Origin of the sequence: Serratia sp. J2 (assembly GCF_046269175.1) — a bacterium.
Taxonomy (GTDB): domain Bacteria; phylum Pseudomonadota; class Gammaproteobacteria; order Enterobacterales; family Enterobacteriaceae; genus Chania; species Chania fonticola_C.
Window position 1 is genome coordinate 1 of sequence record NZ_JBKABN010000034.1, and the last position, 57,671, is coordinate 57,671.

Here is a 57,671-nt window from a genome sequence, read left to right on the forward strand (position 1 = left end):
ATTGTGCCGGGTTTTTTTATGGGAATTTGTGATGACAATATCCACTGAATCAATGACCGGTCAGCTTTCTGAAACGCTCAGGGCTGCCACTAACGGGCTATCTAGCCAATTACGCGTCTGCCTCCCCGGCATCATACAATCTTTTAATCCGCAAGATGTTACCTGCGTCGTGCAGTTGGCGATCAACGGGCAGGACGGCGATAGCTCCATTATGTTGCCGCTGATACCCGATCTACCGGTGGTTTTCCCCCGCGGCGGCGGCGTCACGCTCACTTTCCCCATTGCTGCTGGCGATGATTGCATGGTGGTGTTCTGCGATCGTCGCATCGATTTCTGGTGGCAGAACGGCGGCGTCCAAGAGGCCGTAGCCACACGCCAGCACGATCTCTCCGATGCTTTTGTGATCGTTGGCCCGCAATCCCAGACGCAGAAAATCAGCGATATCAGCACTACGGCGGCTCAGTTGCGCAGTGATGATGGTAATACGGTGATCGGCATCAACCCCACCAGCGGGGCCATTTCTGGGACGGCACCAGGGGGATTCGATCTGAACGGTTTAAAAATCCTGCCGGATGGCCGCCTGCAATTGGTGGGAGGCGTCATAGTCGATAGCCACGTACACGGTGGTGTCGAATCCGGCGGCAACAGTACCAGGGGGCCACAATGAGATACCGACGCGAAGATTCAGACGGCGATTACGTTTTTGGCAGTGGGGATAACCATTTCCTCACCAATTCTTCCGAAGCGATCGCGCAAGCGGTAAAAACCCGCTTTGAGCTGTGGCAGGGGGAATGGTTTCTAGATGACCGCGAGGGAACCCCCTATAAGCAGGAGATACTCGGCAAACATCAATCTCCCATCTATCAACTGGCGATACGCGAGCGCATCCTCACGACACAGGGAGTCACCGAGATCGAAACCCTCGAGATCCAATTCGACACCGGCTCACGCCGGATCGCCTTTACCGCCACCATCAACACACTCTACGGAAAAATCACCGTTAACAGCGAGGCATAATGCTAAATCTCAATACGCTTGGGCTGGCGGCCACCATTGATGCCAGCGGGATCGGTGCGCCCGATTATCAAACCATCCTCAGTACGCTGACAGGGTATTTCCGCCAGATATACGGCGAGGATGCCTATTTAGAACCAGACAGCAAAGACGGGCAGATGCTGAGTCTTTTCGCCCTAGCCATGCATGATGCCAATAATTCGGCGATTGCGGTGTATAACAGCTTTAGCCCGGCAACGGCGCAGGGACGAGCGCTGGAATCCAACGTCAAGATCAACGGCATCAAGAAAAGTGCCGCATCCCGCTCTACCGTTGACGTGCGCGTCACCGGTCAGGTGGGCACCATCATCGCCAATGGTATCGTACGCGACAGTTCGGGCAATAGTTGGAGCCTACCACCCACGGTGGTTATCAGGCTAAATGGTGAGGTCATTGCGACGGCCACCAGCCGGGTCGATGGCGCAATCATTGCCCTGCCTGGGGAAGTGAATGCTATCGGCACACCTACCCGCGGCTGGCAATCGGTCACCAACCCGGCGGCGGCCACCCCGGGCCGGGCAATAGAAACAGACGCAGACTTGCGCATCAGGCAATCTCAGTCTGTCGCACTGCCCTCACGTACCGTGCTGGATGGCATCTTGGGCGCTATTACTTCTCTGCCAGGCGTGAAACGCGCACGGCCTTACGAGAATGACAGCAACCAGCCCGATGAACACGGCATTCCCGGGCATTCAATAGCTATCGTGGTCGATGGTGGGGACGCAAAAGCTATCGCCAGCACTATCGCCCTGAAAAAAACTCCAGGTGCCGGGACTTATGGCACGACGTCGATCGCGGTTAAAGACAAAAACGGCATGACGCAGAACGTCAATTTTTTCCGTAAAGCCGATGTGGCAGTTTATGTACAGGTCGAATTAAAACCGCTGATGGGTTACACCTCTGATATTGGCGAAGAGATTAAGCGCGCGATTGCCGATTATATTAACAATATCGATATCGGCGAACCGGTCAGAATACATCGGCTGTATCTCCCGGCTAACTTGAATGGGGCCGAAAACCGTGCAACCTTCGACCTGGTAGGATTAACCATCGGTACCTCGCCTGGGGCATTATCGGGAAACAACGTGGATGTCGCCTTTAACGCAGCCGCTATCAGCCATAATGACAATATCATCATCAAGGTGACGATATGAGTGAGACTAAATATCAGCGTCTCATCACCTCCTATCACAAAAGCAAACCCCGGTTTTATGACCATATCAGCCTGATAACCCATCCGCTAATTAACCTCCAACGTGTGACCAACGGCCTGCTTGGAGATTTTGATCTTGATGCTGCTGTGGGTAACCAGCTTGACGTGCTGGGGCTGTGGATCGGCATCAACCGGGAGGTTGTGACACCAATTGTGGACTACGGTATTGAGCCAACAAATGGCTCGCTACGTTTGGATGATGAGACTTACCGCACCGTTCTGCGAGCAAAAATACAGGCTAATCACTGGGACGGCACCCTGGAAACCCTTGATGGGATTTATCAAAGCATATTTACCGATGGGCAAGTGAAGGTACTGGCGATAGATAACTTTGATATGACCATGACCATCTATTTCTTTGGTGGTGATATCTCTCCGGTGCTGAGGGCGGTAATCAAATCCGGCTATCTGGATGTGAAACCCGAAGGGGTAGGCGTCAAATATGTCATTGCTGACGCGCCTTTATTTGGTTTCGATTTGAATAATGAATTTACTTCCGGCTTCGATTCTGGAGCCTGGGGAATATTGCTAGGGGCATAAAATGGCTAAGAATGAAATATTGCCTTTCGGGGCAGCAGCAGGTGCAAACGTATTAACACCGAAAGATTACGAGACGCTATCCTCGCGTTTAATGGGTTTCTCGGCGGGGATTGCGGAATCAAAACAACTGAATACGGTATGGCGACAGTCATCCATTATCGCCAACCTGATGGCACAGTTTATTGCGGACAAAAGCGGTAAGGATGTGCTGGATAATGGCGATATGGTCACGCTACGAGCTAACCTGGAAGCCGCGCTGAAAGCGTTTATTACCGCGAATATCGACAAAAACGAGTTTTTACTCAAAGCCAATAATCTGTCAGATATCGTAGATAAGGCGGTTGGCCGCGCCAATCTGGAGCTTGCCGGTATCAAAATCACCGGCAGTACCGCAGGCTCGAATGCGGGTGTCGGTACCCCCGTTGCCTCAGGTAAAGCCTCCGTCGCAATAGGCGAGAGAAGCTCAGCCAGCGCAGAAAACGCAACTGCGTTAGGCAGTGGGGCTACAGCCTCAGCAACCAACGCCACGGCAATAGGCCCGTCGGCATCGGCCTCTTTTACCAACAGTTCCGCGATTGGCTATGGTTCAACCACCACCAGAACCAATGAAGTCTCATTTGGGGCAGCCGATAAAAAACGCGTTTTGGCAAACGTTGCCCCAGGGACCCAAGACAGTGATGTGGTGATCCTGGGGCAACTTGCGCAACTGATGGCAAAAATCTGCCCACATTCAGTCGGCGATGTGGTTTTCCGTACTCACTCTCGCAGCCCGGCAACCGACTTCCCTGGCACTACCTGGCTCGATTTATCCGCATCCAATGCCGCACGCTTTATCCGTTTGGCGTCAGCAACAGGTAATGCAATGGAAATTGGCGGGAAAGATACTGCCGCGATTATGTTGTTGCCCGAGCATACACCACCACATACCCACCGTTCAGGATGGGGCTCTCCTGGTCTCAAGTGGGGATCTTACTCATCAGGCTCGGATAATCAGCTCGGCCACGATACAAATATGGCAGGCCCCCCGGCAAGGCTAGGAAGCACAGAAGAGTTGGCACAGCAGCCTTTAGATGTCACTCCAAGCTATATCACATTAAAAGCCTGGCAGCGTACGGCTTAAACAGATGGAGAATTTGTAAATGTCTGAAGGTATCAAGATATCTGATTTAGAGCGCGCCAATGCGCTGACGGGTAATGAACTGCTGGTTCTTTGCCAAAAAAATAACCAGGGAGAGTGGGAGTCTAAAAATCTCCCGCTGGAAAGCGTCAGGGATATTATCCCCTCAGGTTTGCCAGGCGAGCCTGGCAAACAGGGCACCACAGGAGCGAAAGGAGAGCCTGGCCCCATAGGACCAAAGGGCGAACCAGGCCCTGCGGGAGAAGATGGTGAGGGTGCGATTACCGATGTTGAGCCAACAACCAATCTCAATACGCTAATCACGGGCGGCGTTTATCGCTTACCCGGTGGTGTCAATGCCCAGGCATCGTATAACTTAAATTACCCGTTCGGTGTCGAACCTGGTTCAGAAACCATGATGTACGTCTCGTTAACCAATGCCTTCGGGGGATCTTACATCACACAGGTTTTTTACGGTACTCAGTTCACTTCAGATCCAGGACCTTTTGTGAGAACCAGGGCAACTAACGGAGCATGGGCAGCTTGGAGCCGGGGTATTGATGAGGGCACGTTTAAAAATCAGGGTGTGCGGCAACTCAATATGTCGCAGAACAACCTGCAGGTCCATAAGCCAGGTAGTGGCACCAGTTCTGTGTGGTATTACCAAGCCCCCAACGGGACAACGAGCAACCCCAATCCTAAAACTACCCCAACCGATAACGAAGGCATAGTGTTAGGCCTTAAAAATCCCTTTGCGAAACCCATGCAAGGTGTCTTTAGCGGCATAGCCTTGGCGGTAGATTCAAACGGTAGGGCATTTACCAACGTTGACCGGCAGAATATTGGCACAACCGAAGCCCCTGCCGATTTGAACTGGCGTGAACTGGTATCCGTACCGATCAAAAATCTGGTGGAAATTCCGGACGCCACCGCCGCAACTCAGGTTGAAACACTGAACAAGATCTTGGCAGTGATGCGGACTGCTGGAATGATAAAAAAATAGCCTTGATTGGCCGGGGAAAACCCCGGCCTAACTTTATTTCCCGGCCAGATTAGCGCCTACATCACTCCCCAGGGAACAGGAACGGGTTGATACTGCTGCGCGCAAAGCCTTCCTCTTCCATCTTGGCATCGAGGATAAGCGAAGCCAGATCGTCAGCCACCGCCTCGACCTTCGGGTCCTTCTCCTGATAGAGGATCTTCAGGTAGGTGCCACAGTCGCCACAGCTTTCCGCTTTCACCGCGGCCTGCTCACTTTCCAGTGACCAGTAGTTGAGATCGCCGGTTTGCTCGCAGTTGCTGCATTTCACCCGCACCACGTGCCATTCGCTCTCGCACAGGTTGCAGTGCAGATAGCGCAGGCCGTTCACGGTACCAAGATGCACCACGCTGGAAACCGGGATACTGCCGCAAACCGGGCAGAATTGGCGATGCTCGCCGTACTCGGCCCGTGCCTTGCCAGGGATCTGGCTGGCCATCTGCGCCCAATACAACGACAGCGCCGCCCAAAGGAACGGGGCTTTGTCACTGCCTACTTTGGCAAACTCGCCTTTCAGCAGGGCGCTGGCCAACAGCTCCAGCTCATGGGACGAGGATTTCTCCAGGTTATCCAACACCGCCAGCACGTGTGCCGGTGCCTGCGGGCGCAGTTCTGCGATCAGCGATGCCAGCAGCTTGTGCCAGTGTTCGCTGCGTGGATAGACGCTGATGTCCAACGGCGGCTTACCGCTAGCGGCGCTCTGAGTCAGAGTTTCACCGAGATCCAGCTCCAGCGGATTATCGTGGCAGGCGTTGTTCTGCGCTTGCGCAATGCTGGCAGCAAAATTGAGATAGTCACCCAGCGGATGGTCTACGGCCAGTTGCTGCAGACGTTCGGCTCGGCGGGTATAAAGGCTCTTCAAGTTGGCGAAAAGTAACGGCGGAATAGTTTCCGCCGTTGAAGACTTTTCACGCTGTGCCCCTAACTGCTCTTTAGGAACGATGCGGATACTCATCTGGGTTTGTCTTCCTGTTGTTTCTCGCGGACCTCACGGTACCAGCGCGGATGATGCTTCTTGGCCCAGGCAGCCGGCACCCAACCTTCCACCATCGCGGTAATGGTGCCTTTTACCCACAACGCGGCGTAAATGTGCACCATAATCACGATGATCAACCCCACTGCTGCCAACGAATGCACCACCAACGCGATGCGGATCAGCGGAATGGAGAAGGATGGGGCAAAGTATGGCCGCCAGATAACGATACCACTGGCCAGCAACAGCACCAGACTGATGATCGCCGCCCAGAATACGCACTTCTGACCGAAATTATAACGCCCAGTGTCACCCACTTCCTCATTCATGGCGATTTTGTGGATGTTTTTCGCCCAGACGATATCTTCCCGGTTGATCAGGTTGTGCTTCCAGTAGCGCAGGAACATCAGCAGGAACGCGACGAACATCAACACCCCGGTGAAGGGGTGAAGGATGCGTGCCAACTGTGGCGTACCAAAGATATTCATCAGCCAGTTAAAGGACGGGAACAGGAACCCCAGCCCGCTGACAGCGGCAAAAATAAAGCAGAACGCCACAATCCAGTGGTTAATCCGCTCCGGCGCGCTATAGCGCTGAATTGGCTTTTCCTTCCTCATTTGCGCGTCTCCTCATCATGATGCTCGTCCTTCGGATCCTGCTCTTCCTCTTCTTCAACGCGGTTTGGCCCCACGCCAACGTAGTGGAAGATACTGGCCGCGAAGGTGGCAGCAAACCCGATGGCGGCCAACGGCTTCCAGACCCCTTTCCAGAAGGTCACCGCCGGGCTGATGGTCGGGTTATCCGGTAAACCGTGATACAGCTGCGGTTTATCGGCGTGATGCAGTACGTACATCACGTGGGTGCCGCCCACGCCAGCCGGATCGTACAGACCGGCATTCTGGTAGCCACGGGTTTTCAGTTCATCGACACGTTCCGCCGCGACATTTTTCATCGCTTCTTTAGTGCCGAAGTGGATCGCCCCGGTCGGACAGGTTTTCACACAGGCCGGTTCCTGGCCAACGCCAACGCGGTCGACGCACAGGGTACATTTGTACACCCGGTTATCTTCCGCATTCATGCGTGGCACGTCGAACGGGCAACCGGCGATGCAGTAGCCGCAGCCGATGCAGTGTTCGGACTGGAAGTCGACGATGCCATTGGCGTACTGGATGATGGCCCCTTCCGATGGGCACGCCTTCAGGCAGCCCGGATCGGCACAGTGCATGCAGCCATCCTTGCGGATCAGCCACTCCAGCTTGCCGTGCTCCTCAACTTCGGAGAAGCGCATCACCGTCCACGATTTGGCGGTCAGATCGGCGGGGTTATCGTAAACCCCGACGTTGTGCCCCACTTCATCGCGGATATCGTTCCATTCAGAACAGGCCACCTGGCAGGCTTTGCAGCCGATACAGGTAGTGACATCGATCAGCTTGGCCACTTCTTCCTGGTGATCGCGCGCGCGCGGTGCCGGGGTGAAGCCATTGGTGGCGGATTTACGAATGATGTCTTGAGATTGCATTGCCATAATTCGTCTCCGTTACACCTTTTCCACGTTAACCAGGAACGCCTTGAACTCTGGCGTTTGCGTATTGGCGTCGCCGACAAACGGCGTCAGCGTGTTGGCGATAAAGCCCTTCTTCGCCACCCCTTCGTAACCCCAGTGGATCGGGATGCCGATGGTGTCCACGTCCTGGCCATTTACCTGCAGAGTACGAATACGTTTAGTCACCACCGCCTTGGCCTTGATATAGCCACGGTTGGAGCTGACTTTGACCGTATCGCCCTGCTTGATGCCTTTCTTCTCTGCCAGCTTCTCGCCAATTTCGATGAACTGTTCTGGCTGAGCGATGGCGTTGATCAACGCGTGTTTGGTCCAGTAGTGGAAATGTTCGGTCAGGCGATAGGTAGTACCGACATACGGGAACTTGTCGGATTTGCCCATCGCGGCCAGATCGTCTTTGAACACGCGCGCCGCCGGGTTGGACACCACGTTCGGGTGCAACGGGTTGGTGCCGAGCGGCGTTTCAAACGGCTCGTAGTGTTCAGGGAACGGCCCTTCCGCCAGTTTGTCGAGGGCAAACAGGCGGCCCATGCCTTCCGGCTGCATGATAAACGGCCCGACGTCGCTGCCCGGTGCGGCGGCGCTGTAGTCCGGGATATCAACCCCGCCCCACTTGGCACCATCCCACTCCAGCAACTGGCGTTTGGCATCCCACGGTTTACCCGCTGGATCCGCAGACGCACGGTTATACAGGATGCGGCGGTTCAGCGGCCATGCCCAAGCCCAGCCCAGCGTGTTGCCAAGGCCCGAAGGATCGGCGTTATCACGGCGCGCCATCTGGTTGCCCGCTGGCGTCCAACTGCCTGCGAAGATCCAGCAGCCACTTGCCGTGGTGCCGTCATCACGCAGGTGCGCGAAGGTGCTGAGCAGTTCGCCTTTCTTCGCCAACACTTTGCCGTCTGGATCGAGGACATCCGCCAGTGCCCGGCCGTTGCTCTCCATCGCCACTTCTTCTGGCTTCGGATTTTCCGGGGTCAGATAATCCCAGGACATATTCAGCAATTGCTCAGGGACCGCACCGCCGTCACGGGTGTACATTTCGCGCAGGCGCATCAGCAGCCCCGCCAGAATTTCACCGTCGTTCAGCGCTTCCCCTGGGGCATCGGCCCCTTTCCAGTGCCATTGCAGCCAGCGGCCAGAGTTAACGATTGAACCGTTCTCTTCGGCAAAGCAGGTGGACGGCAGGCGGAATACCTCGGTCTGGATTTTCGATGGGTCAACGTCGTTGAACTCATCGTGGTTTTGCCAGAAGTTGGCGGTTTCGGTGTTCAGCGGATCGATGGTTACCAGGAACTTCAGCTTGGCCAGCGAGGCCACCACTTTGTTCTTGTTCGGGAATGAGGCAACCGGGTTAAAGCCCTGGCAGATATAGCCATTCACTTTCCCCTGCGACATCATCTCGAAATACTGCAGCACGTCGTAGCCTTTGTCCCACTTCGGCAACCAGTCAAAGCCCCAGCTGTTATCTTTCTGCGCTTTGTCGCCGTAGAAGCTCTTCATCATGCTGACGAAGAATTTCGGGTAGTTGCTCCAGTAGTTGACCTGGCCCGGCAGCAGCGCCTTCGGCGTGTTCGCTTTCAGGTAGGTCTCCAGATCGGCCTGCTTCTCGGAAGGCAGCGTCATATAGCCCGGCAGGCTTTGTGACAGCAGACCCAAATCGGTCAGCCCCTGGATATTGGAGTGGCCACGCAGGGCGTTCACGCCACCCCCTGCCATGCCCATGTTGCCAAGCAGCAGCTGGATCATCGCCATGGTGCGGATGTTCTGCGCACCGACCGAGTGCTGTGTCCAGCCCAGGGCGTAGAGGAACGAGGCCGTCTTGTCGTTGGCGCTGGTTTCGGCGATATATTCGCACACCTTGAGGAAATCCTCGGTTGGCGTGCCGCAGATGTTGGTGACCACCTCTGGCGTATAACGGCTGATGTGCTTTTTCAGCAGGTTCCACACGCAGTTCGGGTCCTGTAGCGTAGTATCACGCTTGGCGAAACCGTTCTCGTCGAGCTGGTAGTTCCAGGTGGTTTTATCGTATTTGCGATTATCCGCGTCGTAGCCGCTGAACAGGCCGTCGTCGAAGGTGAAGTCTTCCCGCACCAGCAGGCTGGCGTTGGTGTAGGCGTCCACGTATTCGCGGTTAATCTTGTTATTGGTGATCAGGTACAGCAAGACGCCCGACAGGAAAGCAATGTCGGTACCTGAACGGATAGGCGTGTAGAAATCCGCCACGGATGCAGTACGGGTAAAGCGCGGATCGATGACGATCAGCTTGGCTTTATTATGAATTTTGGCTTCCATCGCCCAGCGGAATCCCACTGGATGCGCTTCTGCCGCATTCCCACCCATGACGATAATTAAGTCGGCGTTCTTGATATCAACCCAGTGGTTGGTCATCGCACCGCGACCAAATGTTGGAGCAAGACTTGCTACCGTTGGTCCGTGTCAGACACGCGCCTGGTTATCTACGGCAAGCATGCCGAGAGCGCGACTAAATTTTTGGGTCAGCATACCGGTTTCGTTGCTGGAGGCCGAAGCACACAGCATCCCGGTGGAGAGCCAACGGTTCACCGTTACGCCAGCGGCGTTGGTAGCTTCGAAGTTGGCATCGCGGTCTTCTTTCATCAGTTTGGCGATGCGGGTGAAGGCGTCGTCCCAACTGATGCGTTGCCACTTGTCCGAGCCTGGAGCGCGATATTCTGGGTATTGGAGACGGCTTTCGCTGTGGATGAAATCCACCAGACCTGCCCCTTTCGGGCACAGTGCACCACGGTTTACCGGATGGTCTGGATCCCCTTCGATATGGAAGATGCTCTCTTTGGCGTTTTTGGCGCCATCACCAAGGCTGTACATCAACAGCCCACAGCCGACGGAACAATACGTGCAGGTATTACGGGTTTCACGGGCGCGCAGCAACTTGTACTGCCGGGTTTCCGCCAATGCCACCGCCGGGCTAAAGCCCAGTGCGGCCACCGTGGTTCCTGCCATACCGCCAGCGCAGATCTTAAAGAACTGCCTTCTGCTGACCTGCATGGGGGGTCTCCTTTCTCTCTCGTGTTGTCACATTGTTTCAAATGACGCTTTCCCCCTCAAAGCGGGAAGCGCTAAAATCACTATTCTTATGTGGGTATTGGCCAAATGGGCCGCAACGGCGCCGCAATAATACCATAGCAGGCGTAGGGTTGTTACAAACAGGTGCCAGGAAAGTGAACAAAATTAACCAAGAGCAGCCCACAAATGTGAACGCGCTCACGGGCCTGATCCAGGCTCCGGTGTACCAGCGCGGGCAACTGACCACCACAGAGCAAGATTGGCTCGCCGAAGAGGTGCCGGTCGCGCTGGTGTATAACGGTATTTCTCACGTGGTGATGATGTGTACGCCAAAGGATCTTGAGGCGTTCGCCCTCGGTTTTTCCCTCTCGGAAGGGATTATCGACTCACCACGGGATATCTTCAGTATAGAGGTTAATCCCACCTGCAACGGCATGGAAGTACAAATCGAGCTTTCCAGCCGCCGCTTTGCCGGGCTGAAGGAGCGCCGCCGGGCGATGGCGGGCCGCACAGGGTGCGGCGTTTGTGGCATTGAACAGTTGGCGGATATCTTCCGGCCGGTCACACCACTGCCCTTCACCCAGACCTTCTCGCTGGCCAATCTCGATCGCGCCCTCAGCCAGTTGCGCCAGGTGCAGAACGTCGGCCAGTTGACGGGGTGTACCCACGCCGCAGGTTGGATCTCACCGCAGGGTGAACTACTGGGCGGCTGCGAAGACGTTGGCCGCCATGTGGCACTGGACAAAATGATCGGCATACGCGCCAAACAGGGCTGGCAGCAAGGGGCGATCCTGGTTTCCAGCCGGGCCAGCTACGAGATGGTGCAAAAATCCGCCATGTGCGGCGCCGAGATCCTGTTCGTAGTGTCTGCCGCCACCTCGCTGGCGGTGGAAATCGCCGAGCGCAGCAACCTGACATTGGTTGGCTTTAGCAAGCCAGGCCGGGCAACGGTGTTTACTCACCCGCAGCGTATTACCGATTAATCCCTAAACCACACAGTCTGTAGGGCATTGATAATCATTTTCAATATCATTTAATTAATTATAATGCATCATACTGCTTACGCGGTGCTCACATTTTGCGCCGCCCTACACTACTGGAGATGATGATCATGAGTTATTCACTGCCATCCCTACCTTACGCTTACGACGCACTAGAACCGCATTTCGACAAGCAGACGATGGAAATCCATCACACCAAACACCACCAGACCTATGTCAACAACGCCAACACCGTGCTGGAAGCGTACCCTGAGCTGGCTTCGCTGAGCGTAGAAGAGCTGATCCAGGATCTGGATAAAGTCCCTGCAGACAAGCGCACCTTTATGCGCAACAACGCAGGCGGCCACGCTAACCACAGCCTGTTCTGGAAAGGTCTGAAAACCGGCACCACGCTGGGTGGCGATCTGAAAGCCGCTATCGAGCGCGATTTCGGCAGCGTAGAGAAATTCCAGGAAGAGTTCGAGAAAGCCGCCGCCACCCGTTTCGGTTCTGGCTGGGCTTGGCTGGTGCTGAAAGGCGACAAACTGGCCGTGGTATCTACCGCTAACCAGGACAGCCCGCTGATGGGCGAAGCCGTCTCCGGCGCTTCAGGCTTGCCAATCGTTGGCCTGGACGTGTGGGAACACGCTTACTACCTGAAATTCCAGAACCGTCGCCCTGACTACATCAAGGCATTCTGGAACGTGGTGAACTGGGACGAAGCGGCCAAACGCTTCGCCGAAGCCAAGAAATAATTTGGCTTATCTCCGATGATGCCCGCTGATGCGGGCATTTTTTTGCCCGTTGTCCGCTAAAGTTTAACCGCCCCTTGCCGATGCTTTGTTCAATTGACCAACGCCTAAAGAGGGATAAATCATGGCGGCATTGCAAACTTTGGCAGGAAAAATCGTTCATCTCACCGTAGGTAAAAAACTCGGACTCGGATTCTCTCTGATGTTGATACTGGCGATCGTTATCGCTGGCACCGGGATAACCTACCTCAATCTTATCGAATCACGCAGCGACCGCATCGATTTCAGCTATCAGTTAACGGGCGAAATCAGTCAGGCTAAATACACCCGGGCCATGTTTAGCCAAAATTACAATACCGACTACCTTGAACGTAACCGCAAACATATCGAGAACGCGTTGCAGCTGGCCAGCCACGCGCAAAACCTGAATTGGGATGCGCAAAGCCGCAAGGATCTGGAACTTTTGGTGGTGTTGCTGGGTAACTATGAGCAACAACAGAAAATGTTTGCCAAAGCCGTAGCAGATAAAGACGCGGTGCGAGCCAGCTGGAACATGTCCGAAGTTCAGGACAGCCTGAGCCAGGTTGAACGCCAACTGGGTGCTACCGATCTGCAACTGGCGTTTATCCAGTTGAACCAGAAGCTGACCCAGATCCGCTACTATGCCCGTGGCCTGGTGCTGCAACCCAATCGCGACTCCGAAATCCCATTACTCAGCGCTATCGACGACGCCCGTAGCGCCGCCAACACGCTCAGCCAACGCCTGAACGAGTCACAGCGCCCGTTGCTCCAACCTCTGTTGACCGTGCTTGACGAGTATAAAGGCCACATCGCGGCCTACCTGCCCGCCGTTGAGAATGAGATCAAGATCAGTAAACAGCTCGGCGGCTACGCTGACGAGATCGGTACGCTGGTTAACAATTTCATGAAGGATGAGCTGACGCAGACGCACAATAATATCAATACCGCACAGTGGCAGATGGGGATCACCACGGCGATCGCCATTCTTGCTGGCCTACTGGTGTCATGGCGTATCACATTGCAGATCACTCGCCCACTCAACAGCACCCTGGAACTGGCAGAACGCATTGCCAAGGGAGATCTACGTCAGGCACAAACCAGCACTCGCCGTGATGAACTGGGCCAGTTGCTCAATGCCGTCGCCGCCATGAGCCAGAACCTGCGCGATATGATTGAGAAAATCCAGATGGGGGTCAGCCAGGTCTCCACCGCCGCCGGGGAAATCGCTGCGGGCAATACCGATCTCTCTTCACGTACCGAACAGCAGGCCGCCGCGGTGGAAGAAACCGCCGCCAGCATGGAACAGCTCACCGCGACGGTGAAGCAGAATGCCGACAACGCCCATCACGCCAACCAGCTGGCGACCGATGCCTCGCAAACCGCACAGCAGGGCGGCAAACTGGTCAACAACGTCGTCAGCACCATGCGGGATATTTCCAACAGTTCGCAGCGGATCGCCGAAATTACCACCCTGATCAACGGCATTGCCTTCCAGACCAACATCCTGGCCCTGAACGCCGCCGTAGAGGCCGCCCGGGCAGGCGAGCAAGGGCGCGGTTTCTCGGTTGTTGCCAGCGAAGTCCGCAATCTGGCCCAGCGCAGCGCCCAGGCGGCGAAAGAAATCGAAGGGTTGATCACCGAGTCGGTCAACCGGGTACAGAGCGGTACCGCACTGGTGGAAGACACCGGCAACACCATGGAACAAATCGTCCGCTCGGTCACCCACGTGCGCGATATCATGGCTGAAATAGCCGCCGCCTCCGATGAACAGACTAGGGGCATCGCGCAGATTGGCCAGGCCATCGTGGAAATGGATCACACCACTCAGCAAAACGCCGCGCTAGTGGAAGAGTCTGCCGCTGCCGCCGATTCGCTGGAAGAGCAGGCCGAAATGCTACTGCAAAGCGTCTCGGTATTCCGCCTGGCAGATAAGGCTGCGCCAGTGGAGGCGAAAGCCACACAGCTCAAATCGCCATCAATGGCCAAACCGAGCACCAACGCCGAAGACAACTGGACGACCTTCTAACCCCTCCGCCCGCCCGGTGATCTCCGGGCGGGTTATTCTGTTCCTCCCCCTCGACTCAGGCTATGCTAGACGGCATTAACGAGCGTGAATGGAGGCTAGCATGCACCACCCAGACGTCTATCTCGGTTCGATTCAACCCTATGAAGGTGGCCGCCCCAGCGCTATCGCCAAACGCCTGGTGGAGGGTATGCTAAAGCTTACTCCATTGGGTCTGGCAGGCGATGAGCAGGCAGAAAAAAGCTACCACGGCGGGCCTGACCGCGCCCTTTGCCACTACCCGCGCGAGCATTACGACCACTGGCGTGAACAGTTCCCCGCACAGGCAGAACAGTTCTGCGCGCCAGCCTTTGGTGAGAATATTTCGACCCTCGGCCTGACCGAGCATAACGTGTTTATGGGGGATATTTTCCGCTGGGGCGAAGCGCTGATCCAGGTGACCCAACCGCGCTCTCCGTGTTTCAAACTCAATTACCATTTCGCTATTAACGATATTTCGGTGCTGATGCAGCAAACCGGTCGCTGCGGCTGGCTGTATCGCGTGGTATCAACTGGGATGGTCAGTGGTGATCAGCCACTGGAGCTGGTAACCCGCAATAGTGATGTTTCCGTCGCAGAAGCCATCAGCATCACCTGGCACATGCCGTTCGATGAAGAGCAATACCGTCGTTTACTGTCGGTGGCGGGGCTGTCGTCCAGTTGGAGCAAAACCATGCTGACGCGCATCACCAGCGGCAAAATCGAAGACCTCAACCGCCGTCTGCTTGGCCGTTAATCGGCACCAGGCAGAAGACATCTATCGACCTGGATTAGGGAGCTGCGTTATGGCTACATCACCTCATTCCATTCATCACGCGGCAGCGGCTGGCTATCAGGCCAATGCGGATCGCTACGTTTTAGGCCGCCCGGATTATCCGGCGGAAATCGCCGTTTGGCTGCGTGAGGTACTCGAGTTACAGCCCGGTAAGACCGTCATCGATCTGGGCGCAGGCACCGGCAAGTTCACTCCGCGTCTACTGGAGACCGGTGCCAACGTCATCGCCGTTGAACCGGTGGCGCAGATGCTGGAAAAGCTGGCGGCGGCATTCCCCCAGGTGAAAACGCTGGCAGGTACCGCCGAATCACTCCCGCTGCCGGATGAGTCTGTGGATGCCGTGGTGTGCGCGCAGTCCTTTCACTGGTTTGCCACACGTCAGGCTCTGGCGGAAATTCAGCGCGTGCTGAAACCCGGTGGCAAACTTGGCCTGGTGTGGAATATGCGCGATGCGCGGGTTGGCTGGGTACGCAAACTCAATCAGATAGTCGATCGCCACGAAGGGGATGCGCCGCGTTTTTATATCGGTGAATGGCGCAGGCTGTTTCCTTACCCGGGTTTTGCCCAGCTACAGGAACAGGTGTTTATGCTGGGGCATAGCGGAGCGCCGGAGGATGTGATTTATAACCGTGTGCGATCCACCAGCTTTATCGCCGCGTTGCCGCAACAACAGCAGGAACAGGTGATCGAACAAATTCGCCAACTGGTGGCAGAGGAAGAGGAGCTGCGGGGGAAGGAAACGCTCACGGTGCCTTACCAGACCTGCGCGTTCTTTACGACTAAAGCCGGATAAAACAACCCGGAGAACATCGTCAGGCTAAGACGATGTTCTCCGGGGCTGGTTATCAGAACGCTTTTTTGGCGTAGCCGGTAACCACTTTCAGGCCCATCTCGCGGCCAAGTGCGGTCATTGGGTGCACCACGATCAGGCCACGGGCGCTTTTCTTCAGCGTGCCCATATCCGCCTGCTCTTTCTTGGTGATCTCACGGCTGAACGGCAGCTGGCTCAACTTCTGCGCTTCCGCACTCAGTTTTTCCACGCGCACGTTTTTCAGGCGCTCGATCTCGGTCTTCAACTTCTCTTTTTCTTTGAGATGTTGCGCAATCAGGTCGGTGTTACCCTGCTGGATCACCACGGTGTCTTTGTGGTTCAGTGCGTCCAGCAAATCGCTCAGGCGCTTAATCTCGGCTTTTTCTTTCTCTTTCATCGTCTCTGGCCTGTTTTGTTCTATGGCGTAAAAAATATTTCGCTAGTGTAGCAAAATGCACGGCAGGTTACTCCTCACCTTGCGCAATTCCCGCAGGCAGGCCGCTCATCTCACAGGCTTTTGCCCCCACCCGCGCCAGCGCCTGGGTATAACGGGCGTTAAATGGATAGCAGCAGGAGAGGCGCAGCCCGTTATGATAACGCCCGCTTGGAGAATATAGCGTTCCGGGCGTCAGGCAGATCTGCTCATCCAGCAACTGATGGAACAGCGCCACCGTATCCACCCCTGGTGGGAACTCCACCCAGAACACAAACCCACCGGCAGGCTGGGTAGCTCTTGTCCCGCACGGGAAATGGCGGGCAATCAGCGCCCTGGCCTCTTCCACCTGCGCCGCATAGCGTTTGCGCAAATTGCGCAGATGATGATCGTATCCCCCCGCCTCCAGGAACATGGCCAGCGTCTCTGACAACAAGTGCGACTCCGACATCGAAGACACCGCCTTCAGCTTGCGCAGCGCATCACTGAACCGCCCGCCGACCACCCAGCCAATGCGGAAATCCGGTGCCAGCGTTTTAGTGAAGCTGGAGCAAAACAGTACCCAGCCGTCGCTATCGAACGCCTTCACCGCCGGGCTGAGCGCGCTGCCAAATTGCAGCTCGGCATACAGCCCATCTTCGATCAGCGGCACTTGATGATCGTTCATCAAGCGTGCCAGCCGTTTTTTCGACGCCAGCGGCATGGTGCAGCCCAGCGGATTCTGTATCGTCGGCATGGCGATGACCGCATTCAGCCGTTTCTCCTGCAGCAGCAACTCCAGCGCATCCAGCGACAGGCCATGCTGCGGGTCGGTGGGGATTTCCAGCGCTTTCAACCCCAGGCTGGCGAGCAGCGGCAACAGGTAAAAATAGGTAGGCGACTCCAACCCCACGCAGTCGCCCGGCTTGGTGGTCACCCTGAGCGCCAGCTGCAAGGCTTCCATGCAACCGTGCGTCAGCGTGATATCACTCGGCTCCAGCAACATGCCCAACGTCATCGAGCGCCGGGCGATCTGTTGGCGCAACCGCAGGCTGCCCGGCGGCAAAGCGTATTGGCCAATCAGATTAGGCTGGCGGCGTAACTGCGATGACAACATCCGCCCCAGCTTGCCACCGGGATAAAAATCCACGGTTTGCGGGCAGGCGAGCGACAAATTGGTGAAGGCCGGGTTCTGCTGGGCGGCGAAAACCGTATCGATCAGGGCCAGCACATCATCCGCCGGTTGCTCTACCCGGTTGCTGGGTGCCGACGCCGTTTTCAACGCAGGCAAGGTCGCCCGCACGTAAAAACCAGACTGTGGCCGCGCCTCGATCAGCCCCCGGTCTTCCAACTGGCGATAGGCTGCCACCACGGTATTGATGCTGACGCTGTGGCTCTGTGCGCAGCGGCGCACCGAAGGCAGGCGGCTACCGGGCGGTAAAGTGCCACGGTGGATAGCAGCCGACAATGTCTCCGCCAGTTGCAGGTAGCGGGTTTCCGGGATCTCGTCGAGCAGGGTCACAATTTCTCTCCAGGCATTGGGTACAGTTTTAAATTAACTGAACTGTAACCATGACAATAGCTGATTTCTGGTTCTGTCACCATCACTCCACTCCCCTTATGCTGGTGATCACCCCCAATCATGTATGGAAAACCTTATGCTGGACTCTGCTTTTATCAGTTACGTGACCGTGATGTCGATTACTCCTGGCCCCAACAACCTGCTGCTGGCCTCGTCCGGCGTCAATTTCGGCCTGCGGCGTACCTTGCCGATGATGTTTGGTATCAGCCTGGGCTGTGCGACGCAGCTAGCCCTCACCACGCTCTTGCTGGCGCTACTCCTTAGCTGGGCCGACACCATCCGCTTCCCCCTGGCTGTGATGGGCTGCGCATACCTGCTGTGGCTATCATGGAAGCTGTTTAAAGCGGCCTCACCGGATACTAAACAGCAGCCACGGCCAATGCGCTTTATCGGTGGAGCCTTGTTCCAGGCGGTGAACCCAAAAGCCTGGCTGATGGCCATCAACGTAGCAATCCTGTTCACCCCTCATGAGGGAGCGTCGTTGCATCAAACGCTATTAACCATCGCAGGCTTCACCGCGGTGAATATCCCCTGCATCTTGATTTGGGCGTTGATGGGCGATCGGCTACGCCACGCTCTGCGCGTGACCTGGAAACTGCGGTTATTTAACGGCGTGATGGCTGGCTTAATGGCAGCAACCGCGTTATGGCTGCTGTTTGACGAGTGGCGGACGCTGATGGCTTAAGGCTTTTGAGCACCGAGCGGGGAGAGCCGGGAGGGCTGCTTGGCGCCAATTTCCGCCAGCAGCTCGGTGATCGACAGCACCATGGTGGAACGCACCATCTGCTGGTAACGCTGGTGTTGCATGGCGATCAGTGATTCATCCGCTTCGCCGGGCTGTAGAAAAGTGGGAACCGGCGGCAAAGCGCTGACGCAGTGGAGCTCACCGAAGGGGCCGAGTATCTCATCATCAATAAAGCGATATTCCGAACCGTCGTGGTTCAGCTCTTCACGCATCGCCATCAGCAGTTCGGCATCTTCGTATTCGTGGCGGGAAATCACCCCCAGCCCGTACATCAGCTTCAGACGAACCGAGAGTTCACCTAGCGGCCCAGCACCGGACAACAGAGGTTCGACGGCATATTTCACCGCATAGTCGTCTTTACGGAAAACCTGCACCACCAGGACGTTAAGCGCTTCTGCCAGCAGCTCAACCGCTGCGATCAGAAAACTGCGCACCGTCTTGCCAGCGTTCAGCTTTTCCAGAACCTTGTTTTCGAATGCCTGTGTCTCGATCATCTTCGCTTTTCGAATCGCATGGGCGGTGTAGTCATTCGAGCGCTTCCCATTAACCACAGGAAGTGAGCCAGAATGGGGGGCAAAGACGCCTTGCCCCCTCACCCTACCCCTTATCCGTGGGGAAAGGGAATGAGTTTGCTTACACTGGTTTGATATCACAGCGTTTACTGCAAGGCGTTATACACAGCAACCGCCTCTTCCACAACCTTGCTGTCGGCCGGTAAACCGGAAATTTGCGCCAGCGCGGCTTTTGGACCCAGCTTTGTCAGTAAGTCTACCAGTTCTTGTGCCTGTGGGTCCTGCTCGCTGCGGTAGCTCATGGCGGCGGCAATCCCCTTGATCAGGTTGGCGTGCGGCAAGCCGTATTCCAACGTGCCCAACAGCGGCTTGATCAGGCGATCGCCCGCACTCAGTTTGCGCAACGGCTGACGGCCTACGCGCTCTACGTCATCGTGCAGATACGGGTTTTCGAAGCGGGACAGGATTTTGTTGATATAGGCAGCATGCTTGTCGGCGTCAAAACCGTAGCGCTTGATCAGCACCGCACCGCTCTCTTCCATTGCCCCTTTGACCACCTGGCGGATGACCGGATCGAGGATCGCATCACGAATGGTCAGCAGCTTGGCGCGCTGGCCCAGGTAGGCGGTGATCGCATGGCCGGTATTGAGGGTAAACAGCTTACGCTCAACAAACGCCATCAGGTTGTCGGTCAGTTCCATGCCGGCGATGGCTGGCGGTTGACCCTTGAATTGGGTCTGATCGACGATCCACTCGCTGAAGGTTTCCACCGTCACTTCCAGCGGATCGTTGCTGCCCGCCTCGGCTGGCGGTACGATACGGTCTACAGCGGAATCGACAAAGCCGATATGCTGCTCAACCCAGGCCTGTTCATCCTGTGGCAGTGCGTCGAATACGTGCTGCTTGAGCTGGCTGGTGCCACGCACCATGTTTTCACAGGCGATGATATTCAGCGGCTGAGTATTGCCTTGCTGATGGCGCAAGGTCAGGCCTTTGGCGATAGTCCCGGCGATTCTGGCGAGGATCTGCGGACCAACGGCGGTCGTGACGATATCGGCCTGGGCAATCAGGGCCACCGCCTCTTCGCTACCGCTGTTAACAGCACTGACGTTATTCACCTCTTCAACGCGCGCCTGCTCACCCACCACATGCACCTGGTAGCTTTTGCGTTGGTTCAACGCGTCCAGCACCGTCTGGTTAACGTCAGCAAAAGTCAGTTCGGCGTGCGCGTCGGCAAGCAGTTTGCCAATAAAGCCACGGCCAATATTACCGGCTCCGAAGTGTAATGCTTTCATATTCCACCCTTTCTTAAATGTAGAAAGGTGCAGCAAGCTGCACCCTTTAAAATAATTCTGTTATCAGGCCTTCTTACCGCCCAGCAAATCCAACACTTCCTGGACGCTGGTGGTATTCGCCAGCCGCTCGATGACGGTTTCATCATCCAGCGCATTGGTCAGGCTGGTGATCACCTGGATATGCTCGTTGTTACGCGCCGCGATACCGATAACCAGGCGTGCAACTTCATCCTCTTCGTCACCGAAACGTACGCCCTGCGGATACTGGCAGAACACTACGCCGGTGCGCAGCACGCGGTCTTTAGCTTCAATGGTGCCATGCGGCACGGCAATGGATTCGCCCAGATAGGTAGAGGTCAGCTTTTCACGTTCCAACATGGCCGGAACATATTCTGGCTCGACATAGCCGCCCTTCACCAGTTGCTCACCGGCAAAGCGAATGGCCTGTTCTTTATCAATGGCCTGCAAGCCGAGGAACACGTTGCTTTCACCCAGTTTGAACAGGTTCTGTTCGCTGGCGTCAAAGCTGTCATCCAGGGTGGAGATAACCTTCTGCTCGGTTTCGCTGGTCTTGTTAGCGGCCACCAGGCGGGCGGTCAAATCACTGTACAGATGGCTGTCCAGGAAGTTGGTCAGCGAGATGTGCTGGGCCTGCGGCGCATGGCGCATCGCACGCTCGGTCAGATCGCGGTGAGTGATCACCAGATCCACATCTTCCGGCAGGCTGTTGATCGCGCTATTGGTTACCGAGATATTCTTCAGCCCCGCGTCCGCCACTTTCTTGCGCAGCACGCCGGCACCCATGGCACTGGAACCCATACCCGCATCGCAAGCTACGATGATTTTACGCACGGTGCTCAGATCGCCGTCTACCGCTGCGTTTACCGCGGCACCACCTTTAGACTGGGCTTTCATGTCCTGGATACGGCGGGTCGCCTCTTCCAGATCGTCTTCCTCTTTCACTTTTGAGGTTTTCAACAGGAAAGATGAGACCACAAAGGAGACCAGGAACGCCGCAAATACCGCCGCCAGGTTGGCGAAGTAGGCACCTTTTGGCGTCATTGCCAGCACTGCCAGAATAGAACCAGGGGAAGCAGGAGATACCAGACCGCCGTTCAGCAAAGTCAGGGTGAATACGCCGGTCATACCGCCCAGAATAACCGCCAGGATCAGGCGTGGATTCATCAGCACGTATGGGAAGTAGATTTCGTGGATACCACCCAGGAAATGGATGATCGCCGCACCGCCAGCAGACTGCTTGGCACTGCCACGGCCGAAGAACATATAGGCCATCAGCACGCCCAAACCTGGGCCTGGGTTGGCTTCGATCAGGAAGAAGATCGATTTACCGGTTTCCGTCGCCTGCTGAATACCCAGCGGTGAGAAGATGCCGTGGTTGATGGCGTTGTTCAGGAACAGGATTTTCGCCGGTTCAACGAAGATCGAGGTCAATGGCAGCAGGTTGTTGACCACCATGATATGCACGCCAGCCGCCAGCACTTTGGATATCGCTTCGACCAATGGCCCGATACCCATAAAGGCCAGGATTGCCAACAGCATACCGATGATGCCAGCGGAGAAGTTGTTGACCAACATCTCGAAGCCGCTCTTGATCTTGCCGTCGACCCAACGGTCAAAATGCTTGATCGCCCAGCCGCCCAACGGGCCTGCAATCATGGAGCCCAGGAACATCGGCATGTCTGCACCGACGATCACGCCCATGGTGGTGATGGCACCGACCACGCCGCCACGCTCACCGCCCACCAGTTTACCGCCGGTATAACCGATCAGCAGTGGCAGCAGGTAGGTGATCATTGGCCCAACCAGCTTGGCTAACGTCTCGTTTGGCAGCCAGCCGGTAGGAATGAATAGCGCAGTGATGATACCCCAGGCGATGAATGCGCCAATGTTGGGCATCACCATATTACTCAGGAAACGGCCAAAGTTTTGCACTTTAACCTTGATGTCTGGTGAAAACATAAACACACCCCTATTGTTACGCGCTGACAATAAGAGCGCGCGATAATTGTTGTAACGTTCTAGCCCTGTTGATGCTGTTTGCGAAACGGACTCTACCACGCTCTTTTTACTACGCGAACTTCACGGAATTTTTGTGATCGCCATCACTAACATTGCCCCTGTACCCCGGTGAATTTAGTGACATCAATCACATTTATCCGGTGTAAAAAAAATACAACGAGAAGATATACCGGCAAAATGCGACAAAAACGTGACTTTAATCACACTTTCATCTCTGCTGTTTGTTTTTGAAATGTGACAAACATCACAATTTATTTTACATCCGACCACCGTGCCGTGGCCTGAAATGGCATCTTCCCTGTGGGCATCCACACCGTCGGGAAATAACCATGACGTGGATGAAAGAAAACTACATTAAGAGATGTGATGAATAAGTGAAGTGTAGTACAGAAAATACGTGGGGGAGGGAGGGGCAAGGAGTTGGAAAAAAGCGGAATAATGTATGTGGTACCAAACGCTGGCCCACATACATTGTTTAGAACGAAGGTTACTGCATTACCGCCTGCACGGTTTTCTGTGCGTTCAGCAAGTCCTGCTGTTTGGCCACCAGATTGGACATCATGGTGTTGTACTGCGTCGCCTGCTGTTGGGTACGGAACTGCACGCCGCCGTTGTTGAAGCTGACCTGATTGCCCTGAGCCAGCAGGAAATCCCCTACCTGTACCAGATCCTGGACAAAACCGGCGGTGGTTGGGATCGCTGGCATCAGCGCATTGGCCGGTGCAGTAACGATCTTGTCATACACCTGGTTGTATACCGCTTTCAAATCGTCCGGCTGTTTCAGCGCCGCACGAGCGGTATCTGCCTGCGCCTTGGCAGTCTGGATCTGCTGGCCCAGCAGGTTTAACGCGCCAATTGACTGTTGCAGGCTATCGCGCTTGCTCATGTAGTCCTGCGCGGTGCGGATCTGATTAACCTGCTCCAGCGCTGGGGTCAGACTGGCGTCCACCGACTTCGTCAACTGCTGGGAAAAACCCACCAGAATGGCGTAATCGCCGGTATAAGCACCGAATTTCTGTTTCTGATCTTCGCTCAACGTCGGGATATGTACGCCACTGCGCATGACCGTATTCTGTAAGTAATCAACGAATGCCTTGCGCTGCTCCGGCTCTTTATCGCCGCAGGCGGTCAGTTGCATAACCACCAACAATGCCAACACCGGTGCCAGCCAACGCGCGAAACTTCTGCTCTGGATCCCTACAGCCATGTGACATAACTCCTGTTATAAACGTGTCTTTTATCAGATTCCATGCCGTCTGCCGCCCTCCGTGCGTCTAAAGAATAGATCAACTGCCAGCGATACGAAATGTGATTATGCGAGGTACTCAGAATAACCTATCGTTTCGCTGCCGCCATCAGAGATGAAAAAGCGCCCGCAGGCGCTTTTTCTTGGGCTTTACACCATTATTGCAGCACGGAGATATCCGCGACCTGCAGGAACAGCTCACGAAGCTTGCTCAGCAACGTCAGGCGGTTCACGCGCACCGCTTCATCTTCTGCCATCACCATCACGCTGTCGAAGAACGCATCCACGGTTTCACGCAGTGCGGCCAGTTCTACCAGCGCTTCCTGGTAGCGGCCTTCGGCGAAGAACGGTTGCAGCTTATCGCGCAGCACCACCAAGTGGGTTGCCAACTTCAGCTCAGCCGGTTCTTTCAATACCGATGCGTGGACCTGGTCCAGCAGCGTATCGTTGGATTTGGCCAGGATATTGGAAACGCGCTTGTTGGCCGCCGCCAATGCCGCTGCTGCTTCCAGCGTACGGAAATGCGTCACCGCTTTTACCCGCGCATCGAAGTCGGCTGGCTTGGTTGGACGACGTGCCAATACGGCCTGGATGGTATCCACCGCATGGCCTTCTTCCTGATACCAGGCGCGGAAACGGCCCAGCATAAAGTCGACAACCTCGTCCACCACCTTGGCGTTGGTCAGCTTGTCACCATACAGGCGGACAGCTTCTTCGGTCAGGGTTTGCAGATCCAGCGGCAGGTTTTTCTCAACGATAATACGCAGCACGCCCAGCGCAGCACGGCGCAGTGCGTACGGGTCTTTATCACCTTTTGGATGTTGCCCGATGCCGAAGATCCCGGCCAGGGTGTCCATCTTGTCGGCAATCGCCAACGAGCAGGCCACCAACGATTGCGGCAGTTCATCACCGGCAAAGCGTGGCTGGTACTGTTCGTTCAACGCCACTGCCACGTCTTCGGCTTCACCGTCGTGGCGCGCATAGTGCATGCCCATGACGCCTTGGGTGTCGGTGAATTCGAACACCATGTTGGTCATCAGATCGCACTTAGACAGTAGCCCCGCACGCGTAGCGTGGTTGACATCAGCCCCGATCTGGCCGGCGATCCAGCCCGCCATGGCCTGAATACGGTCGGTCTTGGCGCGCAGGGTGCCCAGTTGCTGTTGGAACAGCACGGTTTCCAGACGCGGCAGGTTGTCTTCCAGACGTTGCTTGCGGTCGGTATTGAAGAAGAATTCGGCATCCGCCAGACGCGGGCGCACCACCTTCTCGTTACCGGAGATGATTTGCTGCGGATCTTTCGACTCGATATTGGCGACGAAGATAAAGTTTGGCAGCAGTTTGCCCGCGTCGTCATACACCGGGAAATACTTCTGATCGCCCTTCATGGTGTACACCAGCGCTTCCGCAGGCACCGCCAGGAATTTCTCTTCGAACTTGGCGGTCAGCACCACTGGCCATTCGACCAACGAGGTAACCTCTTCCAGCAGGCTCTCGCTCAGATCGGCTTTACCGCCAATCTGTTGTGCAGCCAACTCGGCATCGCGCTTGATCAAAGCTTTACGGGTTTGATAATCCGCCACCACTTTGCCGCGCTCCAACAGGATCTGCGGGTATTGATCGGCGTTATCGATGGTGAATTCGGCTTCACCCATAAAGCGGTGGCCGCGAATGGTGCGGGCTGAGTCGATACCCAGCACGGTGCCAGGGATCAGTTCTGCCCCCAGCAGCATGGTCACGGTATGCACAGGGCGGACGAACTGGGTTTCTTTATCGCCCCAGCGCATCAGTTTCGGGATTGGCAGCTTGGACAGCGCGGTGCTCACCATACCGGCCAGCAGTTGCTGGGCAGATTGGCCTGGCACATGGGCGCGATACAGCAGCCATTCGCCTTTATCGGTCACCAGGCGCTCGGCCTGATCGACGGTAATACCACAGCCACGCGCCCAACCTTCGGCCGCTTTGCTCGGTTTGCCTTCGGCATCGAACGCCTGAGCAATGGCTGGACCACGTTTTTCAACTTCACGATCGGCCTGCGCAGCACTCAAATCCGCCACTTTCAACGCCAGGCGGCGCGGAGCGGCAAACCACTTCACTTCGCCATGTTCCAGGCCAGCGTTGTCCAGTTCAGCGGTAAAGTTGGCAGCAAAGGCTTCTGCCAGTGAGCGAAGAGCCTTCGGCGGCAGCTCTTCCGTGCCGATTTCCACCAGGAAAGTCTGTTGTGTCATAGCTGCCTCTACTTCTTGTTACACATTGGGAAGCCCAGCGCTTCGCGGGAAGCGTAGTAGGCCTCGGCAACGGCTTTGGTCAGCGTGCGAATACGCAGAATATAGCGCTGACGCTCGGTAACCGAGATCGCCTTGCGTGCATCCAACAGGTTGAAAGTATGAGCAGCCTTGAGGATACGTTCATAAGCCGGCAGCGGCAGCGGTTTCTCCAATGCCAGCAGCGTTTGCGCTTCCTTCTCATACTGCTCGAAGCAGGAGAACAGGAAATCGACATCGGCGTATTCGAAGTTATAGGTGGACTGCTCCACTTCGTTCTGATGGAACACGTCGCCGTAGGTGGTAACGCCCAACGGGCCGTTGCTCCACACCAGATCGTAGACGCTGTCCACGCCCTGGATATACATCGCCAGGCGTTCCAGACCGTAGGTGATCTCACCGGTGACCGGTTTGCACTCCATACCGCCAACCTGCTGGAAATAGGTAAACTGCGTGACTTCCATGCCGTTTAACCACACTTCCCAACCCAGACCCCAGGCGCCGAGCGTCGGGTTTTCCCAGTTGTCTTCCACAAAGCGGATATCGTGGATGGTCGGATCCAGACCCAGTTCCTTCAAGGAACCCAGGTAGAGTTCCTGAATGTTTTCTGGCGATGGCTTAATCACCACCTGGAATTGGTAGTAATGCTGCAGGCGGTTCGGGTTTTCCCCGTAACGGCCGTCGGTTGGGCGGCGTGAAGGTTGCACATAGGCGGTGGCCATTGGCTCCGGGCCCAGTGCACGCAGGCAGGTCATCGGGTGGGATGTCCCCGCGCCAACTTCCATGTCCAGCGGTTGCACGATGGTGCAGCCCTGGCGCGCCCAATAGTCCTGTAGTGTCAGGATCAGACCCTGAAAGGTCTTGGTATCAAACTTTTGCATGTTGATTTCGCACGCGATACAAGTGGATTTAACAGAATGGGTCAGTATACCCGTTGACCGTAAGATATACAGCCAGAATCCCGCAGCAAGTGTCAATCTTCGTGAAAAAAGCGCGCTTCGCGGCCAGTTAGGAAGAGATCGGGTTAATAGCCTGCCTAAATGGCTGTGGCGAATAGTGCAACTGGTGGGAGTCATGTAGAACGCCGAAACGCCGTAAATCCGTCCGTGGAGCTCGCAATCGCGCATCCATAAGCCCAACGGTTGCTAACCTGCATGCCTCTCCACCTGCCTCAGGCTTCGGGTATAGTGGTATTAAACACCGTTATTCCAGACCAAATGCTTATAACCCTTACCTGAAATCATGATGATTTTCCAGCCAGGCATTATTCATTGCTTCTTGAATTGGCTCTGATACGATCGTCCGCAGAGCAAAGATAATGGCATCATGTAAAGTAAAGTTTAAAAATTTATTAGGGAAAGATGAAAATGATAGAGTTCTTTGATGTGGATTATAATTTATTGCCAGATAATAGATCCAATGAATTATTCTCCCTCAGAAAGACCACCTTTAAAGATCGCCTAAATTGGATTGTAAACTGCGAAAGAAATATGGAGTTTGATGCTTACGATAATAAAAACACCACCTATCTATTTGGTGTTTATCAGGGGCTGATCGTCTGTAGCCTGCGGTTTATAGAAACCCAATACCCAACGATGATCATCGACACGTTCAAACCTTATTTCCCTAAGTTAAACCTGCCCGATGGCAACTTTATCGAAGCCAGCCGTTTATTCATTGATAAGTCGCGGATACAAGAACTACAGTTACGGCAATACCCGATTAGCTCAATGCTGTTCTTGTCGATGATTAACTACGCGCGAAATCGTGGCTATGAAGGTATCTATGCGATTGTCAGCCATCCGATGATGATCATTTTCCAACGCTCTGGCTGGCAGATTTCCATTGTTGAAACCGGTCTGTCGGAAAAGAAACAGAATATTTATCTGATTTATATGCCGGTAGATAGCCATAATCAGCAAATCATGACCGACCGCATCAATCAGAAATCACCAGGCCGTAACGCTGCCTTAAACAACTGGCCACTGTCATTCCCGATCGGGAAGCACCGGTCTGATGAGCTTCAGCTCGACGCCAAGCCTGATGGCATGCTTGGCGTTGGTAACGCCTAATTTTTTGACCACGTTGCCAATATGATATTTTACTGTGGTGAGCTTGATCCCTAAGATAAGCGCGATTTCCTGATAGGATTTCCCCATGCTTGCCCAGTAAAGGATCTCATTTTCGCGTTTGGAGAACAGCTCTTTTTGGCTGACCTTGTCAAAATCACTGGTGTTATTTAACTCGTGATACAGCGCGGTTAATTTATCGTGGGCGGTGATCAGCAGCATCTGCAGCTTATGTTGGTTTTCTTTGATCGACTCTTCGATATTTTCATCACAGGAGTCATCCATGATCAATGATAGTACCACTAAGTTATTATTGTGATCGTGAAGTACTAACGTATAGCCATTGATGACATTATAGTTTTTGGCCATATCAAAAATCTTGGGCAACTTTAACCCGGATCGGATCACGATATTCTCATCCCAGGAAAAAGGGGTTACCCGGTGGGAAGCGGTAATGAGGACCGGATCGATAAATTGATAGTTATTGGCGGTATAAAATTCAAACCATTCTGTTCTGTTGGAAATTATGGCAAAATCGGCAGGATTGCGTTTGCTCATAATCGCATAGGCGTACTTTATGTTGCTATACTCTCTTAAGTTTTTTTCTAAATAAGTCTTTATTGCTGAGTTAATAAACTCATTATTAAAGAATAAACTTGACACGTAACAATCTCCTTGTAGAAATCTCCGTTGCAAATTTCAGAGCACAACATAAAGTAATAGTTTATCATAAAAACATTATGAAAACTAATTTCTAGTAAGAAATAACTCATCAATTTTATAATAAATAGTAGAGTACTGATGATTCATCTTTATACCTATAAAAAATGATTCTCCCATTTTAAAAAAAGTATAACCCGAGATGATATGGTCTTTTTTTAACCAGAGGAAGAATGCTGATTTTAACAACCTTGGGTGAAGGTAAAATTTCAGTTACTCAGGTGTTGTATTTGAGGCTGATTTTCTGGCTGGAGATGTTATAGATCGGCATAAACGCCACTAAAAATCGGTTTTATTATCGCCAATCAGGCTGTTAAAGATAAAAAATTGATGAAACAGAGTGGAAATGATAAGTATTTTATATTATTGAAGGCACACAAAATCCTCCCACTCGTTGATTAGCGAGCGAGAGAACAATTGACAGACAACCTGTTATTTATAATAATGACAACAAAATTTCCCTGGTGTTGGCCGAATTGGCTCCTGATCCTTTAAACGGGATCAGTTTTTTTTATTTAAATCTTTTGTTCTTATGGCGTAACGATAAAGTCTTTTAGGAGCAAATGATAGTTATACTAAAGTACAGTCAGACACTGTACTTTTTCGGTGAAGGGCTTGGGCAAGGCGATGGCTAACAGGGCTGACAGCCCCTGATATCAGGCACTGTCCCGTAATAATGGTAAGCACAGCTCCCTCCTATTCTTCCCGGCACCAAACCGTCTGGCACCGGGCAATTAAGTTTAAAGCCATTCTTCAAAAACGCGCACTGACACCCACATTGTACATAAATTGCTCACCACTGCTCAAGCCGCTGGTTTGCGAAACCGTCGCAAACGCCGCCACCCGATCGCTCAACGGCATATTCGCCCCCAAGGTGATATCCATCCAGTTTTTATCCTGGCTGGCGCTGTCGCGGGTGAATGAGGTCTGGGTCGATTTCAATCCACCGCCTGCCCGGTAAACGCCATCACCAAACTGGTGCTGATAGCTCACCTCCGCATACGGATTAACTATCCCGAGCTGGCTATCCAATCGCCATCCTACAGCGCCGATCTGCGAATGATAGGTCTGATCGTTGAAACGCATGGCCGTACTGTCGTCGCCATTCTCGCTATAACCGGAGACGTTGCTGTAATCCCAGGCAAACTGGGCCATCGGCCCGGTGGTGAGGTACGAAGCGATCGGGAAGTCATACCCCGCCGTAACGCGTGCGCCCCACTGCTTACCATCGGTATCGCCGGTTTCTGTACGGGTTAGCGAACCCAACTGCATACTGCGGTTAATGTCGTCGTAATTCACGCTGGCATAGTGCAAATCGGCATTAACCCATCCTTGCTCAAATAGCGTCAGGGAGCTGAAGGCCGACAGCAGCACACCGCGCGCCTTATAATCGTAACGGCTGGAAGGTTGCTGATTGTCGTTGGAACCCGAGATTAGCGCACCTATCAGCCACTCATCCGTCAGTTGGTAATCCACGCCCAGCGTTAGGTTATGCGTGGTGGCGTCGCCATCCCCGGCAACTGTATTGGCAGAATAATCGTAACGTTGCCCGGCATAGCCGCCGAACACGCCCAACGACCCCTGCGGATTGCTGCTGGTGCGTAACTGCTGAAGACGGCTGTCCAAGGTAGCACGGCTATCACGCACAAAAGCGGCGGTTGCCTGGTTGAGAGCCACCGCCTGCGCCGGGCCATCCAATACCGCCTGAATATAATCGGCGATCAGTTGATGAGCCTGCGGGCTGGGGTGGAAATGGTCGGCAAACAGATAAGCCTGCTCGCTGTTAAAACCTGGCATGGACGAACTGCATACCGCCGAAGACACTCCCGCTGGGCAGGCCATACCGGCAGTGTTGGTAAAACCAAACTGGCCTGGGTTGGCGATCGCCTCGCTGAACAGTTTGTTGACATCAACGCGCACGATATTACCGCCGCCCTGAGCCAGCAGGCGATCTTCGCTCTGGTTATAAAAATCGGTAAGCTGGGCCGCCTGGGCGCTGAAACTGTCGAAAGCCGCGCTCAGTTGGGCAGCAATGGCCTGCTGCACCAGAGGATTACTACTGGCCTGCTGTGCAGCGGCACCTAAAGCCTGATGGATCGCCTGCTGGCGCGAAGCGTTATCCGGCGTGTCGAGAGTATTAAGCTTGCCGTACGCCGCCAGTATGGCCGCGCCCTGTACCGGCCCCAGCGCCTGCTGGATAATCAGCTCCATCAGTTGCGGGGTTGAGCCGATATTCGGTACCGTTGGCACTATCACCGTCCCGGCACCGGCGTTCAGTAAAGCGTGCACCTGCGTCGCCGCAGCCAAGGCGCTAGTGAAGGCCACCTCCGGTGCGGTTGCCACATTCATCGCCGCAGCGGCCAGATCGTTGCCGCCAATCCAATGAATATACAAACCGTCGCCATCGGCCCTGCCGTTAACCCGTGCAAGGTAGCTTTGTAGCTGATCCTCGGTGTTGTCCGCCGGGTTTAGCGCCGGTACGGCCACACCACCACCGGCAGCATAGTTGTATCCACCGTTATCGGACGCCACCAGCGCAGCACCGATACGCTGGCCCAGTATTTCGTCATATAGCTGATGTTGGTTACTGTCATAAGTGAAGCGGCCGTTATTGCCGGTATCACTCAGGCTGTCGCCAAACACGTAAAGTTGATCGTAAGCCTGTGCCGTAGCACTGAGGCAAAAAGCTAACGCCACGGCAAGCACAGTTGGGGTGTGCTTGCCCTGTCTTTTCAGAGGCATAAATAGACTCCTAGTCATAGATAGAGGAAATCCTGTTCTTATCGTTGGCAGTTATCGCCATAGCCGTGTAGTAAATATTGCGGGGATTCACATAACGTCAAGTTAACTGACGATAAATCGTGCAAAGGGTTGCCAAGCGGGCGGCTTACGGCGATGATTACCTGTAAATAATTACAGCATAAGGAATCCTCGTATGGCCAACGAACGTTGCGGTTGGGTTACCGCCGATCCGCTATATCTTGAGTATCATGACCAGGAATGGGGCGTACCCACCACCGACACACGCGAGCTGTTCGAAATGCTGTGCCTGGAAGGCCAGCAGGCGGGTCTTTCCTGGATCACCGTGCTGAAAAAGCGTGAAAACTACCGCCGTGCCTTCCACAATTTCGATCCGCAGCGCATTGCAGCCATGACCGAACAAGACGTGGCAACGCTGATGCAAGACAGCGGCATTATCCGCCATCGCGGCAAGATCGAGGCCATTATCAATAATGCCAAAGCCTATCTGGCGATGGAGGCCGCCGGAGAAGATTTTGTCACCTTTATCTGGCAGTTCGTCACCGGCAAGCCGCTGCTCAATCACTGGCAGGCGCTTGGCGAAGTCCCCGCCAAAACCGAACAGTCCGATGCCCTGTCCAAGGCGCTGAAAAAGCGCGGCTTTAAGTTTATCGGCTCAACCACCTGCTATGCCTTTATGCAGGCCAGCGGCCTGGTGAACGATCATCTTACGGGGTGCTTCTGCCACCCAAAGCAGCGCCAGGCATGATCCGTACCGCCGTTCCGGCCGATATCGAGCCGCTGATGACGCTGTGGCTGGCAAGCACCACCCAGGCCCATCCGTTTATCGCGGCCGATTATTGGCAGCAAACTGCCCAGTTGGTGCGTGAAAGCTATCTGCCGCGTGCCAAAACCTGGGTTTATCTGCACCACCAGCAGATCGCCGGTTTTATCAGCGTGCTGGATGAACGCTTTGTGGGCGCGCTGTTTGTCGATGAGCGCTTCCACGGCCAAGGCGTCGGAGCCGCGCTGATGGAGCAAGTACAGCAACAGCACGGCTGGCTAAGCCTGGAGGTATACGAGCAGAATCTGCGGGCCTGCGCCTTTTACCGCAAGCTTGGGTTCAGTGAAGTACAACGCCAGTTCAATCAGGAGACCCAGGCCCATACGCTGATCATGAACTGGGCCACCGCAGAACTGCGCCATCCCTGAAGAAGCCGCGGGCGGGCTTTGTCATCCCTGCCCGCTTCTGGTACTTTGGCAGCCAACCTTGTCAACGAGATCCAGCATGTTTACCCATATCGCCTTATCCAAGCTCAACGGTCTTGAATTGATGGTGTACAACTACGTCATCAAAAATAAGGACAAGGTTATGTATATGACCATTCGCGAACTGGCGGACGGTGCCAAGGTCTCCACCACCACGGTATTACGCTTTTGTAAGAAAATGAATTTCAGCGGCTATTCGGAATTCCGCATTCGCTTTAAACTCTATCTGGAACAGGAAGACAAGCTGCTGCTAACCTCCGGTGTCAGTGAAATTGTCAGCTTCTTCAAAAGTATTAACAATGAAGAGTTTGAGCAGTTAATTACGGATGCGGCAGCACACATTGCCAACGCGGAACGGATCATCTTTGTCGGAGCAGGAACATCCGGCACGTTAGGTAAGTACGGCGCTCGCTTTTTCTCTAACGTTGGTAAATTCAGTAATTATATCGATGATCCTTATTATCCCATCAGCAGCGATATGTATAAAAATGCGGTAGCCATTATTTTATCGGTTTCTGGAGAAACGCCGGAAATTCTTAAACTGGCCAGCCAATTTAGCCTGCATAACTGTAAAATCGTCAGCATTACCAATAGCGAAACCTCTTCACTGGCGCGCATGGCGGACTTTAATCTCTCTTACCACATGCCGCAAATCCGCATTGCCAGCGAATATGATATCACTACTCAAGTACCTGTAATGTATATATTGGAAGCGATAGGCAAAAAGCTGGCAAAAAGTCTCGGCCATTAATTTTATTAGCTAAATCACGCTAAATAACACCCTGTTTTTTGCATGTGACAAATCACTATTTCGCCATTTTGTTATATCGTGACATTCCCTTGCTGTTTGCTACTATCCCTTTAGAAATCACCTTATAGCAACAATAAAGTCCGATATTTCTGTACACCACAGATGGAGTTACGTTGATGGCAATTAATTATGCTGACTCGGCAAAAGAGATCGTACGCCTGATTGGCGGCGATAATAATGTGATTAATGTCACACATTGTGCCACACGTTTGCGATTTATTTTAAAAGACAGTAGCCAGGCCGATAAAGACACGCTGAAACGCGTCAAAGGCGTTATTACCGTTATCGAATCCAGTGGTCAATTGCAGGTGGTGATCGGCAACCACGTCGGCGATGCCTATCGGGAAGTGCTCAAGCTGGTCAATATGGATGAGAACGTGGCGGTCAGCGCGCCGAACGTCGGCATCGTCAGCCGCCTGATGGACATTATCTCCAGCATCTTCGCCCCCTTCCTGTATCCGCTGGCAGCCTGCGGGGTATTGCAGGGGCTCATCTCGCTGTTTGCTGCCTTAGGCTGGATGGATCCGGCCAGTGGCACCTATCGTATTCTGAACTTCGTTTCCTGGACCGGCTTCACCTTCCTGCCAGTGATGGTAGCCTTCACCGCCGCGAAAAAATTCAACGTCAATCCGTTCACCGCGGTGATCGCGGCCTGTGCGCTGGTCTCTCCAGACTATATGAACATGCTCACTGCCAATAAAATTCTGTTGGTGAACTCTGCCGATCCGGCCATGCAGGCCTTGATGCAGGAAGCCGTCAATAACCCACAGATTGCCAGGGTGCTGGCCGAGGTGGCCGGTATCCCGATTAACGCCGATCCCCTCACTTTCCTGGGCATGCCAGTGCAGTATCTCAGCTATACCGCCTCGGTGATCCCGATCATCCTGATGGTCTGGATCATGTCTTATGTACAGCGTTTCTTTGAACGCATCCTGCCGCTGGTGATCCGCAACCTGTTCACGCCGATGTTCTGTATCGCGATCATGGTGCCGCTGACGCTGCTGGCCTTTGGCCCGATCGGTAACATGATTGGCGGGGCCATCGGCGGCGTCTATAACACGCTGTATCACCTCAGCCCTTCCATTGCCGGAGCGGTGGTAGGCGCACTGTGGATGCCGTTGGTAACGCTGGGCGTACACTGGGGGATCACGCCGGTCACCGTGGGAAACTATGCCACGCTGGGCTATGACACCTTTACCGGCCTGCAGGCCTCGCCGGTGTTTGCCATGGCGGGTGCCGTGCTGGGCGTCTATTTGAAATCCAAAGATCCGGAGATGAAGCGCGTTTCGCTGTCTGCTGGCATGACCGCGCTGTTTGGCATCACGGAACCCGCCATCTACGGCGTTGCGTTGCGTCTGAAACGCCCAATGATTTGCGGCTGTGTCGCCGGCGCGGTCGGTGGTTCCATTGCCGGAGCCTTCAACGCGGTGTCATGGAGTTATTGCCTGCCGGGGATTGCCGTGCTGCCGGTGTTCTTTAAAGAAGGCCATATGCCGCAGTTCCTTGGCTTCCTGCTGTCCATCTGCGTGGCGTTTGTGCTGGGTGCCGTACTAACCTATATCGTCGGCTTCAAAGAGGAACAGCCTGCGCCAACGGCACCGCTCAACAAGCCTGAAATGGCCTAAATTCATCTACCAAGAGAACCAACGTTATGAAAAAACAGTTACCGGATGATTTCCTGTGGGGCGGCGCGGTAGCGGCGCATCAGGTTGAAGGCGGCTGGGATCAGGGCGGTAAAGGCCCAAGCATCGTCGATGTACTGTCCAGCGGTGCCCACGGCGTCGATCGCGTGATCACCGACGGCATTGAACCTGGTTACCTCTACGCCAACCACGACGCGGTGGACTTCTATCACCGTTATAAAGGCGATATCGCGCTGTTTGCCGAAATGGGCTTCAAGTGCTTCCGCACCTCTATTGCCTGGTCGCGCATCTTCCCGCAAGGGGATGAGCTGGAGCCGAACGAGGAAGGATTACAGTTCTACGACAACCTGTTTGACGAGTTGCTGAAATACGGCATTGAGCCGGTGATCACCCTTTCCCATTTCGAGATGCCATGGCATCTGGTGAAAGAGTATGGCGGCTGGAAGAATCGCAAGGTGGTCGATTTCTTTGTGCGCTTTAGCGAAGTGGTCATCTCCCGTTACCAGCACAAAGTGAAGTACTGGATGACTTTCAACGAGATCAACAACCAGCGCAACTGGAAGACCCCGCTGTTCGGCTACTGCTGTTCAGGGGTGATTTTCACCCAGGAACCGAACCCGGAAGAGTGCATGTACCAGGTGCTGCACCATCAGTTTGTCGCCAGCGCACAGGTGGTCAAACTGGGGCATGCCATCAACCCGGCATTGCAGATTGGCTGCATGATCGCCATGGTACCGCTGTATCCGTTCTCCTGTAATCCGGACGATGTGATGTATGCGCAAGAGGCGATGCGTGAACGCTTCCTGTTTGGCGATGTGCATATGCGCGGCTATTACCCGTCCTACATTCTGCACGAATGGGAGCGCAAGGGTTACCACATCCAGATGCAGCCGGAAGATGAGCAGATCCTGCGTGAAGGCTGTGCGGACTATATCGGCCTGAGCTACTACATGAGTAACGCGGTGCAGGCGGACTCCATCGGCACGGGCACGGCGCTGGCCGGTTTTGAAGGCAGCGTGCCGAACCCTTATGTGAAAGCGTCCGACTGGGGCTGGCAGATCGATCCGGTGGGGCTGCGCTATACGCTCAACATCCTCTATGAACGCTACCAGAAGCCGCTGTTTATCGTCGAGAACGGCTTCGGTGCGCTGGATAAGCCCGAGGCCGATGGCCAGATCCACGACGATTACCGCATCGCCTATCTCCGCTCGCATATCGAGCAGATGAAAAAAGCGGTGATAGACGACGGCGTTGAGCTGATGGGCTTTACTCCCTGGGGCTGCATCGACTGTGTGTCCTTCACCACCGGGCAATACAGTAAGCGCTACGGTTTTATCTACGTGGATAAGCACGACGACGGCAACGGCAGCTTTGCCCGCTCGAAAAAACAGAGCTTCGACTGGTATCGCCGCGTGGTCGCCAGCAATGGCGAAACGTTAGCTTAACCGCATCTCATCGGGGCGAAACTCTTCGCCCCTTTGTCCTAAAGATCAACCCTTCCTGCATTAATTCAGTTTGTTCTGGTTCCCAAGCGGCGATTTGGCGGCTACCTTCCTGCCTGGCTTACAGGTTTATAATTTGTCACGATTTTTATCGGAACTGCTGGCCAAAAGGTACGTCATAGTTGCGCGGCCCGTTTTGGGGCTCGCGGCTGAATGCCGATGATTTAGCGCCTCCAGTTTGGAGTAGCGCACGCAGATATCCCTGCTTTTAAAGGAACTAACAATGAAAAAACGCATTGCGATAATTGCTGGTGCAGTAGCCGTTGCCATGACGCTATCGGCTTGTACCACCAACCCTTACACCGGGGAGTCAGAAGCCGGCAAGTCCGGTATTGGCGCTGGCGTTGGCGCAGCCCTAGGTGCCGGTATCGGCATGATCTCGTCATCGAAAAAAGACCGTGGTAAAGGCGCGCTGATCGGCGCCGCAGCCGGTGCCGCATTGGGCGGTGGAGCCGGATACTACATGGACGTGCAGGAAGCCAAACTGCGCGACAAAATGAAAGGCACCGGCGTTAGCGTTACCCGTCAGGGCGATAATATCGTGCTGAATATGCCAAACAACGTGACCTTCGATACCGACAGCAGCACGCTGAAACCGGCAGGAGCCAACACCCTGACCGGCGTAGCGATGGTGCTGAAAGAGTATGAAAAAACCGCCGTCAACGTGGTGGGTTACACCGACAGCACCGGGGCTCGCGCGCATAATATGACGCTGTCCCAACAACGTGCAGACGGTGTGGCCAGCGCGCTGATCACCCAAGGGGTCGCCGCCAACCGCATCCGTTCAATCGGTGCCGGCCCGGATAACCCGATTGCCTCCAACAGCACCACCGCAGGCAAGGCGCAAAACCGTCGCGTTGAGATCACCCTCAGCCCGCTGTAAGCACACAGTGCGGGGCCTTTGCCCCGCCAGTTCGCATTTCCTGCCCTCGCCTCTCCCGCCAATTCCTCTGCCTGTGTTACTCTCGCCCGGCATCCCAATACCTTCTGTAGAGTGAAATATGTCCCTGAAAGCGATTGCCAAAGCATTGGATCTCTCCGTTACCACCGTGAGTCGCGCCCTGAATGGCTACGGCGACGTCGCCCAAGATACGCGCCAACGGGTAGAGGCTGAGGCAGAGCGTTTGGGTTATCGCCCCAATACCCTGGCACGCCGTTTGAAAATGGGCAAAATCGACGCCGTTGGGCTGGTTTTCCCGTTCAATAACTACACGTTGAGTAACTCTACCTTGATGGAAATGATCGGTTGTATCAGCAATGAGTTGGTACGCCACGAGATCGATCTGCTGTTGGTGGCAGATGATGCCCCCCATCATGCCTTTACTCGCCTGATTGCCAGCAAACGTGTTGATGCGTTGATTGTTGCCCATACGCTAGACAACGATCCGCGTCTGCAGGAATTACAGCGGCTTAACTTCCCCTTTCTGGCACTGGGCCGCAGCCAGCTGGAGAAAGATTACGCCTGGTTTGATTTTGATAACCGCGCTGGCAGCCTGATGGCCGTGGACTATCTGGTGGCGCTTGGCCACCGGAAAATTGCCTATCTGGGCGAAAATAACCAGCAGTCGTTTATCAGCCAGCGCCGCCAAGGTTATCTGGATGGATTGGCCAGCCACCAACTGCAACAACGTGACGATTATCTGTGCAGTATCACGCCAAGCCGTCGCGCGGGTTATCTGACCACCCAAGCGTTATTGGTGTTGGCCGATCCGCCGACGGCAATCATTACCGACTGCAACGGTCACGGCGAGGGGGCAGCAATGGCGCTACGTGATGCCGATAAACTCGGCCCCGGAGGGGTTTCTCTGGTGGTGTATGACGGATTACCAGCGGAAAGCCTGCTCGACCTGCCTGTAGCCGCCATCGTCCAAGCCACCCGCGCGGAAGTCGGCCAACAAATCGCGCAAATGACTCTTGGCCTGATCCGTGGTGAACCGCTGCAAAAATTACAGGTACTGTGGCAACCGGTGCTAAAACCCAACCCGGACGAACTCCCCTTGACCTCCTGATCGTTTAAAACAACGCCGTTTTTTGCCCGACCAGATCACAGATCCGAAACGTTTAGGTTTTAATCCGAAACGTTTCGGATCAATGATGACGCCACTGAGTTGAGCCAAAGATCGTAAAGGAGTCAAAAGATGGAACCCACCATTGTGCGGTTAACCAGCCCCACGACCGACGTCATTGTTCGTTGCCAGCCGTTTGCCGAAATTCTCTATTGGGGCCCCCATTTAAGCGGGTTTATGCCGAAGGATGTCTTGACGTTGAGCCGGGCGGTGCCAAACGGCAGGCTGGATGTAGATACGCCTCTGACGCTGGCGGCAGAATCTGGACGCGGTCTGTTTGGCTCGCCGGGAGTGGAAGGCCATCGTGACGGCTACGATTGGTCACCCGTGTTCACTACCAGCGAAATCACGCATCAGGACAATCAGTTGCTGATCCTGGCAGAAGACCCACAGGCAGGGCTGCAACTACGCAGCGAACTGCAATTGGACAGCGCCAGCGGCGTGCTAAAAATGCGCCATACGTTGATCAATCACCATGCTGCTCGTTACTGGGTTAACCGCTTGGCGTTGACACTGCCATTGCCAGAGCGTGCTGGTGAAGTGATGGCGTTCCATGGCCGCTGGATCCGCGAGTTCCAACCGCACCGCGTCACCCTTGAGCATGGCGGATACCTGCAGGAAAACCGCCGAGGTCGCAGCTCTCATGAATACTTCCCCGGCATGATGGTAGGTAGCCGTGGCTTCAGCGAGCAACAGGGGGAAGTCTGGGGTATCCATCTAGGCTGGAGCGGCAACCATCGTCTGCGCGCCGATGTGAAAACCGATGGCCGCCGCCTGTTGCAGGCAGAGGCCCTGTACCTGCCAGGCGAGCAGGAACTGGAAGGCGGAGCCAGCCTAAGCACCCCCTGGCTGTATGCTGCCAGCTCTCGTACTGGTCTGAATGCACTTAGCCAGCAGTTTCACCGTTATGTCCGCCAGAATATTCTGCGCTTCCCCGACCACAGGCCGCGCCCCGTGCATCTCAATACCTGGGAGGGCATCTATTTCGACCACCAGCCCGAGTACATCATACAGATGGCCACCAAGTCGGCCGAACTGGGTGTAGAACGCTTTATCATTGATGACGGCTGGTTCCGTGGGCGCGACCACGATCGCGCCGCACTTGGCGACTGGTACCTGGACGAGAAAAAATACCCGAACGGGCTGGCTCCGGTGATCGAGCATGTTAAACAACTAGGCATGGAATTCGGTATCTGGGTGGAGCCGGAGATGATCAATCCAGATTCCGATCTGTTCCGGGCTCACCCCGACTGGGTGTTAGGTTTACCGGGCTATCAGCAACCTACCGGGCGTTTTCAGTACGTGCTCGATCTGTGCAACCCACAGGTCTTCGAATACCTGCTGGAACGCATGAACTGGCTACTGAGCAATCATGATATCGACTACATCAAGTGGGACATGAACCGCGAGATCGTACAACCCGCTCACCTTGGCCGCGGCTCGCTGACAGCCCAGACCGAGCAATTCTATCGCTTGCTGGATAGCTTGAGGGAACGCTTCCCGCAGGTGGAATTCGAATCCTGCGCCTCCGGTGGGGGCCGAATCGATTTTGAGGTCCTGCAACGCTGCCACCGCTTCTGGACCTCCGACAACAACGACGCGCTGGAACGCCAAACCATTCAACGCGGCATGAGCTATTTCTTCCCCCCGGAAGTGATGGGCTCACACATCGGCAACCGACAGTGTCACGCCACCGAACGTCAGCACAGCATCGGTTTTCGCGGCCTGACGGCGTTGTTCGGACACATGGGTATAGAACTGGACCCGGTCAAAGAAGGCGACACCGAACAGCTTGGTTTCGTCCGCTATGTGGCGTTGCACAAATCTCTCCGGCCATTGCTACATAGCGGCGATGTTATCCGTATCGATCATCACGACCCAAGCACCCAGATTAATGGCGTGGTTGCCCCAGGACAGGAGCGAGCTGTCATTCTGGTCAGCCAGTTGACGATGCCGAATCACCAACTGCCGGGTAATTTGCGCATTCCAGGGTTGAGGCCGGATGCTCGTTATCGCATCACCCTGCTGGATACCCCGCCGCTCATTCACCAGCAGCAGGGCGGCCATACCATGCGCCAGTTGCCCGCCTGGATGAAACAGCCCTGCGACGTTAGCGGGGAATGGCTGGCGCAGGTTGGCCTAGCGTTACCGGTACTGGATCCGGAAAGCGCCATGCTGATCGGCCTCGAACAGCTCTGAGTTATCCCATAGATTTGCAGGTGCAGCGCTCACCACGGCGAGCCGCTGCACACCCAAAGCTCGTCGTGGAAGGACAATCACCATGAACGCCACCGTCTGTACCTATAAAAATAACCGTAACTTCTGGATATTTGGCGCTTTCTTTTTCCTCTACTTTTTCATTATGGCCACCTGCTTTCCGTTTCTGCCGATCTGGCTGTCGGAAGTCATCGGACTGAATAAAACCGAAACTGGCCTGGTATTTTCCTGTCTGTCTCTGTTTGCCATTCTATTTCAACCCATTTTCGGCATTATTTCCGATAAGCTCGGGCTGAAAAAACATCTGCTTTGGGTGATTACCCTGTTGCTGTTTTTCTTTGCTCCCTTCTTCCTCTACGTCTTTGCACCGTTGCTGAAAATGAACGTCTTGCTCGGAGCCATGGTGGGCGGGGCCTATATCGGATTTGCTTTCTCAGGGGGAGCAGGAGCCGTTGAGGCTTATATCGAACGAGTCAGCCGCAAAAGTGCCTTCGAATACGGCAAGGCGCGGATGTTTGGCTGTTTCGGCTGGGGGATCTGTGCGTCTACCGCCGGAGTGTTATTCAACATCAATCCGGATATCGTCTTCTGGATGGGATCTGGAGCGGCAGTGCTACTGATGTTACTCCTGATACTGGCCAACCCGCGCGAAAATCCTAACGCCATTGTCATGGGCAAGCTGGGGGCCAATCAGAGCCAGTTCAATCTGAGGATGGTGGCAGAGCTGTTCAGAATGCCGAAGATGTGGATGTTCATCCTGTATGTGGTCGGGGTAGCCTGCGTCTATGACGTGTTCGATCAACAGTTTGCCAACTTCTTTAAAACCTTCTTCAGTTCTCCGCAGCGCGGTACCGAGGTCTTCGGCTATGCGACCACCGCCGGAGAGTTGGCCAATGCGCTGATCATGTTCTGTTCGCCGTGGATTATTAACCGCATCGGGGCAAAAAATACTCTGCTGCTGGCCGGTACCATCATGTCGATACGCATTATTGGCTCCGCCTTTGCCACAACGGCACTGGAAGTCATCATGCTGAAAATGCTGCACGCGCTGGAAGTGCCTTTCTTGCTGGTCGGTTCCTTCAAGTACATCACCGCCAACTTTGATACCCGCCTTTCCGCCACGATCTATCTGATTGGTTTCCAGTTTGCCAAACAGGGGGCCGCCATCTTCCTCTCTGCCTTTGCAGGTAGCCTGTATGACCGTATGGGGTTCGCCGAAACTTACCTGATCCTCGGTAGCCTTGCCTTGGGTGTCACGCTGATTTCTGTCTTCACCCTCAGCAGCCCCGACAAGAAAATCCAGCCGCAGGCCAAAGCGCAGGAGGCCACCTCCTGACATGGGTCATTCCCGGCTTTAGGCTTGGTGTGTTAGTCTCCTTGGCATTGAACCGCAGGGGAGATTGGCTGTGAGCAGTGATAAAGCAACGCGTGCCTCAGGGCGCGCCACCATCAGTGATGTGGCAAAACACGCCCAAACCGGCAAAACCAGCGTGTCGCGCTATCTCAATGGTGAACAGCACCTGCTCTCCGACGCCCTCAAGCAACGTATCGATATTGCGATCCAGCAGCTCGACTATCGCCCAAGCCAGATGGCACGCAGCCTGAAGGGCGGACAAACGCGGCTGATCGGTTTGATCATCGCCGATATCACCAATCCCTATTCCGTCGACGTGATGCGCGGCATCGAAGCAGCCTGCCGCCAGCATGGCTTTACCCTGCTGGTCTGTAATACCAATAACGAGATCAATCAGGAACAGCATTACCTCCAGTTGCTGAGCAGCTACCGGGTGGAAGGGATTGTGGTGAACGCCGTCGGGATGCGTGAAGACGCGCTCTCCATGCTGCAACAGTCGATGCTGCCGATGGTGCTGATCGACCGTAAAATCCCCGACTTTGCCTGCGATGTGGTGGGTTTGAATAACCACGAGGCCACCGCCACCGCAACGGAACACCTGCTGCAACAGGGTTTCGAGGCTATCCTGTTCCTCAGTGAGCCGATTGGCACCGTGAATACCCGGCTTGAGCGTCTGCACGCTTTTCGCCAGACGATGGCCCAACATCCCGATTTGTCCGCCGAGCAGGCCGAAACTCCGCTAAACGACGCCGAAAAGCTGGCAACGGTATTACAGACCTTCAACACCCGCCATCGCGGGATGCGCAAAGCGGTGATCTCGGCCAACGGAGCCTTAACGCTGCAAGTTGCGCGCGCTATGCGCCACCTGGGCATGCAGTGGGGCAACGACATTGGCCTGCTGGGATTTGACGAACTGGATTGGGCCGAACTGGCAGGGGTGGGGATCACCACCCTGAAACAGCCCACCTACCAGATAGGGCATGCTGCGCTGGAACTGCTGGTGCAGCGTATTCAGGGTCTCAATGCTCCCGTTAGCGAGCAGCTATTCTCCGGTGAGCTGATCGTTCGTGGCTCCACCCTGCGTTGACCCCTCACCCTAACCCTCTCCGTTAGTGAGAGGGGACCGATCGAGTTCGTTGATTGCTTTGCGTAACACCTTGTCTTTGTGGTTTTTCCTACCTACTTTCCGAAACTGCACGAACTCACCACTTACTCTGGCAGCGCCACACAGGGGACCGATCGAGTTAGCCTGAAAGTACGGTGACCCATCATGTGCATTCGTTGACTCTCCTTGGATAAATGGAAGCTCAAGCCTTGCTGAGATTATCTTCGTTCTTCCAACAGAGCAGGGGCTAACAGCTCCCTCTCCCTGTGGGAGAGGGTTGGGGTGAGGGGCCATTTTTTAACCAACTCCGTGATTGCGATCATAGTTCTGCATGCTGCTGCTTTTCAATGGAACCGGTTCCATTTACCGTTACAACTACAGTAGCGGTGGTGATAGGTCACCTCAGGAGCCAAAAGATGAAGCAACAGATTATTGTAGTAACCAGCGCCTACGGCAACGACAGGGTGCAACAGCTAGGTGGCCAGGCGGCGTTGTTACCCCTGATCGCTCAGGCCGGTGCCGACGGCGTGGAAATCCGCCGTGAACTGCTTTCCCCGCAGGAGCTGGATGCTTTACCCACCCTGGCAAAAGCCCTACAGCAACACCAACTGGCCGCCGTGTATTCCGCACCTGAGTCACTGTTTACGCCACAGCATACCCTTAACCCGAATCTGCCCGCCTTTTTGGCTGAGGCGAAGATCCTGCAAGCCAGCCGTCTCAAGCTGGCCTTGGGTCACTACCAACCGGGCTTTGACTTTACCGAGTTAAAAATCGCGCTGGGGCAATCCGCAACCCAACTGGTGGTCGAGAACGATCAAACGCCAGACTGCGGCATCCTGTCGTTGATGAACGCCTTTTTCCATGCGGTGGAAGCGAGTCAGTTGCCGGTCGGCATGACGTTCGACATGGCCAACTGGCATTGGGTGGGGCAAGACGCCCTGGCCGCTGCCAATCTGCTGGCCGCACACGTTGGCTATATTCATGTTAAAGCCGCCACCCTTGGCCCACGCGGCTGGCGCGCCATCGCCCTGGATGACACCGACGGTAGCTGGCGTGAAGTGCTGGCCCGCTTGCCGCAGGACGTGCCGCGCGGCATCGAGTTCCCACTACAGGGCAGCGATCTGGAGGCGGTAACCCGCCATTACGTGGATGTGTTACGCGGGGAGCAGGCATGATGAACACGCAAAATTCTTTAGATGTCGTAACGCTGGGTGAAGCCATGGCGATGTTTGTCGCCGCGCAAACGGGCGATTTGGCCGAGGTAGAAACCTTTACCAAACGCATCGCCGGTGCCGAACTGAACGTGGCGATCGGGCTGGCCCGCCTGGGTTTGAACGTCGGCTGGGTAAGCCGGATAGGTAACGACTCCTTTGGCCGCTTTACCTTGCAACAGCTGGCGAAAGAAGGGGTTAACGCCCAGCAGGTCACCGTCGATGGCCGCTACCCAACCGGTTTTCAGCTGAAATCTAAAAACACAGATGGAACCGATCCCAGTGTGGAGTATTTCCGCAAAGGCTCCGCCGCTAGCCATCTTTCCACCGCCGATTTTGACCGCGACTACTTCGCTGGGGCGCGCCACCTGCACCTGAGTGGAGTGGCCGCCGCCCTGTCTGCCGAGTCGCTGGAGCTGTGCCATTTCGCCGCTGCCGAGATGCGCGCCCTGGGCAAAACCATCTCCTTCGACCCCAACCTGCGCCCGGTGCTGTGGTCTAGCCGGGAGCTGATGATCGAACAGCTCAACAAGCTGGCCTGCGCGGCCGACTGGGTGCTGCCAGGGTTAAAAGAGGGCCAGATCCTGACCGGGCAATCCACCGCAGAAGGCATCGCCGATTTCTATCTGGAGCGCGGCGTACAGGCCGTGATCATCAAAACAGGGCCAGAGGGTGCCTGGTTTAAAACCGCCGCCGGCGACCAGGCTGCAGTAGCCGCGGTCAAAGTCACCAACGTGGTAGATACCGTCGGTGCCGGAGACGGCTTCGCAGTAGGGACGCTGAGCGCCCTGCTGGAAGGCAAAACGCTGCTACAGGCAGTGCAACGCGGCAACAAGATCGGTTCGCTGGCCATCCAGGCCATCGGCGACAGCGAAGGGTTGCCAACCCGCGCTGCACTGGCGGAATAATCATTTGCTCCAATGAGCGCCCACCTCTGTCCCTACAACCGAGGCACGCCGGGAGAGCACAAGCCCCAGCGGATGGCGACAAGCCAGCGCTGGTGAGAAGACTCCACTGAAGGGTTCTGCACATGAATAAAGCAACTATTGCGGCCAAACGCTGGTGGTACATCATGCCCATCGTGTTTATCACCTACAGCCTGGCCTATCTGGACCGCGCCAATTTTAGCTTTGCCTCCGCCGCCGGGATTAATGACGATCTTGGCATCACCAAAGGGATGTCATCTCTGCTGGGTGCCCTGTTTTTCCTCGGCTATTTCTTCTTCCAAATTCCCGGTGCCATCTACGCCGAACGCCGCAGCGTCAAGAAGCTGATTTTCTGGTGTTTGATCCTGTGGGGCGGGTGCGCCTCGCTGACCGGCATGGTCAGCAATATCCCGATGCTGGCGGCGATCCGCTTTATCCTCGGTGTGGTGGAAGCTGCGGTAATGCCCGCGATGCTGATTTACATCAGCAACTGGTTTACCAAGTCAGAACGCTCCCGCGCCAACACCTTCCTGATCCTCGGCAATCCGGTCACGGTGTTGTGGATGTCGGTGGTTTCCGGCTACCTGATCCACGCCTTTGGCTGGCGTGAAATGTTTATCTTCGAAGGGATCCCCGCAATCATTTGGGCATTCTGCTGGTGGGTGCTGGTCAAAGACAAGCCGTCACAGGTCGGCTGGCTGAGCGATCAGGAAAAGCTGGCATTGCAACAGCAACTGGCCGAGGAGCAGAAAGGCATCAAGGCGGTACGCAACTACGGCGAAGCCTTCCGCTCTCGCAACGTGATCCTGCTGTGCATGCAATATTTTGCCTGGAGCATCGGCGTGTATGGCTTTGTGCTGTGGCTGCCTTCGATCCTGCGCAGCGGTATGCAGATGGGGATGGTTGAAGCGGGCTGGTTGTCATCGGTACCTTATCTGGCCGCCACCATTGCGATGATCGTGGTTTCCTGGGCATCGGACAAGATGCAGAACCGCAAGCTGTTTGTCTGGCCGCTGTTGCTGATCGGCGCGCTGGCCTTCTTCGCCTCCTACGCCATTGGCCCGAACCATTTCTGGATCTCCTATGGTCTGCTGGTAGTCGCCGGTGCGGCCATGTATGCGCCTTACGGTCCGTTTTTCGCCATCATTCCGGAGATGCTGCCAAGAAACGTCGCCGGGGGTGCCATGGCGTTGATTAACAGCATGGGCGCGCTGGGCTCCTTCTTCGGCTCCTGGTTTGTCGGCTACCTCAACGGGGCGACCGGCAGCCCGGCAGCCTCTTATATGTTTATGGCTATCGCGCTGCTGGCCTCGGTGGGGCTGACGCTGATCGTCAAGCCTGCACGTAACGAAGCTCAGCCACAGGTGGCCTAATCTTGCGAGTGAGGGGCTCAGCCCTTCACTCTCCTGCAATATGTTATGTTGAACATCTCGTTCGCCAGATGGAGTTATTTGATGAAGCCTGCAATCGTGTTGTACAAAAGTATTCCTGCCGACCTGCGTGCCAAGCTGGACCAGCACTTTACCGTTCATGCCTTCGACGGTCTGCAACTGGACAACGCCGCCTTCGATCAGGCGCTACAACAGGCCGAAGGCATCCTCGGTTCCGGCGGCAAGATTGACGAAGCCTTTTTGCAACGCGCCCCCAAACTGCGTGCAGCATCCACCGTCTCCGTCGGTTACGACAACTTTGACGTCGCAGCGCTCAACGCCCACCGGGTGCTGTTGATGCATACCCCAACCGTCCTGACCGAAACCGTGGCCGATACCATCATGAGCCTGGTGCTGGCCACCGCACGCCGGGTGGTCGAGGTGGCCGAGCGGGTCAAGGCAGGGGAATGGCAAGGCAGCATCGGGCCTGACTGGTACGGCGTTGACGTGCATCATAAAACCATCGGCATCCTCGGCATGGGCCGCATCGGCCTGGCGCTGGCTCAGCGTGCGCACTTCGGCTTTGGCATGCCGGTGTTGTACAACGCGCGCCGTACACATGAAGAAGCAGAGCAACGCTTCAATGCACGCCGCTGCGATCTTGATACGCTGCTGGCCGAGTCGGACTTCCTGTGCATTACGCTGCCGCTCACCGAGCAAACCTTTCATCTGATTGGCCGCGAACAGCTGGCGAAGATGAAGCAGAGCGGAATTTTGATCAACGCGGGGCGTGGCCCGGTGGTGGATGAGCAAGCGCTGATTGAAGCCTTACAGGACGGCACCATTCACGCCGCTGGGTTGGATGTGTTCGAGCAAGAGCCGGTCGCGGTCGATTCACCGCTGCTGAAAATGGCCAACGTGGTCGCTTTGCCGCATATCGGTTCCGCCACCCATGAGACTCGCTACGGCATGGCCGAGTGCGCCGTGGATAACCTGATTGCCGCCTTGACCGGTACGGTCACAGAAAACTGCGTTAACCCGCAGTTGCTGAACAAGTAACCCTTATGAGATGCCAGCGTTTACCAACTGGCATCTCATCAAAAGAACCTGTAAGCGTTTCACTAATCACAGCCTGACGGACAAACTCATCACTCACTTTCTGGTGTTCTAGCGGGTCGTTGAAAACCATAATAACCTCAGTTACCAGCGTTTCTCCGGCAGTCGCCTTCGTGTATGAAATACTCTAAGAATATGTATTTCCTTATTTTTAATCCGGTAAGGGATCAAGTAAGGGAAAGTTTGCATGACAATTTCTCGGGTACCCATTACTCGACCAGGTCTTCCTAAAGCAGGTTGCGTAACCAGCAAGTTCACCGAGCGAACCACCTCTTTAGCAAATTCTGTCGCTACTTGCGGATCCTCTTGGTAAAGCCATTCATATTCATCATCAAAATTTGTTGCAGCTTTCCTTAGCCATTTAATTTTCATTGCTAATAGTCACCCCCATTTTCTTAAAACGGGCCGCCATTTCATCATCAGAGGCAAAGTCACCATTATCGGCTTCAACGATGGCCTGTTGAATTTCAGCAACCTGCCATGCCTCGCGGCTTAAAAAATCTTGTATCGCCTGAGTCGCCAAAAATGATTTCGTTCTGCCGGTCGCTTCTGCTAAGGCTTCAAGCTGCTCACTGAGATCGTCGGATAGCCGAACAGACATCACGCTCATAAGTTTACCTCACACTACAATGTATACATGACAATATAGATTAAAAAACCAACAGCGCATAGTCAAACCTCTCCCCCTTCCTCCTCCGCCCCCAAATTCTTACCCTGGGATGAGGCGATTTTTTCTGCATAAAGCACACTGGGCTACCCTACGATAAAAACGCTTCCTGCCACGAGTAAGGAGAGCCATGAAACGCCTGACCCTTCCCCTGCTGATGCTGCTGTCACCCGCAGCGCTGGCCAACTGGACGCTGCAAAGCTTCCCGGCCTTCAGCGAACCCACCAGCGGTTTATTTACCAGCCAGGCTACCCTGGCCAAAGGCCAACTGCCGTTGCGGCTGTATCAGAACCAACAGTGCTGGCAGCCCAGCGACGCGGTTAAGCTGAACCAGACGTTGTCGCTGCAGCCCTGTAGCGATAGCGAGCCGGTCAGTTGGCGATTATTTCGCGATGGTGATTATCAGGTGCGTATCGATACCCGCAGCGGTACGCCTACCTTGCAGCTCAGCCTGAAGGCCGAACCGGAAAAAACCGTCGCCGCCGTGGCCCGTACCTGCCAACGCTGGGATGGCCAGCCGATCACGATCGCGGTGAAGGACACCTTTGCCGAAGGCGAAACGGTGCGTGATTTTTACTCCGGCCAGACCGCCACGGTGGTTCAGGGCCAGGTCACCCTGCAACCGGCGGCCAACAGCGGGGGGCTGCTATTGCTGGAATCAGCCAATACGCCGCCACAGGCGGCTTTCAACTGGCACAACGCCACGGTCTATTTTGTGCTGACCGATCGCTTTGAAAACGGCAACCCGGCCAACGATCACAGCTATGGCCGCCACGGCGATGGTATGCAGGAGATCGGCACCTTCCACGGCGGTGACCTCGCCGGGTTGGCGAAAAAGCTGGATTATCTGCAACAGCTGGGGGTCAACGCCCTGTGGATCAGTTCCCCGTTGGAGCAGATCCACGGCTGGGTCGGCGGCGGTACCAAAGGGGATTTCCCACATTATGCCTACCACGGTTACTACCACCAGGACTGGACCAAGCTCGATGCCAATATGGGCAACGAGCAGGATCTGCGTAATCTGGTGGAGCAAGCACATCAACGTGGGATCCGCATCCTGTTTGACGTGGTGGTCAATCACGTCGGCTATGCCACGCTGGCCGATATGCAGCAGTTTCAGTTCGGCTCGCTGTACCTGAAGGGTGATGAAGCCGCAAAAACCCTCGGCAAAAACTGGGGCGATTGGCAACCTGGGCCTGGCCAGAGCTGGCACAGCTTTAACGACTACATCAACTTCAGCGATAAGGCAGGCTGGAGCCAATGGTGGGGGAAAAACTGGATCCGCACCGATATCGGCGATTACGACTCACCGGGCTTTGACGACCTGACCATGTCACTGGCTTTCCTTCCGGACATCAAAACTGAAGCGCCCGGAGCCAGCGGCCTACCGCTGTTCTTCCGCCATAAACCTGATACCACCGCGCGCGAAATCCCAGGGGCCACCACCCGCGATTATCTGACGGTCTGGCTCAGCCAATGGGTGCGTGACTATGGCATTGACGGTTTCCGCGTTGATACCGCCAAGCACGTCGATAAACCCACGCTGGACCTGCTAAAGCAACGAGCCACCGAGGCACTGGCAGAGTGGAAAGCGGCCAACCCCAAGCAGGCGCTGGATAACGCACCGTTCTGGATGACCGGTGAAGCCTGGGGCCACGGGGTGATGAAAAGCGACTATTACCAGCACGGCTTCGATGCGATGATCAACTTCGATTTTCAGGATCAGGCCTCGCAGGCGCTGGGCTGCTTCTCCAATATCGATGCCACCTATCAGCAGATGGCGGACAAGCTGCAGGGCTTCAACGTGCTGAGCTATATTTCCTCGCACGACACTCGCCTGTTCTTCGCCAGCGATGCCAAAGGTTCGTTGCCTTTGCAGCAACGAGCGGCAGACCTGCTGTTATTGGCCCCGGGCGCGGTACAGATTTATTACGGTGATGAGAGTGGCCGGCCGTTTGGCCCTACTGGCTCCGATCCTTTACAAGGCACACGCTCGGATATGAACTGGGGTGAACTGCAAGGAGCCAAAGCGCCGTTGTTGGCACATTGGCAGCGGCTAGGCCAGTTCCGCGAGCGCCACCCGGCAATCGGTGCCGGTACGCAGCAATCCCAGCAGACGCCTCATTACTATGCCTTTAGTCGCCAGCATGGGGGGGATAAAGTGATGGTGGTGTGGGCTGGCGATCGGTCACAATAATTCAGCGCGTTATGCTGTAAAAACCCCGCCGAGCAACATCTATGCCCGGCGGGTAAGATGTCAGCCGCATTGCACCCGCTTTTATCTGGCGGTATGGTGGGCGTCTACCCGCTTACAACCATATTGCAGCAGCTATGAATTTTTCACTTTTCGGCGACAAATTTACCCGTTACGCGGGCATCACCCGCTTGATGGACGATCTCAATGAAGGCCTGCGCACGCCAGGTGCCATCATGCTCGGCGGCGGTAACCCGGCGCACATCCCAGAGATGGACAGCTACTTCAAACAGCTGTGCCAGGAGATGCTCGATCAGGGCAAGCTGACCGAGGCACTGTGCAACTACGACGGCCCACAAGGCAAAGACGCCCTGCTGAAAGCGCTGGCCACCATGCTGCAAGAAGAGCTTGGCTGGCAGATCGAACCACAGAATATTGCACTGACAAATGGCAGCCAGAGCGCGTTTTTCTACTTGTTTAACCTGTTTGCTGGCCGCTACGCCGACGGCACCCGCCGCCGCGTGCTGTTCCCGCTGGCGCCAGAATATATTGGCTATGCCGATTCCGGGTTGGATGAAGGGCTGTTTGTCTCTGCCAAACCCAATATCGAACTGCTGCCAGACGGCCAGTTCAAGTATCACGTCGATTTTGAGCATCTGAACATCGGTGACGACATCGGCATGATCTGCGTATCGCGCCCCACCAACCCGACCGGCAACGTGATCACCGACGAAGAGCTGATGAAGCTCGATCTGTTGGCGCAGCAGCGTGATATCCCACTGGTGATCGATAACGCTTACGGCGTGCCGTTCCCCGGTATTATTTTCAGCGAAGCCACGCCGCTGTGGAACCCGAACATCATCCTGTGCATGAGCTTGTCCAAGCTGGGCCTGCCTGGCTCACGCTGTGGCATCGTGATTGCCGACGAGAAGGTCATTACCGCACTGACCAATATGAACGGCATCATCAGCCTGTCCCCAGGCAGCATTGGCCCGGCGCTGGCCACGGAGATGATTGAGCGTGGCGATCTGTTGCGTTTATCCAACGAGGTGATCCGCCCGTTCTACAAGCAGCGTGTCGAGCAGACCATCGGCATTATTCGCCGTTACCTGTCGCCAGAGCGCTGCCTGATCCATAAACCGGAAGGGGCTATCTTCCTCTGGCTATGGTTCAAGGATCTGCCCATCACCACCGAGCTGCTGTATCAACGGCTGAAAAAGCGTGGCGTATTGATGGTGCCAGGCCACTACTTCTTCCCGGGGCTGGAGCATGAATGGCCGCATACGCATCAATGTATGCGCATGAACTATGTACCTAATCCGGAAGATATTGAGCGTGGCGTGATGATCCTGGCCGAAGAAGTTGAGCGCGCGCACCAGGAAGCGTAGCCGGTTGAGATTTTGTCAGCAGTATATTGGGGCTCCGCAAGCGGAGCCCCTTTTGCAGGCTACATCGCCCAGAACAGCACCGCCAGCAGCTGCGGTGACATGATACGCAGGAACATTGCCAGCGGGTAGACCGTGGCATAAGAGAGCGCTGCGGCACCGCTGGTAGGGTGCAGGCCATTGGCAAAGGCCAGCGCCGGCGGATCGGTCATTGAGCCAGCCAGCATGCCGGAAAGCGTCAGGTAGTTCATCTTACCCACCACCCGGGCCAAAATACCCACGCTAATCAGCGGGATCGAGGTGATTAACGCACCGTAACCGACCCATGCCAACCCATCGCCATGCAGCAGGGTATCAATAAAGTTGCCACCAGACTTCAGGCCAACCACGGCCAGGAACAGTACGATCCCCAGTTCGCGCAGCGCCAGGTTAGCACTGGGCGGCATAAACCAATACAGCTTGCCGATGCTGCCGATACGCCCCAGGATCAAGGCCACCACCAGCGGACCACCGGCCAACCCCAACCGCAACGCCGCCGGGAAACCGGGGATAAACAGCGGGATAGATCCCAACAGCACCCCAAGGCCAATACCAATAAAGACCGGCAGCATCTGCACCTGTTGCAGCTTCTGCTGGGCGTTACCCACAATCGCCGCCACCGCCTCGATAGATTCTGGCCGCCCCACCAGGTTGAGGATATCCCCGAACTGCAGCGTAACATTGCTGCCAGCCACCAGCTCGACCCCGGCACGGTTGAGGCGCGAGACCACCACTTCATATTTTTGCTTCAGTTCCAGATCGCGGATTTTTTTACCCAACACCTTTTCGTTGGTCACGACCGCACGAACCACTTGCAGTGAAGTCCCCCGGGTGGAGAGCGAAACGTCCACCTCCTCGCCAATCACCAGCCGGGCATTTTCCAGCTTTTCGCGCTTGCCGACCAGATGCAGGAAATCCCCCAGTTCCAGCGTCTCATGCGGGGCAGGCACCATCAGTAAATCGCCGCGCTTGAGCCGTGAACAGATAATCTCATCACTGTTGAGCAGCGGCACATTCTTGATGGCCATGCCTTGCAGATTGGGGTTACGCACCGCCACGTTCATGGTCTGCAACAGTTCGCGATTACTCCCCAGACTGTCTTCAAACTCCTGCGCTTCCTTATCGATATTGATGCGGAAGAACAGCCGGATCAGCCACATCACCAGCAGAATGCCGCAGATACCGAACGGATAGGCCATCGCATAGCCCATCCCCATGCGGTTAACCAGCGCCGGATCGGAACCCAGATCGGTGAGTATCTGCTGCCCGGCACCGAGCGCCGGGGTGTTGGTAACCGCACCGGAGAACACGCCGAGAATGATCGGCAACGGCACGGCAAACAGCTTATGGACAATCGCCGCCACCACGCCGCCCACCAGCACCAGCAGAATGGCGAAGCCATTGAGCTTGAGGCCGGAAACGCGCAGGGACGAGAAGAAACCAGGGCCAACCTGAATACCGATGGTGTAAACAAACAGGATCAGACCGAACTCCTGGATAAAGTGCAGCATGTCGCCGTTGAGAGTGATCTGGTAAGTCTGTGCAAAGTGCCCGACGATGATGCCACCGAACAAGACGCCGCCTATCCCTAAACCCACGCCATACACTTTCCAGTTGCCAATCCATAACCCGAGAATAGCCACCAACGCCAACATGCTGACGGTCAGGGCGATATCACTCATACGTCACATCCTTACCAAAGTTTAACAATCGGTATGCGATTAAATACCTGCAATTAATAGGGATTCTGACATAAGGCGCGGGGGGGTAATGTGGGGTATGCCACAGAATGCAACGGGGGAGGCCCGAATGGACCTCCCCCGCAAGTTTTTGTTTTTTTTCAGCCGGTTATTTGGCTTCCAGCCCCGGAGTGCTACCGATGCTGATGCGTTGTGGCTGCAAGGCTTCCGGCACGTGACGTACCAGATCGATGTGCAGCAGGCCATTTTCAAATTTGGCTTCGGCCACCTGCAGGTGTTCTGCCAGGGTAAAGGTCAGGGTGAACTCTTTGCACACCAGCCCCTGATGCAGATACTCCACCTGTTTTTCCGGCGGTGTGGGGTTGCCACGCACGGTCAGGCGCGGGCCTTCCACTTCAATATCCAGTTCGCTCTGTTTGAACCCGGCTAACGCCAGGGAAATGCGATAGTGGTTATCGTCGCTTTTCTCAATGTTATATGGCGGGAACCCTTGTGGCTCCTGGCCGCCCATTGAACTGGCCAGCTTGTCAAAACCGATCCATTGACGCAGAAGTGGGGATAAATCGTAGTTACGCATAGTATAAACTCCTTCAAAGAAGCGAGATTCAAAGTTTGCCCCCTAACGGCAGGCACGGTGATACAACAATTACTTAATTTCGATCCGACGCGGCTTTAATGTTTCCGGCACGATACGTTCCAGATCGATATACAGCAGGCCGTTTTCCAGTTTGGCGCCTCTAATTTGAATATGCTCGGCCAGCTGGAATTTGCGTTCAAAATTACGCTCGGCAATGCCTTGATATAAATAGGTTCTCTCAGCAGGTTCGTTGGTGTGGGCCCCGCGCACAATCAACAGATTGTCTTGCGTGGTGATCTCCAGTTCCTGCTCGGCAAACCCGGCCACCGCGATGGCAATGCGGTAATGATTTTCATCAACCAGCTCAACGTTATACGGTGGATAGCCACCGTTACCCTGGCTTTGGCCAGCCTCAAGGGTGTTGAACAGGCGATCAAAACCGATCGCGGAACGGTACAGCGGGGAAAGATCAAAGTTGCGCATAAAACAGCCTCCTAAGGCACTTCAGCGAGGTTGATAATGAAGCCTTCCATCATGGACAGGCTATAAGGCTTGAATTCCCTTACGGCAAATTCTTAATTTGGCCTTGTAAAGAAGATGGGGTTTGCTTTCCACATTTCAACTGGTGATGATGAAATAATTGCCAATGGAAACGGCGAAAATTTGTTTATCACATACACTCAAAGTGAGATAGCCGCCACAGTGCGGAATGTTGCATCTTTCAATGCTTTGGCTGGATGTTATACACCCTATGGATTTCAAGCTGCAGCTAGGCGACAAGCTTACTCATCCCCAGGAGCTTACTTTTCGTAAGTGACTGGGGTGAGTAAGTGCAGGTAACAACGCTGCAGCTTGAAAGACGACGGGTATAAATCAGCAAATTTCAGGGGATGTGTCCCCCCTCAGGATGGACGAATGAAACCAATAAAAAAAATGATAGCGACCGGTTGCCTGCTGCTGACCACTAACGGTTGCTCCAGCGTAGCCAGCCACACCGGGGCCGACCAGGGTTATTACTCCGGTACGCGCGCCAATGTCGATATGATGAAGAGCGAAGATACCAGTTGGGCCATGATGCCCCTGCTGGCGATCGACCTGCCCCTGTCGGCGGCAATGGACACCATTTTGCTGCCTTACGACTACCTGCGCTCAGGCAGCGATAAAGCGGCAGCCTCACCCAAAGCCCGTATCCAGCATGATGAAGAACGAAATCTGGCTGTCAGCGGCAATCCAGGCCAGGGCATGGCAACCTCGCCAGCACCGGCCGGGCCGTAGTTAAACCGCCACCACAAAAATCTGGTTAAATCCGGCGACTTCACGCATAAAGGCCACCTGTTTGCCGTCCGGTGAAAACACCACAGCGTCCCCCAGTGGTGGCTGCGCAGTCCGCTTGGTCAGGCGCTGCAGATTGCCATTGGCGATATCGCACAGCATCACGCTGTTATCACACACCAGCGCAATCTTGCCCCCCTGCGGATGCCAACTGAAGGCCGACTGAATGCTGTGATCCGCTTGTGTCACCTGATTCGCCTCCCCGCCATTTGGGGAAATAGTCCACAGTTGCACAATGCCCCGATCGTCCTGCATCAGGAAGGCGATGGCGCTGCCGTCTGGCGAACTCCGCAACCAATGGCGTGGCGTGGTGGTAACCCCAGGATACTTGCGTTGGCCGGTATAGGTTAACCGCCGTTGTTGAACCCCCAACGGGGGGGCAGGTAAGGTTGTTGCCGTTCCCTGCAAGGGAGCATCTCCGGCTTTGGCATAGTCGGCATCGTTTTCCGGCAAATCCACTACAAACACTTCCGGCAGTTTTTCCCCCTGCTGCGAGAGGGTGTCGCCGATAAACGCCAACGCCCAACGCTGGCGGCTGCCATCGGGTTTGCTATAGCCTTGCAGGCCCATCCAGCCTTCTTCATAAGCCCGATTGATTTGATCGCTGCCCGGCTGCGGGGTTGGCGTGGTTGCGCTAACCAGTACACAGTAATGGCTACCGTCGTATTCACGCGGGTGCTGCTTGGGCGGATTGACCCCTTGCAGCGGCACCGCTATGCCGACATTGCGCAAATCCAGTGCCGGATCGAGTTCATGCATCACATGGTCGTTATAGGTAAAGCTCAGGCGGCTGGCATCTGGGCTGAATACATGCACGTGGGTACCGCCACGCAGCGCACCAGGGGTATAGGGGGCTGTAATGTCCAGGGCGTCGAGGGTGATCGCCAATTCACGATCCGGTTCGCTGACGATCACGCCACGGCGATGGTGGAAGTCATAATGCCAGTGGCTGTCCGGGTGTTCCGGCCCATGGATAAACACATAACGCGCTGGCGCATCCGGGCTCACCGTTACCACGCCGACATGGGCTCCATGCTGTGCCCGATAAACCACCTCCACCTGACCGCTGGCAACGTTCACCCGTTCAATACTCAGCCCGGTAAAGGATGCGCCGCTTGGCCGTACGTCATACGCCAGCCATTGGCTGCACGGCGTCCAGACATTAATGTTGGTGAGCTGATGACCTCGCGGATCAAAAGTCAGTTGTCGTTCCTGATGGCTCATGGCGGCTCCTGTATACCGGCTGGCATAGAACCGCCATAGTACCCGATCGGCCTGGCTGTTTCACACCACCCAGGTTTGGGTGACTAATCTCCCCCCCCTCTTCCGCAGTACCGATCGAGTACCTGATGAACACTTGCCTGTGGAGAGGGCTAAGGTGAAGGGCTAAGGAATGGAAAATGTCGGGAATGAGTTTACGGCCTAGACGCGGATTTAAGCTAAATCCCTGACACTTAAAAAGGAGGCAGATATTCTGCCCCCATGGTCAATATCAATGCGTGCCAGCTTTTCTCACAAGTATAAAATGGCTACCTTTTCCCCTAATTACTCCATCTCCGCTCTTATGGTGGCAGTTGCATTAAACAGTCCTGCGGATGGCCTGTTGCCAGTCACATTAATCGGG

General features: G+C 55.1%; 51 protein-coding genes (1 of these 51 running past the window's edge). 30 read left to right on the forward strand and 21 right to left on the reverse strand.

Features of this window, described 5'->3' with window-relative positions; translation table 11 throughout:
* Positions 1–52: 52 nt before the first annotated feature.
* From ACKWMY_RS24505 to ACKWMY_RS24530, 6 genes are read left to right on the forward strand one after another with little or no spacing between them, the layout of a single operon-like run.
* Complete coding sequence (locus ACKWMY_RS24505) at positions 53–667, forward strand: Gp138 family membrane-puncturing spike protein (protein WP_237657403.1); 615 nt, start codon at positions 53–55, stop codon at positions 665–667.
* On the forward strand, positions 664–1,017 hold the full coding sequence (locus tag ACKWMY_RS24510) for a hypothetical protein (protein WP_253083095.1): 354 nt from the start codon (positions 664–666) through the stop codon (positions 1,015–1,017). Before ACKWMY_RS24505 ends, ACKWMY_RS24510 begins: the two co-directional genes overlap by 4 nt.
* Complete coding sequence (locus ACKWMY_RS24515) at positions 1,014–2,207, forward strand: baseplate J/gp47 family protein (protein WP_409487231.1); 1,194 nt, start codon at positions 1,014–1,016, stop codon at positions 2,205–2,207. Before ACKWMY_RS24510 ends, ACKWMY_RS24515 begins: the two co-directional genes overlap by 4 nt.
* Positions 2,204–2,806, forward strand: a complete 603-nt coding sequence (locus ACKWMY_RS24520; protein ID WP_409487216.1) for a DUF2612 domain-containing protein — start codon at positions 2,204–2,206, stop codon at positions 2,804–2,806. Before ACKWMY_RS24515 ends, ACKWMY_RS24520 begins: the two co-directional genes overlap by 4 nt.
* A gap of 1 nt (position 2,807) precedes the next feature.
* Positions 2,808–3,926, forward strand: a complete 1,119-nt coding sequence (locus ACKWMY_RS24525) for a hypothetical protein (protein ID WP_409487217.1) — start codon at positions 2,808–2,810, stop codon at positions 3,924–3,926.
* A gap of 19 nt (positions 3,927–3,945) precedes the next feature.
* Complete coding sequence (locus ACKWMY_RS24530; protein ID WP_409487218.1) at positions 3,946–4,926, forward strand: hypothetical protein; 981 nt, start codon at positions 3,946–3,948, stop codon at positions 4,924–4,926.
* Positions 4,927–4,987: 61 nt separating this feature from the next.
* On the opposite strand, the gene fdhE is transcribed toward ACKWMY_RS24530, so the two are convergent.
* Genes fdhE through fdnG form a run of 4 tightly spaced genes read right to left on the reverse strand, consistent with a single transcriptional unit; the run spans position 4,988 to position 10,520 of the window.
* The gene (fdhE, locus tag ACKWMY_RS24535; protein ID WP_308872437.1) at positions 4,988–5,917 is read right to left on the reverse strand and encodes a formate dehydrogenase accessory protein FdhE; all 930 of its coding nucleotides are present in this window, start codon (positions 5,915–5,917) and stop codon (positions 4,988–4,990) included.
* Complete coding sequence (gene fdoI, locus ACKWMY_RS24540) at positions 5,914–6,552, reverse strand: formate dehydrogenase cytochrome b556 subunit (RefSeq protein ID WP_024527318.1); 639 nt, start codon at positions 6,550–6,552, stop codon at positions 5,914–5,916. The genes fdhE and fdoI overlap by 4 nt, the downstream gene beginning before the upstream one ends.
* Positions 6,549–7,460 (reverse strand): formate dehydrogenase subunit beta, encoded by a 912-nt coding sequence (fdxH, locus tag ACKWMY_RS24545; protein WP_021807291.1) that lies wholly within the window; start codon positions 7,458–7,460, stop codon positions 6,549–6,551. Before fdxH ends, fdoI begins: the two co-directional genes overlap by 4 nt.
* Before the next feature lie 12 nt (positions 7,461–7,472).
* Positions 7,473–10,520 carry a formate dehydrogenase-N subunit alpha gene (gene fdnG / locus ACKWMY_RS24550; protein WP_080673316.1) on the reverse strand — a complete coding sequence of 1,016 codons (3,048 nt, stop codon included), beginning with the start codon at positions 10,518–10,520 and terminating at the stop codon, positions 7,473–7,475.
* 173 nt (positions 10,521–10,693) lie between these two features.
* Between fdnG and fdhD the strand changes: the two genes are divergently transcribed.
* The 5 genes from fdhD (at position 10,694) to ACKWMY_RS24575 (ending at position 15,921) form a co-directional block, all read left to right on the forward strand.
* On the forward strand, positions 10,694–11,521 hold the full coding sequence (gene fdhD, locus ACKWMY_RS24555; RefSeq protein WP_037434388.1) for a formate dehydrogenase accessory sulfurtransferase FdhD: 828 nt from the start codon (positions 10,694–10,696) through the stop codon (positions 11,519–11,521).
* Positions 11,522–11,649: 128 nt separating this feature from the next.
* Positions 11,650–12,273 (forward strand): superoxide dismutase [Mn], encoded by a 624-nt coding sequence (sodA, locus tag ACKWMY_RS24560; protein WP_024483271.1) that lies wholly within the window; start codon positions 11,650–11,652, stop codon positions 12,271–12,273.
* A gap of 121 nt (positions 12,274–12,394) precedes the next feature.
* The gene (locus ACKWMY_RS24565; RefSeq protein WP_409487219.1) at positions 12,395–14,317 is read left to right on the forward strand and encodes a methyl-accepting chemotaxis protein; all 1,923 of its coding nucleotides are present in this window, start codon (positions 12,395–12,397) and stop codon (positions 14,315–14,317) included.
* A 100-nt stretch (positions 14,318–14,417) separates the two neighbouring features.
* Positions 14,418–15,089, forward strand: coding sequence for a 6-hydroxyaminopurine reductase (gene yiiM / locus ACKWMY_RS24570; protein WP_409487220.1), 672 nt, complete (start codon positions 14,418–14,420; stop codon positions 15,087–15,089).
* Positions 15,090–15,138: 49 nt separating this feature from the next.
* Positions 15,139–15,921, forward strand: coding sequence for a class I SAM-dependent methyltransferase (locus ACKWMY_RS24575; RefSeq protein WP_409487221.1), 783 nt, complete (start codon positions 15,139–15,141; stop codon positions 15,919–15,921).
* A 52-nt stretch (positions 15,922–15,973) separates the two neighbouring features.
* On the opposite strand, the gene ACKWMY_RS24580 is transcribed toward ACKWMY_RS24575, so the two are convergent.
* Together ACKWMY_RS24580 and ACKWMY_RS24585 are read right to left on the reverse strand one after the other, a co-directional pair.
* A complete protein-coding gene (locus ACKWMY_RS24580; RefSeq protein ID WP_024483275.1) occupies positions 15,974–16,336 on the reverse strand; it encodes a YibL family ribosome-associated protein in 363 nt (120 codons plus the stop codon).
* Positions 16,337–16,403: 67 nt separating this feature from the next.
* On the reverse strand, positions 16,404–17,873 hold the full coding sequence (locus tag ACKWMY_RS24585; RefSeq protein ID WP_065683440.1) for a PLP-dependent aminotransferase family protein: 1,470 nt from the start codon (positions 17,871–17,873) through the stop codon (positions 16,404–16,406).
* 136 nt (positions 17,874–18,009) lie between these two features.
* Between ACKWMY_RS24585 and ACKWMY_RS24590 the strand changes: the two genes are divergently transcribed.
* Complete coding sequence (locus ACKWMY_RS24590) at positions 18,010–18,618, forward strand: LysE family translocator (protein ID WP_074030861.1); 609 nt, start codon at positions 18,010–18,012, stop codon at positions 18,616–18,618.
* Here the strand turns inward: ACKWMY_RS24590 and ACKWMY_RS24595 are convergent.
* From ACKWMY_RS24595 to glyQ, 6 genes are all read right to left on the reverse strand, one after another.
* Positions 18,615–19,172 carry an MltR family transcriptional regulator gene (locus tag ACKWMY_RS24595; RefSeq protein WP_024483278.1) on the reverse strand — a complete coding sequence of 186 codons (558 nt, stop codon included), beginning with the start codon at positions 19,170–19,172 and terminating at the stop codon, positions 18,615–18,617. The genes ACKWMY_RS24590 and ACKWMY_RS24595 overlap by 4 nt on opposite strands.
* 164 nt (positions 19,173–19,336) lie before the next feature.
* Entirely contained in the window at positions 19,337–20,485 is a 1,149-nt protein-coding gene (locus ACKWMY_RS24600; protein WP_074030860.1) for a mannitol-1-phosphate 5-dehydrogenase, read from the reverse strand.
* A gap of 63 nt (positions 20,486–20,548) precedes the next feature.
* Positions 20,549–22,465 (reverse strand): PTS mannitol transporter subunit IICBA, encoded by a 1,917-nt coding sequence (locus ACKWMY_RS24605; RefSeq protein WP_024527327.1) that lies wholly within the window; start codon positions 22,463–22,465, stop codon positions 20,549–20,551.
* Between the two features lie 547 nt (positions 22,466–23,012).
* Positions 23,013–23,732 carry a DUF3053 domain-containing protein gene (locus ACKWMY_RS24610; protein WP_409487222.1) on the reverse strand — a complete coding sequence of 240 codons (720 nt, stop codon included), beginning with the start codon at positions 23,730–23,732 and terminating at the stop codon, positions 23,013–23,015.
* 197 nt (positions 23,733–23,929) lie between these two features.
* Entirely contained in the window at positions 23,930–25,999 is a 2,070-nt protein-coding gene (gene glyS, locus ACKWMY_RS24615; RefSeq protein ID WP_409487223.1) for a glycine--tRNA ligase subunit beta, read from the reverse strand.
* An 8-nt stretch (positions 26,000–26,007) separates the two neighbouring features.
* Positions 26,008–26,916, reverse strand: a complete 909-nt coding sequence (gene glyQ, locus ACKWMY_RS24620; RefSeq protein ID WP_024483285.1) for a glycine--tRNA ligase subunit alpha — start codon at positions 26,914–26,916, stop codon at positions 26,008–26,010.
* Positions 26,917–27,402: 486 nt separating this feature from the next.
* Between glyQ and ACKWMY_RS24625 the strand changes: the two genes are divergently transcribed.
* Entirely contained in the window at positions 27,403–28,107 is a 705-nt protein-coding gene (locus ACKWMY_RS24625; RefSeq protein ID WP_024527332.1) for an acyl-homoserine-lactone synthase, read from the forward strand.
* On the opposite strand, the gene ACKWMY_RS24630 is transcribed toward ACKWMY_RS24625, so the two are convergent.
* Together ACKWMY_RS24630 and ACKWMY_RS24635 are read right to left on the reverse strand one after the other, a co-directional pair.
* Positions 28,024–28,767 carry a LuxR family transcriptional regulator gene (locus ACKWMY_RS24630; protein ID WP_024527333.1) on the reverse strand — a complete coding sequence of 248 codons (744 nt, stop codon included), beginning with the start codon at positions 28,765–28,767 and terminating at the stop codon, positions 28,024–28,026. The genes ACKWMY_RS24625 and ACKWMY_RS24630 overlap by 84 nt on opposite strands.
* Positions 28,768–29,577: 810 nt before the next feature.
* The gene (locus ACKWMY_RS24635) at positions 29,578–31,566 is read right to left on the reverse strand and encodes an autotransporter outer membrane beta-barrel domain-containing protein (RefSeq protein ID WP_409487224.1); all 1,989 of its coding nucleotides are present in this window, start codon (positions 31,564–31,566) and stop codon (positions 29,578–29,580) included.
* A gap of 193 nt (positions 31,567–31,759) precedes the next feature.
* On the opposite strand from ACKWMY_RS24635, the gene ACKWMY_RS24640 reads away from it, so the two are divergent.
* The 14 genes from ACKWMY_RS24640 to ghrB all read left to right on the forward strand — a co-directional run bounded on the left by ACKWMY_RS24640 (position 31,760) and on the right by ghrB (position 48,096).
* Entirely contained in the window at positions 31,760–32,332 is a 573-nt protein-coding gene (locus ACKWMY_RS24640; RefSeq protein ID WP_141130845.1) for a DNA-3-methyladenine glycosylase I, read from the forward strand.
* A complete protein-coding gene (locus ACKWMY_RS24645; protein ID WP_024527336.1) occupies positions 32,329–32,775 on the forward strand; it encodes an N-acetyltransferase in 447 nt (148 codons plus the stop codon). Before ACKWMY_RS24640 ends, ACKWMY_RS24645 begins: the two co-directional genes overlap by 4 nt.
* 76 nt (positions 32,776–32,851) lie before the next feature.
* Entirely contained in the window at positions 32,852–33,583 is a 732-nt protein-coding gene (locus ACKWMY_RS24650) for a MurR/RpiR family transcriptional regulator (RefSeq protein ID WP_199063479.1), read from the forward strand.
* A gap of 176 nt (positions 33,584–33,759) precedes the next feature.
* On the forward strand, positions 33,760–35,268 hold the full coding sequence (locus ACKWMY_RS24655; RefSeq protein WP_024527337.1) for a PTS transporter subunit EIIC: 1,509 nt from the start codon (positions 33,760–33,762) through the stop codon (positions 35,266–35,268).
* A gap of 26 nt (positions 35,269–35,294) precedes the next feature.
* On the forward strand, positions 35,295–36,731 hold the full coding sequence (locus tag ACKWMY_RS24660) for a 6-phospho-beta-glucosidase (protein WP_409487225.1): 1,437 nt from the start codon (positions 35,295–35,297) through the stop codon (positions 36,729–36,731).
* A 280-nt stretch (positions 36,732–37,011) separates the two neighbouring features.
* Positions 37,012–37,671: an OmpA family lipoprotein gene (locus tag ACKWMY_RS24665; protein WP_024527339.1), complete on the forward strand. Its 660-nt coding sequence runs from the start codon at positions 37,012–37,014 to the stop codon at positions 37,669–37,671.
* A 118-nt stretch (positions 37,672–37,789) separates the two neighbouring features.
* Complete coding sequence (locus ACKWMY_RS24670) at positions 37,790–38,797, forward strand: LacI family DNA-binding transcriptional regulator (protein ID WP_409487226.1); 1,008 nt, start codon at positions 37,790–37,792, stop codon at positions 38,795–38,797.
* A 129-nt stretch (positions 38,798–38,926) separates the two neighbouring features.
* On the forward strand, positions 38,927–41,053 hold the full coding sequence (locus tag ACKWMY_RS24675; protein ID WP_409487227.1) for an alpha-galactosidase: 2,127 nt from the start codon (positions 38,927–38,929) through the stop codon (positions 41,051–41,053).
* An 82-nt stretch (positions 41,054–41,135) separates the two neighbouring features.
* Entirely contained in the window at positions 41,136–42,407 is a 1,272-nt protein-coding gene (locus tag ACKWMY_RS24680) for an MFS transporter (RefSeq protein ID WP_098929335.1), read from the forward strand.
* Positions 42,408–42,477: 70 nt separating this feature from the next.
* A complete protein-coding gene (locus tag ACKWMY_RS24685; RefSeq protein WP_024527343.1) occupies positions 42,478–43,512 on the forward strand; it encodes a LacI family DNA-binding transcriptional regulator in 1,035 nt (344 codons plus the stop codon).
* Between the two features lie 434 nt (positions 43,513–43,946).
* On the forward strand, positions 43,947–44,705 hold the full coding sequence (locus ACKWMY_RS24690; RefSeq protein ID WP_161713276.1) for a sugar phosphate isomerase/epimerase family protein: 759 nt from the start codon (positions 43,947–43,949) through the stop codon (positions 44,703–44,705).
* Positions 44,702–45,649, forward strand: coding sequence for a sugar kinase (locus ACKWMY_RS24695; protein ID WP_173410077.1), 948 nt, complete (start codon positions 44,702–44,704; stop codon positions 45,647–45,649). Before ACKWMY_RS24690 ends, ACKWMY_RS24695 begins: the two co-directional genes overlap by 4 nt.
* Before the next feature lie 122 nt (positions 45,650–45,771).
* On the forward strand, positions 45,772–47,040 hold the full coding sequence (locus tag ACKWMY_RS24700) for an MFS transporter (RefSeq protein WP_024527346.1): 1,269 nt from the start codon (positions 45,772–45,774) through the stop codon (positions 47,038–47,040).
* Between the two features lie 81 nt (positions 47,041–47,121).
* Positions 47,122–48,096 carry a glyoxylate/hydroxypyruvate reductase GhrB gene (gene ghrB, locus ACKWMY_RS24705; RefSeq protein WP_024527347.1) on the forward strand — a complete coding sequence of 325 codons (975 nt, stop codon included), beginning with the start codon at positions 47,122–47,124 and terminating at the stop codon, positions 48,094–48,096.
* Between the two features lie 141 nt (positions 48,097–48,237).
* On the opposite strand, the gene ACKWMY_RS24710 is transcribed toward ghrB, so the two are convergent.
* Positions 48,238–48,525, reverse strand: a complete 288-nt coding sequence (locus ACKWMY_RS24710) for a type II toxin-antitoxin system RelE/ParE family toxin (RefSeq protein ID WP_098929340.1) — start codon at positions 48,523–48,525, stop codon at positions 48,238–48,240.
* Positions 48,515–48,763, reverse strand: a complete 249-nt coding sequence (locus ACKWMY_RS24715; protein WP_024527348.1) for a CopG family ribbon-helix-helix protein — start codon at positions 48,761–48,763, stop codon at positions 48,515–48,517. Before ACKWMY_RS24715 ends, ACKWMY_RS24710 begins: the two co-directional genes overlap by 11 nt.
* A gap of 187 nt (positions 48,764–48,950) precedes the next feature.
* Between ACKWMY_RS24715 and ACKWMY_RS24720 the strand changes: the two genes are divergently transcribed.
* Together ACKWMY_RS24720 and ACKWMY_RS24725 are read left to right on the forward strand one after the other, a co-directional pair.
* Complete coding sequence (locus tag ACKWMY_RS24720; protein ID WP_308873020.1) at positions 48,951–51,017, forward strand: alpha-amylase; 2,067 nt, start codon at positions 48,951–48,953, stop codon at positions 51,015–51,017.
* 134 nt (positions 51,018–51,151) lie between these two features.
* Complete coding sequence (locus tag ACKWMY_RS24725; protein WP_024527350.1) at positions 51,152–52,402, forward strand: valine--pyruvate transaminase; 1,251 nt, start codon at positions 51,152–51,154, stop codon at positions 52,400–52,402.
* Positions 52,403–52,461: 59 nt separating this feature from the next.
* Here ACKWMY_RS24725 and ACKWMY_RS24730 read toward each other — a convergent pair whose 3' ends face one another.
* The 3 genes from ACKWMY_RS24730 to ibpA form a co-directional block, all read right to left on the reverse strand.
* Positions 52,462–54,120: a putative transporter gene (locus tag ACKWMY_RS24730; protein ID WP_024527351.1), complete on the reverse strand. Its 1,659-nt coding sequence runs from the start codon at positions 54,118–54,120 to the stop codon at positions 52,462–52,464.
* Between the two features lie 166 nt (positions 54,121–54,286).
* The gene (gene ibpB / locus ACKWMY_RS24735; protein ID WP_024527352.1) at positions 54,287–54,715 is read right to left on the reverse strand and encodes a small heat shock chaperone IbpB; all 429 of its coding nucleotides are present in this window, start codon (positions 54,713–54,715) and stop codon (positions 54,287–54,289) included.
* Positions 54,716–54,784: 69 nt separating this feature from the next.
* The gene (ibpA, locus tag ACKWMY_RS24740; RefSeq protein WP_211136405.1) at positions 54,785–55,198 is read right to left on the reverse strand and encodes a small heat shock chaperone IbpA; all 414 of its coding nucleotides are present in this window, start codon (positions 55,196–55,198) and stop codon (positions 54,785–54,787) included.
* A gap of 432 nt (positions 55,199–55,630) precedes the next feature.
* Between ibpA and ACKWMY_RS24745 the strand changes: the two genes are divergently transcribed.
* Entirely contained in the window at positions 55,631–55,990 is a 360-nt protein-coding gene (locus ACKWMY_RS24745) for a YceK/YidQ family lipoprotein (protein WP_024527353.1), read from the forward strand.
* On the opposite strand, the gene ACKWMY_RS24750 is transcribed toward ACKWMY_RS24745, so the two are convergent.
* The gene (locus tag ACKWMY_RS24750; RefSeq protein ID WP_409487228.1) at positions 55,991–57,271 is read right to left on the reverse strand and encodes a DUF3748 domain-containing protein; all 1,281 of its coding nucleotides are present in this window, start codon (positions 57,269–57,271) and stop codon (positions 55,991–55,993) included.
* A 321-nt stretch (positions 57,272–57,592) separates the two neighbouring features.
* Positions 57,593–57,671 carry the end of a fimbrial protein gene (locus ACKWMY_RS24755; protein WP_409487229.1) on the reverse strand. It continues 944 nt past the right edge of the window, so only the last 79 of its 1,023 coding nucleotides appear in the window; its start codon lies beyond the right edge, outside the window; the stop codon is at positions 57,593–57,595.

What these genes read in the sequence shown, in the direction of transcription:
- ACKWMY_RS24725 (WP_024527350.1), top strand. Translation starts at nt 51,152, where the DNA reads ATGAATTTTTCACTTTTCGGCGACAAATTTACCCGTTACGCGGGCATC.
- ACKWMY_RS24750 (WP_409487228.1), bottom strand. Translation starts at nt 57,271, where the DNA reads ATGAGCCATCAGGAACGACAACTGACTTTTGATCCGCGAGGTCATCAG.
- ACKWMY_RS24720 (WP_308873020.1), top strand. Translation starts at nt 48,951, where the DNA reads ATGAAACGCCTGACCCTTCCCCTGCTGATGCTGCTGTCACCCGCAGCG.
- ACKWMY_RS24605 (WP_024527327.1), bottom strand. Translation starts at nt 22,465, where the DNA reads ATGTTTTCACCAGACATCAAGGTTAAAGTGCAAAACTTTGGCCGTTTC.
- ACKWMY_RS24530 (WP_409487218.1), top strand. Translation starts at nt 3,946, where the DNA reads ATGTCTGAAGGTATCAAGATATCTGATTTAGAGCGCGCCAATGCGCTG.
- ACKWMY_RS24700 (WP_024527346.1), top strand. Translation starts at nt 45,772, where the DNA reads ATGAATAAAGCAACTATTGCGGCCAAACGCTGGTGGTACATCATGCCC.
- ACKWMY_RS24650 (WP_199063479.1), top strand. Translation starts at nt 32,852, where the DNA reads ATGTTTACCCATATCGCCTTATCCAAGCTCAACGGTCTTGAATTGATG.
- ACKWMY_RS24660 (WP_409487225.1), top strand. Translation starts at nt 35,295, where the DNA reads ATGAAAAAACAGTTACCGGATGATTTCCTGTGGGGCGGCGCGGTAGCG.
- ACKWMY_RS24600 (WP_074030860.1), bottom strand. Translation starts at nt 20,485, where the DNA reads ATGAAAGCATTACACTTCGGAGCCGGTAATATTGGCCGTGGCTTTATT.
- ghrB (WP_024527347.1), top strand. Translation starts at nt 47,122, where the DNA reads ATGAAGCCTGCAATCGTGTTGTACAAAAGTATTCCTGCCGACCTGCGT.
- ACKWMY_RS24520 (WP_409487216.1), top strand. Translation starts at nt 2,204, where the DNA reads ATGAGTGAGACTAAATATCAGCGTCTCATCACCTCCTATCACAAAAGC.
- ACKWMY_RS24680 (WP_098929335.1), top strand. Translation starts at nt 41,136, where the DNA reads ATGAACGCCACCGTCTGTACCTATAAAAATAACCGTAACTTCTGGATA.
- ACKWMY_RS24670 (WP_409487226.1), top strand. Translation starts at nt 37,790, where the DNA reads ATGTCCCTGAAAGCGATTGCCAAAGCATTGGATCTCTCCGTTACCACC.
- ACKWMY_RS24695 (WP_173410077.1), top strand. Translation starts at nt 44,702, where the DNA reads ATGATGAACACGCAAAATTCTTTAGATGTCGTAACGCTGGGTGAAGCC.
- ACKWMY_RS24575 (WP_409487221.1), top strand. Translation starts at nt 15,139, where the DNA reads ATGGCTACATCACCTCATTCCATTCATCACGCGGCAGCGGCTGGCTAT.
- ACKWMY_RS24665 (WP_024527339.1), top strand. Translation starts at nt 37,012, where the DNA reads ATGAAAAAACGCATTGCGATAATTGCTGGTGCAGTAGCCGTTGCCATG.
- yiiM (WP_409487220.1), top strand. Translation starts at nt 14,418, where the DNA reads ATGCACCACCCAGACGTCTATCTCGGTTCGATTCAACCCTATGAAGGT.
- ACKWMY_RS24625 (WP_024527332.1), top strand. Translation starts at nt 27,403, where the DNA reads ATGATAGAGTTCTTTGATGTGGATTATAATTTATTGCCAGATAATAGA.
- ACKWMY_RS24710 (WP_098929340.1), bottom strand. Translation starts at nt 48,525, where the DNA reads ATGAAAATTAAATGGCTAAGGAAAGCTGCAACAAATTTTGATGATGAA.
- ACKWMY_RS24505 (WP_237657403.1), top strand. Translation starts at nt 53, where the DNA reads ATGACCGGTCAGCTTTCTGAAACGCTCAGGGCTGCCACTAACGGGCTA.
- ACKWMY_RS24640 (WP_141130845.1), top strand. Translation starts at nt 31,760, where the DNA reads ATGGCCAACGAACGTTGCGGTTGGGTTACCGCCGATCCGCTATATCTT.
- ACKWMY_RS24635 (WP_409487224.1), bottom strand. Translation starts at nt 31,566, where the DNA reads ATGCCTCTGAAAAGACAGGGCAAGCACACCCCAACTGTGCTTGCCGTG.
- sodA (WP_024483271.1), top strand. Translation starts at nt 11,650, where the DNA reads ATGAGTTATTCACTGCCATCCCTACCTTACGCTTACGACGCACTAGAA.
- ACKWMY_RS24610 (WP_409487222.1), bottom strand. Translation starts at nt 23,732, where the DNA reads ATGGCTGTAGGGATCCAGAGCAGAAGTTTCGCGCGTTGGCTGGCACCG.
- ACKWMY_RS24655 (WP_024527337.1), top strand. Translation starts at nt 33,760, where the DNA reads ATGGCAATTAATTATGCTGACTCGGCAAAAGAGATCGTACGCCTGATT.
- ACKWMY_RS24715 (WP_024527348.1), bottom strand. Translation starts at nt 48,763, where the DNA reads ATGAGCGTGATGTCTGTTCGGCTATCCGACGATCTCAGTGAGCAGCTT.
- ACKWMY_RS24525 (WP_409487217.1), top strand. Translation starts at nt 2,808, where the DNA reads ATGGCTAAGAATGAAATATTGCCTTTCGGGGCAGCAGCAGGTGCAAAC.
- ACKWMY_RS24565 (WP_409487219.1), top strand. Translation starts at nt 12,395, where the DNA reads ATGGCGGCATTGCAAACTTTGGCAGGAAAAATCGTTCATCTCACCGTA.
- ibpA (WP_211136405.1), bottom strand. Translation starts at nt 55,198, where the DNA reads ATGCGCAACTTTGATCTTTCCCCGCTGTACCGTTCCGCGATCGGTTTT.
- ibpB (WP_024527352.1), bottom strand. Translation starts at nt 54,715, where the DNA reads ATGCGTAACTACGATTTATCCCCACTTCTGCGTCAATGGATCGGTTTT.
- ACKWMY_RS24690 (WP_161713276.1), top strand. Translation starts at nt 43,947, where the DNA reads ATGAAGCAACAGATTATTGTAGTAACCAGCGCCTACGGCAACGACAGG.
- ACKWMY_RS24590 (WP_074030861.1), top strand. Translation starts at nt 18,010, where the DNA reads ATGCTGGACTCTGCTTTTATCAGTTACGTGACCGTGATGTCGATTACT.
- glyS (WP_409487223.1), bottom strand. Translation starts at nt 25,999, where the DNA reads ATGACACAACAGACTTTCCTGGTGGAAATCGGCACGGAAGAGCTGCCG.
- ACKWMY_RS24580 (WP_024483275.1), bottom strand. Translation starts at nt 16,336, where the DNA reads ATGAAAGAGAAAGAAAAAGCCGAGATTAAGCGCCTGAGCGATTTGCTG.
- ACKWMY_RS24510 (WP_253083095.1), top strand. Translation starts at nt 664, where the DNA reads ATGAGATACCGACGCGAAGATTCAGACGGCGATTACGTTTTTGGCAGT.
- ACKWMY_RS24645 (WP_024527336.1), top strand. Translation starts at nt 32,329, where the DNA reads ATGATCCGTACCGCCGTTCCGGCCGATATCGAGCCGCTGATGACGCTG.
- ACKWMY_RS24595 (WP_024483278.1), bottom strand. Translation starts at nt 19,172, where the DNA reads ATGATCGAGACACAGGCATTCGAAAACAAGGTTCTGGAAAAGCTGAAC.
- ACKWMY_RS24745 (WP_024527353.1), top strand. Translation starts at nt 55,631, where the DNA reads ATGAAACCAATAAAAAAAATGATAGCGACCGGTTGCCTGCTGCTGACC.
- fdoI (WP_024527318.1), bottom strand. Translation starts at nt 6,552, where the DNA reads ATGAGGAAGGAAAAGCCAATTCAGCGCTATAGCGCGCCGGAGCGGATT.
- fdxH (WP_021807291.1), bottom strand. Translation starts at nt 7,460, where the DNA reads ATGGCAATGCAATCTCAAGACATCATTCGTAAATCCGCCACCAATGGC.
- fdhE (WP_308872437.1), bottom strand. Translation starts at nt 5,917, where the DNA reads ATGAGTATCCGCATCGTTCCTAAAGAGCAGTTAGGGGCACAGCGTGAA.
- ACKWMY_RS24675 (WP_409487227.1), top strand. Translation starts at nt 38,927, where the DNA reads ATGGAACCCACCATTGTGCGGTTAACCAGCCCCACGACCGACGTCATT.
- glyQ (WP_024483285.1), bottom strand. Translation starts at nt 26,916, where the DNA reads ATGCAAAAGTTTGATACCAAGACCTTTCAGGGTCTGATCCTGACACTA.
- ACKWMY_RS24730 (WP_024527351.1), bottom strand. Translation starts at nt 54,120, where the DNA reads ATGAGTGATATCGCCCTGACCGTCAGCATGTTGGCGTTGGTGGCTATT.